Here is a 55,858-nt window from a genome sequence, read left to right on the forward strand (position 1 = left end):
CTCCCGATGGACCTGGTGGCCGGGACGACTGAGCGGGGGCTCGTGCCCACCGTCGGCGGGCAGCGCCCGCAGCCAGCCGCGGTCGTCGCTGCCGATGCTCGTCATCTGCCTGATCCATCCGCCGGTCGGTCGAGCCGGGCCGAGTCTAGGTGGTCGATCATGGGACCGAGAGTTCGGATGTGACCGGGATCACAGGCGGCTGACGTTCCAGGGACGGCCGGCGGGTGTATCCAGCGACCGCCGGTACCGGACCGGCCGGAGGTGACCATGTCGCGACAGCAGTTCGGCTTCCTCGCCGGGTTTCTCGCCGTGGCGGTCTGGGCACTCGCCGGCATCGGCGTGGCCGCCCTCGCCGTGCTCGCGGGCCTGCTGGGCTGGCTGGTGGTCCGGGTGCTCGACGGCGACCTCACGGTGACCGGCCTCGGCGACCGCCACCCCGACCCGCGGCGACGCCGATGACCACCCACCCCGCCGACGCCGCGCAGGTCGCGAGGATCGCGGTCCAGGCGGCCGGCCTGGTGCCGGGCGTGTCCGTCGTCCGCCCGGCTGCGGTCCGCCTGGACGACCGGTCCGTCGGACTCGACCTGCACCTGATCACCTGGTACGGACACAGCGTGCCCGCCATCGCCGAGACGGTCCGGGCGGTGGTCGCCGACCGGGTGACCGCCACCACCGGGCTCCGCGTGGCGGTGGTGACCGTCACCGTGGACGACCTGCTCGTTCCGGGCGTCGACGTCTCCGCCGCCCCCGCGACAGTGCCCGCCGAGGGCGGCTGAGATGCGCAGCGCCAACCGGGTCGCCTCGCTACTGCTGGCCACCGCCCTGCTCGCGGGCGGCACGCTGGTGGCCGTCCAGGCACTGCTCCTCGCCCTGGACCGGCCGACGCCGCTGGACACCACCGGCTGGCTCGACGCCCTGAGCGGCACCCGGTGGCGCGACCCGACCGTCCAGACGCTGGCCGGCGGCACCGTACTGCTGGGTCTGACCATCCTGGTCGCCCAACTGCGCCCCTGGACGCCGGTGCGGTTACGCACCGACGAACGCGACGGCTGGCACCTGCACCGGCGCAGCGTGGAGCGGCGACTGGCCGACGTCGCCGGCGCGGTGCCGGGCGTACGCCGCGCCCGGGTCCAGGTCCGACGGCGCGGCGGCCAGTGGCGCCCCCGGGTGCGCGCGACCGGCGACCCGGCGGCCCGGGGGGAGATCGAGTACGCGGTGCACCAGGAGTTGCACCGGCTCACCGCGCCCCGCCCCGGCCACATCGATGTCCGGCTACAGCCTCGTCGGCGGCCGGCATGACCAACGCCGGGCACCGCCTGCTGTGGACGATCATCGCGCTGCTGCTGGTGACGGGCGGGGCAGCGGCGCTGGCGGCCGGCCACGGCAACCTGCCCGGCGCCGATCCACAGGCGATGGTGCTCAGCGCCGGACTGCTGGAGCGGTGGCGGATGGCCACGCCGTGGAGCACCCTGGCCGCGGCGGTCGGCGGGGCACTACTCGCCCTGGCCGGGCAGCGCCTGCTGGCCCGGGAGGTGCGGCCACCCGCCGGTACGCTGCGCGGCACCCTGAGCCACCCCGGGCGACGACCGGGCCGCACCCGGCTGGCCGCCGGCGTCCTCACCGACGCGCTGGTCCGCGACCTGACCGGCAACCCCGGGGTACGCCGGGCCCGCGTGGTGCTCACCGGCGAGCCGCCGCACCCCGACGTGTGGATCCGGGTGGACCTGACGGCCGACGCGACGGCCGCGGGCGTACGCGACCACGTTCGCGCCGCCGTCCGCCGGTTCGCGGCGACGACCGACTGCCAGCCGGCGCACCTCGACGTGACAGCCCGCATCGAGCCGGCCGACCCTGACCCGCCGGGCATGATCGGCTGAGCCGGACGGCCCGGCGGCTCAGCCGTCGACGCCAGGGCGGCGCGCGGCCACGACGCTGGCCCCGATGGAGACCGCCAGGGTCAGCACCACCACCGCGAGAGTCGACCAGACCGGCAGCTTGCCCACCGGCGTCTCGGCGAGGATGAGCTTCAGCCCCGCGAAGCCGAGCAGCAGCGCGAGACCGTAGCGCAGGTAGCCGAACTGGCGCAGCAGGCCGGCGAGGCAGAAGTAGAGGCTGCGCAACCCCAGTACGGCGAACGCGGTGGCCGTCCAGACCAGGAAGGTGTTGGTGGTGATGGCGAGGATCGCCGCCACCGAGTCGATGGCGAAGACCACGTCGGTGGCCTCGATGGCGACGAGCGCCACCAACAGCAACGTCGCCACCCGCCGGCCGGCCACCCGGGCGGTGAACCGGTCGTCGTGGTACCGGGCGTCGGTGGGCACCAGCTTTCGGAACAGCCGGACCACGACGTTGCGTTCCGGGTCGACGTCCGGCTTTCCGCGTACGGCCAGCCGCCAGCCGGTCCAGATCAGGAAGCCACCCAGCGCGAACCCGGCCCAGGTGAGCCGCTCCAGCAGCTCGGCGCCGGCGAAGATGAACAGCAGGCGGAAGACGAGCGCCCCGACGACACCCCAGAACAGCACCTTGTGCTGATAAACCGACGGCACTCGGAAGTAGCCGAAGAGCAGGGCGAAGACGAACACGTTGTCCACCGACAGCGCCTTCTCCAAGAGGTAGCCGGAGAAGTACGCGACGGCCGGGTCGCCGCCGAGGCCCCACCAGAGAGCCAACCCGAACAGCAGACCCGCGCCGATCCAGACGCCGCTCCACAGCAACGCCTCGCGTAGCTCGATGACGTGGTTGTCCCGGTGCAGGAGCACGTCCACGGCGAGCAGCACGGCGATCAGCGCGCTGGCTGCCGCCCAGGCCCACAGCGGCACCGTGACCGTCGCCTCAGCCACCGACGCCCTCCGCATCGACCACGGCCACCGCCCGACACCTCAACCGCCGGCTGTGTCGAGCCTAGGCGAACGGCCTCGCCCCCACCCGGGCTCCGGTGAAGTCGGTGCCCGCCGACGGTCACCGACAGGCACACCGCTCCGACGGCCGGCGGGTCTGCCGCACATCGGCGGTGGGTGATCCGGCAGGATCGAGGTGACCGGACACATCAACCGACACGGCAGGAGATCCCCGCATGAACCAGGCAGCAGGCGCCCGATCCGGCAAGCCCGAGGTGGGTCCGATCGAGGGTGCGCCGCCGGCCGACCTCGTGATCGAGGACGTCACCGTGGGCGAGGGACCGCAGGCCGAACCGGGCCAGCTGGCCAGCGTGCACTACGTCGGCGTGTCGCACTCCACCGGCGGCGAGTTCGACTCGTCCTGGAACCGGGGCGAGGCGTTCGAGTTCCCGCTCGGCGGCGGTCAGGTCATCGCCGGCTGGGACCAGGGCGTCGTCGGCATGCGCGTCGGCGGTCGCCGCCGGCTCACCATCCCGCCACACCTGGGGTACGGCGACCGCGGTGCGGCCGGCGTCATCAAGCCGGGTGAGACGCTCGTCTTCGTCGTCGACCTGCTCGGCGTGCGCTGACCGATGCTCGGGGGCCGCCGGCGCGCGCCGGCGGCCCCGCGGCGGACCCGGATCGCGTAGGCCCCTCGGGCCGGGGGTCAGGCGGCCAGTTGCAGGTGCGCCGGCTCGACTGCCGGGCGACGGGCAGCCTCGACGACCCGGGCCGGCTCCAGAATCGGCATCACCCGGTGCAGGCCGGTGGCGCGCAGCACCCGGGCCACGACCGGGCTCGGGTCGACCAGGACCAGTGCGCCACCACACGCCCGGACACGCAGGTGCGCGGCGAGCAGCGTGCGGACGCCGGCGGCGGAGAGCAGCCGCAGACCGGACAGGTCCACCTGGAGCACCGGACGCGCCGGCACGGACCACAGCGCAGACCGGAACGCGGCCACCGTGGCGATGTCGACCTCGCCGGCCACCCGCACGAGGACCATCTGGTCACTCACGCTGACCTGCACGTCCAGCCGGTCGCTCCGCTCTCCCATGCCGAGAAACCTAGCCGCCCCCACCGACAGTTTCGGCCTCCGGCGACGTGATTCCGGGTACGCCCAGGGTCCTACCCCGAGGTGCCCCTCATCCCCCTCGGGGTGAAGGCCGGAGCCTCGCTCCTCGCCGAGCACCCGACCGCCCGCCAACCGCCCGGGTCGGACCGTGATCGACTACGGGTTGGTGAAATCGGGGTATCCGCAGCAGCGGGACACCCCGACATCACGGATACCGTGTGGATCATGGACGTCGGTCGGCGACGGCGGTGGAGAATAGGCCGATGCTGATCCCTCGGCCCCGGCCGCCCCGGTTGATTCGTCCCGTCCGCGAGCCGGCCACCGTACCCCCGGCGTTGGCCGGAGCCTGGGCCCCGACGGACCGAAGGCTCGACCACGCCGAGCTGCTGCCGCTTCCCGACGGAGCCGTGGGTCCGGAGGACGTGCTTGTCGACGACGCCGGCCGGGTGATCAGTGGCGACGAGGACGGCCGGCTCTGGTGCTGGCCGGTCGACGCGCCGGAAGGCACCCGCCCCCGACTGCTGGCCGAGACCGGTGGCCGACCGCTCGGCATCGAGTTGGACGCCTCCGGCGAGGCTCTGGTCGTCTGCGACGCGTACCGCGGGTTGCTGCGGGTGACACCCGACGGCGCGGTACGCGAGCTGACCGGGGCGGCGCCCCTGGTGCACCTGGCCAACAACGCCACGGTGGCCCGCGACGGCACCATCTACTTCACCGACTCCTCCGACCGGTTCCCGGTCTCGCACTGGAAGCGGGACCTGCTGGAGCATCGCCCCAACGGGCGGGTGCTGGCCCACCATCCGGGCAGCGGTCGCACCGAGGTGGTGGCCGACGGGCTGTACTTTCCCAACGGGATCGCGCTGACCCCGGACGAGTCGGCGCTGATGCTCGTGGAGACCAGCACCCACCGCCTGCTCCGCGTCGAACTGGGCGGCGGTGTCCGGGTGCTCGCCGACCTGCCCGCGTACCCGGACAATCTCTGCGCCGTCGGCGACGGGACGTACTGGATCGCGTTGCCCAGCCCACGGGTGCCGATCGCCGAGCGGCTGCTGCCGCACCCGCGACTGCGGCAGATCGCCGCGTTGCTGCCCGACGCGTTTGCAGCCGCAGCCGCGCCGCTACGGGCTGGTCGCGCTTGTCGACGGCGACGGCGGGGTCCGCCGGACGCTGCACGGCCCGACCGGGCGGTATCGGATGATCACCGGGGTACGCCAGCACGGCGATCACCTCTGGCTGGGCAGCCTGATCGGGGCAGGGGTGGCGCGCGTACCGCTGGGTTGACCCGCCCGGCGGGCCGGCCCGCCGTGGTGGCGGGCCGGCCCCGGGTGTCGGCGCCGGTGTCTCAGCGACCGCTGACCGAGGGCGCCGGGGCGGGCGAACCGCCGGCCACCGCGCCCGGGTGCGCCGGGGCGACCGGCGCGGGCTTGAGCCCGGCGGGCACCGGCAGGGCGCTGCCCCGGACGAACTCGTCCCAGCTCACGTTCCACGCGGTCCAGCCGTTGCCCGGCTGCAACTCCACCTCGGTGCCCTTCACGGTGATCAGGTCACCGACCTGTGTCACCCCCATCAACCAGTCGGCGGCGGTGGCGGAGACGTTCGCGCAGCCGTGCGAGACGTTGGTGTTGCCCTGGTCGCCCTCCGACCAGGGCGCGGAGTGGATGAACTCACCACCCCAGGTGTAGCGCTGGGCGTCGTCGACGTCGACCACGTAGCCACCGTTGGGATCACCCCGGGTGTCGAAGGTGGTCCGCTCGTGCTTTTCCATGATCACCATCTTGCCGCTGGAGCTTGGTGTGCTCGGCTTGCCCAGGCTGACCGGGATCCGGCGGATCTGCTTGCCGTCACGCAGCACCGTCATCTGCTTGGTGGCGTTGTCGACCTCCAGCGAGAGCTGGCGTCCGATCTTGGAGGTCGCGGTCCGCTCGGCGTCACCGACCCGGTCCTTGCCGATCGGCAGGCCCTCCAGCCCGGCCCGGACACTGATCGTGGTCCCCGGCTTCCAGAAATCCGGTGCCCGGTAATAGACCTGACTGCCGTCCTCGAGCCACGACCAGGCGCCCGGCTGCGGAGGATTCGTCTTCACGAACAACCGCCGCTGAACATCTGCTCTGGCCTCTTTCGGAATTGCCGGGTCGAACGCGACGGTTACCGGCATCGCCGTGCCGTACGTCCGATTGCCCACGAAATAGAGGGTGCTGGTGATCTGTGGTTTGGTGGATTTGGCCATGGTGGTGAACGTGGTGGTGCGGGTGGTGGTGGCGCCGGAGTCCCCGGTCGCTGTCACCTCGGCGGTGTACGTCCGCCGCGGTTGCAGCGACGCCGTCGGCACCCAACCCGAGCCGTCGTCGCGCGGCTCGGCGCCGACCTGCTTGCCCTTGTCGTCGGTGAGGCGTACACCGGTGACCCGTCCACCCTTGACCGCGGTGCCCACCTCGGCGCTGACCGGCACGTCCCGAGCCTTGTCCGCCGGTGTCACGGCGAGGTCCGGGCCGGCGGAGTGGTCCTTGGCCGAACCATTCGCCGGGTCCCGCTCGGCGGTGCACCCACCCAGGATGAGTGGTGCGGCTGCGATGGTTACCGCCAACAGCGTCAATCGCCGCCTAGACGTCATGTTCAGTCCCCCCGTTTTCGACTTCCCTCCGCCACATTCTCACCTGCCCAGCAGGGGGTATCCGCGGTATTTCGAAATAATCGTCCGCGCATTTACCGACGCATTTGCCGACGATGTTCCACTTGGCGGATCAGGCGTTCAACCGACCTGTGTCGTGCCCTCTGCTCCGCTTGAGCGACGCCACACCGGCTGTCCGGATGACGGGCGTCTGGCCGCGCTCCGCCCGGTCGGCCTGTTCGCCCCGGCCCGGCCGCGCGCCCGGCCCGGCGAGGCGCGGAAGTAGGAGGTCACGCCGGGGCGCGCACCTCGGGGGCGGACTTTTGTCAGCTGAAGCGAAACTTCTGCCGAACGCGACGAAGCTTTGCCTTCGTCCGGGGGCAAGGGTAGGGTCACGATCTAGATAGAGGGTTGCCCATTCGTCGATCAGCTTGCCGCCACCCCTGCCGGGTCGCCGTGTTCCGCCCCCGATGGGGGGCCGGGCCGCACCGGCACGCCGTCCTCACCGTCCAGCCGGAGCCCGCCTCCGGCCGGTTCGGCGCGCCCGGGTGACGGCAGCCAGGTCGACCGCCGCCGACGGCGTACCTGCCGTCAAGGAAGGGACCACCACCATGGATCAACAGCTCAACCGACCGACACCGGCGTCCGAGCCGATCAGCCGGCGCGGAGTGCTGCGCGCCGCGACCGTCTCCGCCGCCGCCGTCGGCGCCGCCGGCCTGCTCGCCAGCCCGGCCACCGCCGCACCCGCCGGGCAGTCCCAGGGCCGGCGTCGGGTGCCTGTCGACCGGATCAGCATCCAGCTCTACACCCTGCGCGATCAGCTCGCCGCCGACCTGCCCGGCACCCTGGACGCGCTGCGCCGGATCGGCTACCGGCGGGTGGAGCACGCCGGCTTCGTCGGACGCACCGCCGCGCAGTTCCGGGCCGCGCTCGACGAGGCCGGGTTGCGTGCCACCTCCGGGCACACCGGCATCCCGCAGCCCTTCGACGCCGCCACCTGGGAGCAGTCCCTCGCCGACGCCAACGTCGTGGGCTGCAAGAAGATCGTCCACCCGTACTTCGGTCGGGACGCCAACGGTCAGGCGATCCGGGACCCCAACGTCTACCGGGCCCTGGCGCGCGACCTGAACAAGGCCGGCCGGCTGGCCGAACGTGCCGGGCTCGACTTCGGCTACCACAACCACCAGCTGGAGTTCGTGCCGTTGACCGACGGCTCGACCGGCTTCGAGATCCTCACCGGGCAGACCGACCCGCGCCTGGTGCACTTCGAGCTCGACCTCTACTGGACCTGGCGGGGCGCGCACGACCCGGTCGACGTGATCCGGGCCAACCGCGGCCGAATCCGCCAGGTGCACGTCAAGGACCTCGACGTGGAGGGCGGTTTCGCCGACCTCGGCGACGGCGTCATCGACTTCGGCCGCATCTTCGCCAACGAGCGGGAGGCCGGCATCGAGGAGTACATCGTGGAGCGCGACGACGCGGGCACCGCGCCACGCTCCCCCGCCGACGCCCTGGACACCGCCCGGGTCGGCTTCGACTATCTCGCCTCACTCCGGTACTGAAACACCTCGGGGGACAATCTTGATGAACAGAACCGCATTCGTGTCCGCCCTGCTGCTGGTGACGGCCGGTCTGGCCGTACCACCGTCAGCCGCGGCGGCCGCACCGGCCGCGCCGCCGGACAGCAGCTTCCAGAAAGTGACACTGAACGACTTCCCGGGCGAGCCGATGAGCCTCGCCGTCCTGCCCGACCTGCGGGTGCTGCACACCTCCCGCACCGGCGAGGTCCGCATCCACGACCCGCGCACCGGGCTGAACACCCTCGCCGCCGACATCCCCGTCTACGAGCACGACGAGGAAGGGTTGCAGGGGGTCGCCATCGACCCGAACTTCGCCCAGAACAAGTGGGTCTACCTCTACTACTCGCCGCCCATGGACACCCCGGTGGACGACCCGGCGACCCCCGGCGTCAACGAGGGGGACGCGCCGGAGGTCGGCACCGCGGCGGACTGGCAGCGGTTCAAGGGCGCGCTGCGGCTGTCCCGGTTCAAGCTGGACGGGATGAAGCTCAACCTCGCCAGCGAGCAGCAGATCATCGACGTGCCCACCGACCGGGGCATCTGCTGCCACGTCGGCGGCCAGATCGACTTCGACAGCTTGGGCAACCTGTACCTGTCGACCGGTGACGACACCAACCCGTTCGCCTCCGACGGCTACATCCCGATCGACGAGCGGGCCGACCGCAACCCGGCGTTCGACGCCCAGCGCAGCGCGGCCAACACCAACGACCTGCGCGGCAAGCTGCTGCGCATCAAGGTGAAGAACGGTGGCGGCTACACGGTGCCGGCCGGCAACCTGTTCAAGCCGGGCACGGCGCAGACCCGCCCGGAGATCTACGCGATGGGGCTGCGCAACGCGTTCCGGTTCGCCGTCGACCGGCGTACCGACAACGTGTACGTGGGCGACTACTCTCCGGACGCCTCCAACCCGAACCCGGAGCGCGGCCCGGCCGGGCACGGCCGGTGGATGCTTGTCGACAAGCCGGCGAACTACGGCTGGCCGTACTGCGTGACGCCGACGATCGCCTACCGCGACTACGACTTCGCCACCGGCGAGTCCGGCGCCAAGTTCAACTGCAAGCGCCCGGTCAACGACTCACCGCACAACACGGGCAAGCGGCAACTGCCGCCGGTCGAGCAGCCGCAGGTCTGGTACGCGGCGGCCCCCTCGGCCGAGTTCCCGCAGCTGGGCACCGGCGGCATCGCCCCGATGGGCGGCCCGGCGTACGACTACGACGGGACCAGCACGTCGCGTACCCGCTGGCCGGCCTACTACGACGGGGTGCCGCTGTTCTACGAGTGGACCCGGGACTACATCAAGGAGTTCCGCCTCGACTCCGACGGCGACGTCACGGACATCCGGCCGGTCGTGCCCTCGCTGGTGGTGGACAACCCGATGGACATGGAGTTCGGCCCGGACGGCGCGCTCTACGTGCTGGAGTACGGCGACGGCTACTTCGCTGAGAACCCGGACGCCCAGCTGTCCCGGATCGACTTCGTCCGGGGCAACCGGACGCCGATCCCGAAGATCAGCGGCACGCCGACCGTCGGGCAGGCCCCGTTGACCGTCGCGTTCTCCAGCGCCGGCACCACCGATCCGGACGGTGACAAGCTCAGCTACGCGTGGGACTTCAACGCCGACGGTTCGGTGGACAGCACCAACCCGAACGCGACCTGGACGTTCCAGGAGAACGGCTCGTACAACCCGACGCTGAAGGTGACCGACCGCACCGGAAGGTCCGCCTCGGCGACCCTGCCGCTGGTGGTCGGGCCGACCGCGCCGGTCGTCGAGTTCGTCGCCCCGGTGGCCGGACAGCCGTTCCAGTTCGGGCAGACGGTCGCGTACGAGGTGAAGGTCACCGACGACCTGCCGGTGGACTGCTCCCGGGTGAAGGTCACCTACGTGCTCGGGCACGACGAGCACGGGCACCCGCTCTCCACCTCGACGGGTTGCTCCGGGACGATTCCCACCTTCGTCGACGGTGGGCACAGCGGCGCGGACAACCTGACCGCGGTGTTCGTCGCCGAGTACACCGACGCCCCGACCGAGCCGGGCGTGCCGCCGCAGTCCGCCTCGGCAACTGTCGTGCTGGACCCGACCCCGGTGGCCGGTCTGGCCGGCTGACCAACTCACGCTGACAGCGGCGGCGGCCGGATCACTCCGGTCGCCGCCGCTCGTCGTCTCTCCGCCGACCGGCGCACCGTGCGGGCCGGCACACCGTGCGGGTGGCCCTGCGGTCGCCGCTCAGGTCCAGTCGCTGTCGACGTGGTTGTCCCGCCAGCGTCCACCCACCGGTGGGGTGTCCAACCGCATCCCCTCGTCGGCGTTGCCGGCGAGGTCGTTGTCCTCGACCCGGCAGTCCACGCAACTGCCCCGATCGGTGATCCACAGCCCGTGCGTCTGGGTCTGGTGGTCGTGGTTGTCCCAGATCCGGTTGCCGCGGATGGTGGCCGAGTCGAACGGCGCGTCGATGGTGATACCGGCCCGCCGCTCGGGCGCGGCAGCCAGTTCGTATCCACATCCCGGTGGCGGGATGTCCCCGCTCCACGCGCTGAACGCGTCCGGGCGGACCGGGGCGAGGGTGAGTTCGTCGCCGGTGTTGGCGGCGACCATGGCAACGGACCGTCCGACCCGCAGTACCTTGCCCCGGTGCCCGTCGTGCGGCCAGGCGGCCGACCGGTCCACCAGGGACCGCTCGCCGTAGCGCACGGCGTCGCCCGTCCCGCCGGTGCCTTCGGCGTACTGTTGCCCGTTGTTGCGGATCCGGTTGTTGAGCACCACCGCGTCGGTCATCTGGTGATCGACGCGGACCGCGTCCAACCCGTTGCCCCAGATGTCGTTGCTCTCGATCACCACGTCCCGGATCGCGCCCCGGTAGCCGCGCCTGAGGTCCTGCGCGTGATAGCCGTGCTGACCGTTGCCGCTGATCCGGTTGCCCCGCACGGTGTACGGGCCCGGGCTGTTGCCGATGCTGACCCCGTCGCGCAGGTTGCCGTCGATGACGCAGTCGGTGAGCAGCCCACCCCGGCCGGCCACCGACGAGGTGCCCTGCGACGACACGTCGAAGCCGGTCTCCAGGTTGCCGGTCATCGTGCAGGCCGAGACGATCAGACCGTCGCTACCCCAGTCGGAGATGCCGAACCGGTTGCCCTGACTGTGGCAGCCGATGATGCGGTAGCCGCGTGGCGGTTCCCAGTAGTCCTTCTGCAGCTCCAGGAAGATCCCGTTGGTGCCGTTGGCAAGGGCGGTGCAGTTGGCGATGGTCAGCCGCTCCACCGGGCCCCACCCGCCGATGCCGACCCCGATGCCGGCGCCGCCGATCTGCTCGCCGTTGTCGAGGCGACCACAGCCGACCACCACCACGCCGTCGATAAGGGAGTCCTGGAGGAAGTCGCAGCCCAACCCGGTGGCGGCGGTGTGGTGGATGTAGAGGTTGCGGAACACGCCGCGCACCACGTACTGGAGTCCGAGGCCCTTGGCCAGGTAGTTGTACTCGGCCATGGCCACGCCGGAGCCGTCGATCTGGAAGTCGGAGAAGGTGCAGTCGGCGATGTGCCGGTCCCGGTCGGCGCCGTGCTGCACTGTGGTCCAGAAGGCCAACGGGGTCGGGTCGGCCCGGTTGCCCTCGTTGCTGAGCATGAACCGGGTCGCCGCCGGGCCGGCCCCGATCAGCGACACTCCGCTGCGCCACACCGTGCCCGCGTCCCGGATCGAGTAGATGCCCGGCGGGCAGTAGATGACCCGGGCGCGCCCGTCCGACGCGTACCCGGCGCCCAGGCGGTCCACGAGGGCGGCCAGCGCCGGCTGGTCGTTTGTCGCGCCGTCGCCGGTCAGCCCGTACTCCGTCGCGTCGCAGTAGAGCGGCGCGCCGGCCGAGGCGGGCCGTCGTACCCGGACCGAGTTCAGTAGCAGCTCGTTCGCCACGGCCACGGGCCGGCTCCCTTCGACGCGTTCGGTGCGCTTCGGCGGGGCCGACTTCCCGATGACGCCGCCGGGAAACCCCGCCCGTGGGCACCGCCGGAAAACCCGGACGTGCGCCGGCCCCGGCGCCGCACACGCAGCGCCGGGGCCGGGGTACGCCGTCAGACGGCGGCGATCAGCAGCGCCGGGCGCTCCACGCAGTCGGCGACGTGCCGCAGGAAGCCACCGGCCACCCCACCGTCACAGACCCGGTGGTCGAAGGTGAGGCTGAGCTGGGTCACCTTGCGGACGGCGAGTTGCCCGTCGACCACCCACGGCTTGTCCACGATCCGCCCGATCCCGAGCAGCGCCGCCTCCGGGTGGTTGATGATCGGCGTGGAGCCGTCCACGCCGAACACCCCGTAGTTGTTGAGCGTGAACGTGCCGCCGGTCAGCCGGGCCGGCGGCAGGTTGCCCGCCCGCGCGGCGGCGGTGGTCGCCGCCAGTTCGGCGGCCAGCTCGGCGGTGGTGAGTCGCTGGGCGTCGCGCAGCACCGGCACCAGCAGACCCCGGTCGGTCTGCGCGGCGATGCCGAGGTGCACCCCGGCGGACTGGACGATCTGCTGCGCCTCCGTGTCGACCCGGGCGTTGAGCTGCGGGAACCGGCGCAGACCGCTGAGGCAGATCCGGGCCAGTAGGGCCAGGATGCTCACCGGCGCGTCGGGCGTCGCCGCGTTGATCGCGGCCCGGGTCTCCAGCAGCCCGGTGGCGTCCACGTCGACCCAGATGGTCACCTCCGGGATCTCCCGCCGGCTGCGGGAGAGCTTGTCGGCGATGACCTTGCGGACGCCGGTGAGCGGCACGATCACGTCGTCGTCCCCGGACAGGCCCGCCGGGGCGGGCGCGTCCGGCACGGCGGTGAGCCGGGCGGCGGGTACGGTCAGCGCCGCCTCCACGTCGGCACGGCGGATCACTCCGCCGGGCCCGGTGCCCCGTACCGCGTTCAGGTCGACGCCACGCTCCCGGGCCAGCCGCCGCACGATCGGCGAGATGACCAGGGCGGTCGGCCGCGCCGGGTGGCCGGGCGCGTCGCCCACACCCGGGGCGCCGCCGGCAGCCGCGCTGATCCCGCCGGTCGGGGCCGCAGCACCGGTCGGGGCGGTGCCACCGGTCGTCGCGGTGTCGGTCCGCGCGGTGTCGGTTTGCGCGGTGTCGGTCCGCTCGGTGTCGGCCGGCTCGGGGGCGAGCGTCAGCCGAGGCCGGCGCCGACGGCGGGTGGCGCCGCCGTGGCCGGTGCCGTAGCCGATCAGCACGTTGCCGGAGCCGGCCCGTTCCTCCTCGCGGTAGGTGGCGTGCCCGGCGGGCTCGTCGCCGCCGTCCAACGGCGCGATGGTGATCAACGGCTGGCCGACCGGACGTACCTCACCGGCCGCGCCGTGCAGGGTTACCACCCGGCCGGCGTACGGGCAGGGCACGTCGACGACCGCCTTGGCGGTCTCCACCTCGACCACGCTCTGGTCGACGGTTACCACGTCGCCCACCGCGACCCGCCACTCGACGATCTCGGCCTCGCTCAGCCCCTCGCCCAGGTCGGGCAGGAGGAAGACCTGCGTCCGCTCGACGGTGGTCATGCCGCGCTGCCCTGCGCCGCCCAGCGCGAATCCGGCTGGTCGTCCCACTGCAGTCGGGCCACCGCGTCGAGCACCCGGTCCACACCGGGCAGGTGGGTGTGCTCCAGCATCGGCGCCGGGTACGGGATGTCCAGCCCGGCGACCCGCAGCACCGGGGCGTGCAGCGCGTGGAAGCAGCGCTCCTGCACCCGGGCGGCGATCTCCGCGCCGACCCCGGCGAAGCCCTGCGCCTCCTGGATCACCACGCACCGGCCGGTGCGGCGAACCGAGGCGGCGATGGTGTCGTCGTCGAACGGGACGATGGTGCGGACGTCCACCACCTCCAGGTCCCAGCCCTCCTCGCGGGCGGCCTCGGCGGCCTCCAGCGCGACCGGGACGGCCGGCCCGTACGCCACAAGCGTGGCGTCGCGGCCGGGCCGGCGCACGACGGCCCGCCCGAACGGCTCGGCACGGGTCGGCAGGACCGCGTCGGCGCTGGCGAAGTAGAGCTTCTTGGGCTCCATGAAGACCACCGGGTCGGGGTCGTCGATCGCCTCGCGCAGCAGCGAGTACGCGTCCTCGACGGTCGCCGGGGTAACCACCTTCAAGCCGGGGGTGTGCGCGTAGTACGCCTCGGACGAGTCGCAGTGGTGCTCGACCCCGCCGATTCCACCGGCGTACGGCACGCGGATCACGATGGGCACGCTGAGCTTGCCCCGGGTGCGGTTGCGCAGCTTCGCCACGTGCGAGGCGATCTGCTCGAACGCCGGGTAGGCGAACGCGTCGAACTGCATCTCGACCACCGGCCGCAGACCGGACATGGCCAGGCCGACGGCGAAGCCGACGATGCCGGCCTCGGCGAGCGGGGTGTCGAAGCAACGGTCTTCGCCGAAGCGGGCCTGTAGGCCGTCGGTGATCCGGAAGACGCCGCCGAGTTGACCGACGTCCTCACCGAAGACGACGACCCGGTCGTCGGCGGCGAGGGCGTCGGCGAGCGCTGTGTTGAGCGCCTTCGCCATGGTGGTGGCCATCAGGCGTCACCCTCCTCGTCACGGGCGGCGGCCAACTCGGCGCGGACCTGCTCGCGCTGTTCGATCAGCTGCGGGGTGGGCTGGGCGTAGACGTGGTCGAAGAGGCTCAGCGGGTCCACTGTGGGCTGCTCGTTCATCCGGGTGCGCAGGTCCGCCGCGTACGCCTCGGCCTGCTCGGCGACCTCGGCGACCGCCGCGTCGTCGAGCACCCCGCGGGCCCGCAGGTAGGTCTCCAGCCGGGCGATCGGGTCGCGGTCCCGCCAGGCGTCGACCTCGGCGCCGTCGCGGTAGCGGCTGGCGTCGTCCGCGTTGGTGTGCGGCTCCATCCGGTAGGTGTGCGCCTCGACGAGGAACGGCCCGTTGCCGGCGCGGGCGTGGGCGACAGCGCGGGTGAGCACGGCGAGCACCGCCACCGGGTCGTTGCCGTCGACCTGCTCGCTGGGTACGCCGTAGCCGACGCCCTTGTAGGCAAGCGACGGCGCGGCGGTCTGCCGGGACAGCGGGACGCTGATGGCGTAGCGGTTGTTCTGCACGAAGTAGACCACCGGCGCCTTGAACACGGCGGCGAAGTTGATTCCCTCGTGGAAGTCGCCCTCGCTTGTCGCGCCGTCGCCGATGAAGGCCAGCGCCACGGTGTCGCGGCCCTGGTACGCCTCGCCGTGCGCCAGCCCGGCGGCGTGCACGCACTGGGTGGCGAGCGGGGTGCACTGCGGCGCGGTGCGTACCTCGGTCGGGTCGTAGCCGCAGTGCCAGTCGCCGCGCAGCAGGGTGAGCACCTCGACCGGGTCGATGCCCCGGGCAACCAGCGCCATCGACTCACGGTAGGTGGGGAAGACCCAGTCGGTGTCGCGGACCGCGAGCGCCGCGGCGACCTGGCACGCCTCCTGCCCCCGGGAGGACGGGTAGACGGCCAGCCGGCCCTGCTTGGTCAATGCGGTGGCCTGGGTGTCGAACCGGCGGCCGAGCACCATCCGGCGGTACAGCTCGCGCAGCACCTCGACGGGGGGCTCCGGGTAGTGGGGGCGGGCGGGCAACGGTGTGCCGTTCGGGTCGAGCAGGCGAACCGGCTCGGCGTCCGGCAGTAGCGGGCGCGCCGGGTCGGGCGGGGTGGCCGCTCGACGCGTACGCGGGGATGCCCTGCGGACCGCCTGGGGAGTGGTCGTCACGGCGGAACCTCCTGGGACGTGTGGTGAGCCTATGCTTCCGCGTGTCGGATGTTTGACTCAAGATCCACGCAGAAGGCGGGACGGTTGGTATGCGGAGGGCGTATCAGTGAGCCAGGAAACCGGCGACGAAGCAGACCGGATGGCGGGATCGGGACGATCGGTTCGAGCCCTCGACGAGGTGGACCGGCGGATCCTCGACGAGCTGGTCCGGGACGGGCGTACGTCGGTGCGCACCCTCGCCGAACGGATCCACATCTCCCGCACCAACGCGTACGCGCGGGTGGAGCGGTTGCTGCGCGACGGGGTGATCACCGGGTTCCGCGCCCAGGTGGCGCCCGAGGCCGCCGGGTTGGGCACCTCGGCGTACATGGCGTTGACGATCGAGCAGAACACCTGGCGGGAGGTGTCGGCCGAGCTGGCCCAGGTCCGCTATGTCGAGCACGTCGCGTTGCTCAGCGGCGAGCACGACGTGCTGGCTCTGGTCCGGGCGCCGGACAACGCCGCCCTGCGGGATGTGGTGCTGGATCGGGTGCAGCGCATCGCCGGGGTGTTGTCGACGCGGTCCTGGCTCGTCTTCGAGGAGTTCGGCGGTACGCAAAGTCCCTGGCAGTAGGGCCATAACACGAATTCATTAGCAAAATGCCGAGATAGGCGAATTACCGTAGCCACGTCGCTACTATCCGCGACGTGGCTATATCGAATGAGTTGTGGGCGCAGGCCCGGGTCGCCGCACCGGCGCCGCCCAGGCCGACGTCGACCAGGCCGACGTCAACCGGCCCACGGTCCTTCCGCGGCGACATCGAGGGCATGCGGGCAGTGGCCGTGCTGCTGGTGCTCCTCGGTCACGCCGGAGTGCCGTACCTGCCCGGCGGTTTCGTCGGTGTCGACGTGTTCTTCGTGATCTCCGGCTTCCTCATCACCGGCCTGCTGCTTGAGGAACTCGACAGACGTGGACGGCTCTCGCTCACCGACTTCTACGCCCGACGAGCGAAGCGTCTGCTCCCCGCCGCCGCGACCGTCCTCATCGCGACACTGGTCCTGACCTACTTCTTCCTGCCTCGTGGCCGCTGGTCGGCCACCGCCTGGGACGTCATCGCCAGCGCCTGCTACGCCATGAACTGGCGGATGGCCGGGCAGTCCGCCGACTACGTGGCCGCCAACGACGCCGCGAGCATCGCCCAGCACTTCTGGTCCCTCGCCGTCGAGGAGCAGTTCTACCTGGTGTGGCCACTGCTGCTGATCGCCCTCGGGTGGTTCGCCCGCCACCGCCGACGTGCCGGCCGCGGCCTCTACCTGCTCGGGTTGGCGCTGATCGCGGTCCCCTCGTTCGCCTGGGCGCTGTACGTCTCACCGACCGATCCGTCGGCGTACTACGTCACCACGACCCGGATGTGGGAGTTGGCCCTCGGCGGCGCCGTCGCCGTCACGGCGATCTGGTGGGGCCGGTCACCGCGCTGGGTGGCAGTCCCGCTGGCCTGGGCCGGGCTGATCGCCGTCGGCGCCTCGGCCGCGCTGATCACCACGGAGGCCGGTTTCCCCGGCTACGCCGCGCTCGGCCCCACCCTCGGCACGGCCACGGTGATCGCGTTCGGACCGGCCGCCGGCCGCGCCGGTCCCGCCCTCCTGCTGGGTCGGCAGCCGTTGCGCTACGTCGGTGGGATCTCCTACTCGCTGTACCTGTGGCACTGGCCCGTGCTGGTCGCCGCGCAGGCGCACTTCGGTGACCTCGGCGTCGGCCCCGCGCTCGCCGTCGTGGCCGCCTCGGCGATCCCCGCGGCGCTCACGTACCACTTCATCGAGAACCCGGTCCGCCGGTCACCGACCCTCGCCGACCGGCCATCCGCCGCCCTGCGCATCGGCGCCGTCTGCACCTGCGCGGCCGCGCTCGCCGGCCTGACCTTCCAACTGGCCATTCCGACGACGACGGGTACGGCACCCTCGTCGGTCATCATGGGTCAGGTGCCCGGAGGGTCCCCGCAGGCGGCGCCGCCGGCCGCGCCGGGCGCCGCGGCGCTCGGCAACTCCCCCCGAACCAGTCGGGCCGGGGTGCCCGTCGACAAGGTCGCCTCGATCATTCCCGACCCGGCGCGGGCGGCCCGGGACGCGCCGCTGTTCCAGGCGACGAAGAGTTGTCACGTGACGCTGGAGTCCGCGACGCCGGAGGTGTGCGTCTACGGGAAGATGAACTCGGCGACCACGATCGCGCTCGTCGGTGACTCCCATGCCGACCACTGGGTCCCCGCCATGCGGCTGGCGGCGGAGACCAACGGGTGGCGCCTCGCCACCTACACCAAGGGCGGCTGCCCGTTCCTCACGGCGGAGATCTCCCTGAACGACCGGCCCTACTCCGCCTGCACGGAATGGAACAGGAGGGTCCGGCAGACGCTGCTCGGCCCGGGTCGCCCCGACCTGCTGGTCGTCACCAACGCCGAGTACCCGGTCAGCGGCGAGCCAGCCTCGAAATGGCGGTCGGCGCTGGTCCGCGAGCTGCGCAAAACGTGGAGCGGCATGATCGCGGAGAAGGTTCCGGTGGTGGTGCTGCGGGACACGCCGCTGCACCTGATGGACATCGCCGAGTGCGTGTCGAAGAACCCGAACCGCCTGACGAAGTGCGCCACGGTCCGGTCCGAGGCCCTGGGCCGCGGGGGCGGTCCGGCCCAGGAAGAAGCGGCCGACGGGCTCGCCGGCGCCCACCTGATCGACCTGAACGACTGGATCTGTCCCGCGGACCGGTGCGCCCCCGTCATCGGAGGAGTGCTCGTCTGGCGCGACGCGCACCACCTGAGCGCCACGTACTCGGCGACCCTCGCACCCCAGGTGGGCGCCGCGCTCAGGCCCGTGCTCGCCGAGCTGTGACCCGCCGGGCTGGTCCGGTCCTCATCGTTCGGGAGGGGCCTCCAGCCCCTCCCGGTCGGCCAGCTCCAACAGCGGCTCCAACGAGTGCCGGTCGCCGTCCAGGCCGGCGTGCGGGTCGCCGTGCTCGGCGAAGCGGGCCGGCACGGACCGCACGTCGAAGTCCTCCGGTCGGGCGTCGTCCAGCTCCGCCCAGGTCAGCGGCGCCGACACCAGGGCCTGGGGCGTGGGCCGGATCGAGTACGCCGAGGCCATCGTGTGGTCCCGGGACATCTGGTTGTAGTCGACGAAGACCGGGCGGTCGCGCTGGTCACGCCACCAGGTGGTGGTGACCAGCTCCGGCAGCCGGCGCTGCATCTCCCGGCCCAACGCGAGCACCGCCCGACGGCAGTCGCCGAAGCTCCACCTCGGCTCGATCGACAGGTAGACGTGCAGGCCCCGCCCCCCGGTGGTCTTCGGGTAGCCGGTCAGCCCCAGCTCGGCGAGGAACGCCCGCACCTCCCGGGCGACCGGCACCACCTGGTCGAACCCGACGCCGGGCAGCGGGTCGAGGTCGATGCGCAGCTGGTCGGGTCGTTCCACGTCGGCGGCGGTGACCGGCCACGGGTGAAACCGCAGGGTGCCCAGGTTGGCCGCCCAGATCACCACGGCCAACTCGCTCGGCGCGACCTCGTCGGCGGTCCGGCCACTGGGGAAGGTGATGTGCGCGGTGCGCACCCAGTCGGGCGCGCCCGCCGGCAGCCGCTTCTGGTAGAAGGCGTCGCCCCGACTGGTCTGCCGGGTGGCGATCATTGCGCCCTCGAAGACGCCACGCGGCCAGCGTTCCAGCATCGTCGGCCGGTCCCGCAGGGCGCGCAGGATCCCGTCACCCACGGACAGGAAGTAGCGGACCACATCCAGCTTGGTCAGCCCGCGCTCCGGGAAGTACGGCTTGTCCGGGCTGGAGACGCGGACCAGCCGCTCCCCCACCTGAATCTCCTCCGCCACCGTGGCCACGCCCCCGAGCGTACGGCTCGGGGGCGGGCCGGCGGGTTACCGGCGGGGAACCAGCGTGGCGGTTTGCTGCGGCAGCTCCTGGGTCTGGCCGCCGACCTGCGCCGGCGGCGTCGCGGGCGGCTCCTCGGCCACCGCGGTCTGCTGCTCGGCAGGCACCCGCTGCGACGACCGGCGGGCCACGAAGCCCGGCGTCCAGTCCTTCAACCGCAGCGCCGGCCGCTCGACCAACTTCCAGGACAGGAACGCGGCGGCGAAGGCGACCGCCACCGACATCGCGGCGAACGGCACGTAACCCCAGCGGCTCCAGCCGAAACTGGTCATCACCTGCTGGAACATGAACCCGTAGATGTAGATGCCGTACGAGTAGTCGTTCTTGCGGCCCACCCAGTGCAGCTGGCGCGGCATCCGCACCGACAGCCAGACCAGCAGGTACGCGAACGCGGGCAGCCCGATGACGAAGAAGCCACCGACGAGCAGGGACAACCCGAGCGCCAGCGCCGAGCCGATGCCCAGCGCGTCGTTGATCGGCACCCGCTCCCGGTAGAGGTCCAGGGTCGCGCCGAAGGCGAACAGGAAGCCCAGGTAGACGATGTAGTGGAAGCTCATCGAGCCGACCAGCGGCGAGTCGAAGGCCCAGCTCGCCGTCGACGCCGGGCCACTGATCCGTCCGGAGCTCACCCAGTCCTGCAGGATGCTCAGGTAGAGCGCGACGGTCAGGAACAGCACGAACCGGCGGGCGTTGCGCAGCACGGCGGTCGCGGCCAGCACGCCCACCACGACGTAGCAGAACATCTCGTACTTGAGCGACCACAGCGCGCCGTTGAAGACGCTGGTGTGGGTCTTCACGCCCCACGGGGTGGTCTGCACGAACAGGTCGTGGATGCCGTACTGGCGGACACCGGTCCACCAGTTGGCCCGCAGGTAGGCCAGCGGGCCACCCCGGTCCCAGGCGTTGTCGAAGAAGCCGGCGGTGCTGCCGTGCTCTCGCAGCGTGACAAGCGGGGCGACCACCAGCGCCGTGACCAGCAGGCAGACCCAGAGACCGGGGAAGATCCGCAGCGCCCGGTGCCAGGCGTAACGGATGATGCCGGTACGCCGAGCGCTGCGGGTGATCAGCAGGCCGGACAGCACGAAGAAGCCGTACACGGCCATGGTGCCGACGTTGGTCTGCCGACCGGTCAGGTAGTAGCCGAGGTCGTTGGCTCCGAAGCCGAGCGGCTTGGAGTGCGACAGCACCACCCCGACGGCGAGGCAGAGCCGGATCAACCCGATGCCGTTGCTCCGGCCGGAGAGCAGGTCGGCCAACGTGCCGCGGGACCGGATGAGAGCGGGGGTGGTCATGCGGTCAGGCACCTCTCGGCATCAGGCGGGCACCTCGGCGCCGGCGTGCTCCCACAGCTGCTTCATCTCGGTGTGCAGGTCATCACTCGGCGACCAGCCGAGCACCTCGGCGGCCAACCCGACGTCCAGCCGCTGCCAACTGGTCTCGGCGGGGCCGGTCTGCTCGGCCTCGACCAGGTCGGTCGGCACCTCACTGACGTCGATGAGGAGCCGGACCATATCACGCGCGCTGGCCGCCACCCCCCGACCAATGTTGATCACGCGGCCAGGCGCGTCGGGGCGGGTTGCGGCCAGTTGCACGGCGGCGACCACGTCACTGAGACCGATGAAGTCACGCCGGGAGCCGAGCGGAGCCAGCTCCAGCCGCGCCCGCTCGCCGGCTTGCTGGGCGTCGCGCAGTCGACCCGCGACCACCCCGAGCAGGCTGTGCCCGGGCTGACCGGCACCGATGACGTTGCCGACCCGCAGCGTGACGCCCTCGATCAGACCCTGCCGGTCCGCCGCGGTGACCGCCTCGGTGCAGCGCAGCTTGAACTCGCCGTACGGCATCACCGGCGCGGGGGTCAGCTGCTCGGGCATCGAGGTGTCCACCGGGACCAGCCCGTACTCGTGCACGCTGCCCATCTGGACCACCCGGACCCGCCCCGGCAGTCGGCCCGCGGCCTCCAGGAGCCGCTCGACCAGTGTGACGTTGACGGCGAGCATCTGCGCCTCGGTGAGGCCCCACATCCCGCCCGCCGCATTGATCACCACGTCCGGGTCGAGGTCACGCAGCACCGCGGTGATCTCGTCGACGTCGGCGGCGGCCAGGTCCAGCGCACGGACCACGACACCCGGGCCGATCGTCTTCGGGGTACGCGCCACGGCGACCACGGCGTGACCCTGGTCGGCCAGCGCGCGGCAGATCGGGCGGCCGAGGAAACCGGTGCCGCCGAGCACCACCACCCGTACGGGCGGTGCGGCGTCCTCCGCCGCACGTCGTGGTCTGACGGTCATGGCGTCCCCCTGGCTGTCGTCGGTCATCGGCCCGGCCCGAACGCGTGCCGGGACAGGCTGCGTACGCCCGACATCTTGCCCGAGCGGACCGCCGTCGGCAGCAGGGTGATGGCGTGCAGGCGGGACGAGGTGTAGCTGCGGGCCGCGCGGGCCGCCCGGGGCCAGCCCTGCTCGTCCATCCGCCGGGCGACGTCGAGGAAGAACGCCCGCGCCTCGGTGAACCGGGAGCCGTTGACCGCGTCGGCGGCGGACTTGCTGACCGCGTGCCGCCGGTACTGGAAGCAGAGGGTGTTGTCGACGGCCATCTGCTCACCACGCTGGATCAGGTCGATCACCAGGGCCAGGTCCTGGATGACCTGGAACTCCTCGCGGAAGTCGACGGCCTTGAGCGCGTCCGTCCGCCAGCAGATCGACGGGAAGTAGAACCAGCAGCCCCGCAGCAGGCTGGCCGCCAGGTCCTCACCGCCCATCAGCTCGCGGGAGCCGATCCGGGGGGCGTAGATCCGCCGCTTCGCCTCGTCGACGATGGTGTTGACCACCGTGCCGTTGGCGTCGATGATCTCGACCCCCGGCTGGACCATGCCGACGCCCGGGTACTGCTCGATCACCGATCGCACGGTGGCGACGTAGTTGGGGTGCATGATGTCGTCCGTGCCCATCATCACCAGGTACTCGTGCTCGGCGAGACCGACGCACTTGCGGTAGTTGGCGGTGATCCCGAGATTGTGCTCGTTGCGCTGGTAGGAGATCCGCTCATCGTCGATGCCCGCGAACCACTCGGGCACGCCCGGCTCGGTGCCGTCGTCGACCACGGTGAGACGCCAACCAGGGTCACTCTGCGCCATCACGCTGCGCACCGCCGCCTGCATGAGGGGCACGCTTCCGTAGTACGGCAGCATAATGTCGACAATCATTGGGTCGGTAGGCCTCACTGTGCGTGGTGAAAATGCTCGACGGGCGCGGCCACATTATCAGGCCCACCCCCGCGATCGGCCAGCGCCGAACCGGGCGGCGCGCCCACCCCGACCGCACCGATCACGGTCCGACGCCGGCCCGCGCGGGCGCTATCATCGTCGCGCCCCGTAACCCCGCCCCCGATCGGACGCCGATGTCGAACCGCGCCGTCGCCACGGACGCGCAACCCGCGCAGACCGACGGGGAGAATCCGCCCCTGCCCGCCGGGCCGGACCGCCAGGCGGTCCCCCTCGCCCGCCGGCTGGCGCTCAGCGTCTGGTTCTGGCCCACTGCGTTCGCCGCCCTCGCCGTCGGGTGGCGGCTGGGCAGCCCGGAGATGTGGCACGACGAGCTGGTCACCATCGACGTGGCGACGCGCTCCACCGGACAGATCCGGAGCATGCTGGCGAACGTCGACGCCGTGCACGGGGCCTACTACCTGTTCATGCACGCCTGGACGATGCTGTTCGGCACCGGCCCCATCGCGGTACGTCTGCCGTCGGCGCTGGCCATGACCCTGGCCACCGCCTGCGTGGCGCTGGCGGGGCGGCGGCTCTTCGACCACCGGGCGGGTGTCGCCGCCGGGTTCGTCTTCGCCCTGGTGCCCACTGTCACCCGGTTCGGGCAGGAGACCCGTTCGTACGCCTTCGTCGTCCTCGCCGCGGCGGCGGCCACCCTGTTCCTGCTCCGCGCGCTGGAGCGGCCCGGGTGGCGGCGCTGGGTGGCGTACGCGCTCGCGGTGGCCGGCATCGGCCTGGTCAACGTGGTGGCGCTGACCCTCCTGGTCGGGCACGGCACAGCCGTTCTGATCGACTGCCTGCGGCAGCGCCGCTGGTGGTCGCTGGCCTGGTTCCCGCTCGCCGCCGTCGGTGGGGTGGCGATCGCCGCGCCGGTGATCCTGCGGGGCATGAAGCAGGCGGGCCGGCAGATCAGCTGGATCCCGGACAGCTCGCCCTGGACGGTCTGGGAGCAGGCGTACGGCTCGACGCTGCTCGCCGTCGCGGTGACCGCGCTGGCCACGGCGGGTCTGCTGACCCACCTGCGCCGCGACGCCGTGGGCCGGACGCTGAGCGCGACGCTGGTCGCCGTGCTGCCCGTGCCGGTGATCCTGCTGGCCTCGACCGGCGAGATCAACTACTTCTTCTCCAAGTACCTGCTGTTCCTGCTGCCGGCCTGGGCGGTGCTGGCCGGCGCGGGGATCGCCGCGCTGCGCCGTACCCCGCTGGTGGCGGCGGGGCTCGTGGTCGTCGCCGCGCTGTCGGTGCCCGGTCAACTCACGCTGCGCGGGGAGTACTCGCACGGCTGGTACACCTACCCGCGGGCACGTGCCTTCGAGCCACTGTCCTACTCCCAGGCGGCCGGGGTCATCGATGCCGGCTACGAGCCCGGTGACGGCCTCGTCGTGGGCGGCGTCTGGTGGTGGATGACCGAGCCCGGAGTGCGGTACTACCTGCCGGCGGACATCTCCCTGCGCAACGTGTTCCAGAAGCGGACGGCGGCCCAGCGCGACGAGCTGTTCGGCGCGGACTGCGGCGACCCGGCGAGCTGTCTGCGCGACGAGCCGCGGCTCTGGTTGGTGGTGCCGACGGTCACCGACGCACCGCTGACCGGGCTGTCGAAGGAGCCGGCCGCCCTGCTCGGCGAGCGTTACCAACTGGCCCAGCTGACCCACGTGACCGGGCTGACCGTCGCCCTGCTGCAACGGCGCGGCTGACCGGGTGCGGTTACCGCCTCCGGCGCCCGGGTAGGGGGTCGGCATGGCGGAACTGGCGACGCTCTGGATCATCCGGCACGGTGAGAGCACCGCGAACGTGGCGGCGACGCACGCCGAGGCATCCGGGGAGGAGCTGATCGGGCTCAGTCACCGCGACGCCGACGTGCCACTCTCCTCCACCGGTGCGGAGCAGGCCCGCGCGACCGGTCGGTGGTTGACCGGGCTTCCCCCGGACCGCCGGCCGGACGTGGCGGTGGTCTCGCCGTACCTGCGCGCGGTCTCCACCGCCGAGTTGGCGCTGCACGACACCGGGGTGCCGATGAGCCGGGACGAGCGGCTGCGCGACCGGGAGCTGGGCATCCTCGACGGCTTGACCGGGCACGGGGTGCGCCGGCGGTACCCCGACGAGGCCGAGCGGCGGGCCCGGCTCGGCAAGTTCTACTACCGTCCGCCCGGCGGGGAGTCCTGGACCGACGTGGCGTTGCGGCTGCGGACGCTCCTCGGCGACCTGCGCCGCGACCACGAGGGTCAGCGGGTTCTGCTCTTCGGCCACGACGCGCTGGTCTTTCTGCTGCGCTACCTGGTGGAGGGACTGACCGAGCCGGACCTGATGGCGCTGACCCGCGAGCACGTGATCGCCAACTGCTCGATCACCGACTGGTCCGCCGACGCGCGCGGCCGAATGACACTTGGCGGATTCAACGAGGTCGGCCACCTGCGGCGGCAGGGCGCCCAGCCGACCAGGGAGGACGAGATCAATGCCGAACCGGTCTGAGGTGAAGGTGATCACGCCGGGGCTGCTGCGGGACTGGGCGCTGCCGGTGCCGGCCGGTGGGAAGGAGAGCCGCGGCACCGTCCTGGTCGTCGGGGGCTCCCGCTTCACCCCCGGTGCGGTGCTGCTCGCCGGGGTGGCCGCGCTGCGCGCCGGGGCCGGGGTGCTCCAGCTCGCCGCCGCCGAGTCCACCGCCGCCACGCTGAGCATCGAGGTGCCCGAGGCGCTGGTGGTCGGCTTGCCGGAGACCGCCGACGGCGCTGTCGCCGCCGACCGGAACGGCCAGCTCGGCGAGTTGGTCGCGCAGGCCGACGTGGTGGCCCTCGGGCCCGGGCTGAAGGCGATCGACGAGACCAACCAGTTGCTGAGCCTGGTCCTGGACGCGGCCCGGCCGCAGACGTCACTGGTGCTCGACGCGTACGCCCTCGGTGCCCTCAGCCACGCACCGGACCTGCTTGTCGGCTCGGGCCGACCCGTGGTGCTCACGCCCAACGTCACAGAGGCCGGGCACCTGCTCGGGCGGGATCCGGGCGACGACCTGGACGCCGAGGCGGCCGAGCTGGCCGACCGCTACGAGGCGGTCGTCTCGTTGTACGGGCACGTGGCCGCCCCGGACGGGCGGGGCTGGCGGGAGGAGAGCGGCGACGCCGGGCTGGGCACCTCCGGCAGCGGGGACGTGCTCGCCGGGTTGCTGGCGGGGTTGCTGTCCCGGGGCGCCGACCCGGCGCAGGCCGCCTGCTGGGGCTCGTTCGCGCACGCGGTGAGCGGTCAGCGCCTGATCCCCCGGTACGGCCGGATCGGCTTCCTCGCCCGGGAGTTGCTCGACGAGATCCCCGGAACACTGTCGATGGTCTGATCGGCCGATATCTGCTGTTTCCGCATTTGACCCGCTGGGTACCGGATTCACACCACACGAGATCCAGGGAGGTCATACCCGTGTCGACCGATGCCATCGTCCTGCTCAAAGAGGACCACAAGGAGATGCGCCGTCTCTTCAAGGCCTTCCAGGATGCCGAGGAGGGGCCGGCGAGCCAGCGGCAGAAGCTGGTGAACCAGATCCTGGAGGCCCTCACCGTGCACACGTACCTCGAGAACGAGGTCATGTACCCGGAGGTCCGCCGCCTGCTGCCCGACCTGGAGGACGACATCCTCGAGTCGTACGAGGAGCACCACGTGGCGGACGTGCTCTGCGCCGAGTTGGCCAGCATGGACGCCACCGACGAACGCTTCAACGCCAAGACGACGGTGCTGATCGAGAACGTCACCCACCACGTCGAGGAGGAAGAGGAGGAGTGGTTCCCGAAGGTCCGCGACGCCCTGGGTCGCAAGCAGTTGCAGGAGATCGGCGAGAGGATGATCGCGCTGCGGGCGGACGCCCCGCGTACCCCCACCGCGCCGAAGGCGATCAAGAAGGCGATCGACGCGGTGACGGCCTGAGGCCACCGCTCACACGCAGGGGCCCGGCATCATGCCGGGCCCTTCCGTGTGCACCCCGCGGTCAGCTACCCGAACCCGGCTCGGCCATGTGCCGGTGCTGCTCGGACTTGAGCTTGTCCGGGATGATCTTGCCGGCCGCGGTCTGCACCTTGTTCAGCAGCGAACCCGCGGTGACCGTCTGATCGCCCTTCATCAGCGCCTCGAAGCCCTGCGCGGCGACCTTCGCCGGGTCGTCCTTGGGGCCCGAGCCGACCCGGGTGTCCTCCATCTCGGCCCGATCGAAGAACGCCGTGTCGGTCGGGCCGGGCATCAGCGCGGTCACCGTGACGCCGGTGTCCTTCAGCTCGTTGCGCAGCGCCTCGGCGAAGGACTGCACGAACGACTTCGAGGCGTTGTACACGGCCTGGAACGGCCCCGGCATGGTCGAGGCGATCGACGAGGTGAACAGCACCCGACCCGCGCCCCGCTCGACCATGCCGGGCAGCAACCGCTTGGCCAGGTGCACCGTCGAGCGCACGTTCAGGTCGACGATCTCCAACTCGTCGCGCAGGTCGGTCCCGCCGACGAAGGCGCCGCCAGCGCCCCGGCCGGCGTTGAGCGCCAGCGCGTCCACCGGACGCCCGGTGGCGGCGATCGTCGACGCCAACTCCTCCACGCCCTGCTCACGGGCCAGGTCGACGCGGACGGGCTGGACCTGCGGGCCGCCGTCGCGGCGCAGCTTCTCGGCCGCCGCCGAGATGCCGTCGTCCTCGGCGACCACGACCAGGTCGAAACCGTGCTCGGCGAACTGCACGGCCAGCTCGTACCCGATTCCGCTGGACGCTCCGGTCACCACGGCGAGCGGCCGGTCGGCGGTCGGTGTGGTCATGATGGGTACTCCTCTCCTGCGGGTGGCGTACCCGCTCGTCAGGGGGTGCCCCCACATCGGCCGCCCAACCCTTCCGGGGCGTGGCGTACGGAGGTCGCCCGGGACGGCCCAGGCCGGCCCGGTAGGATCGGCGCGGGCCGTTACTGGCGCGTGGGGATGGACAACCATCGGGGAGCGGCCCCGTCACGAGGACGTTTGCCGAGCGCCTGGGCCTTCCCGCACGTCTGTTGGAGGTCGCATGTCGCACAACGCCGAGTCCACCGCATTCCGTAGTGCCCTTGAGGTGATCCGGGCCGTCGAACCGCGGGTTGCCGACGCCATCGGCGCCGAGCTGACCGACCAGCGGGAGTCGCTCAAGCTCATCGCCAGCGAGAACTACGCCTCCCCGGCGACCCTGCTGGCCATGGGCAACTGGTTCAGCGACAAGTACGCCGAGGGCACCGTCGGCCGCCGGTTCTACGCCGGCTGCCAGAACGTCGACACCGTCGAGGCGCTCGCCGCCGAGCACGCCCGGGAGCTGTTCGGCGCTCCGCACGCGTACGTGCAGCCGCACTCGGGCATCGACGCCAACCTGGTCGCCTTCTGGGCGGTGCTGGCCGACCGGGTGGAGTCACCCGCGCTGAAGAAGGCGCAGGTCCGCCAGGTCAACGACCTCACCGAGGCCGACTGGTTCGCGCTGCGCCGCGAGTTGGGCAACCAGCGGATGCTCGGCATGTCGCTGGACGCCGGCGGCCACCTCACCCACGGCTTCCGGCCGAACATCTCCGGCAAGATGTTCGACCAGCGCAGCTACGGCACCGACCCGGCGACCGGTCTGATCGACTACGACCGGGTCGCCGAGGCGGCCCGCGAGTTCAAGCCGCTGATCCTGGTCGGCGGCTACTCGGCGTACCCCCGGAAGGTGAACTTCCGGATCCTGCGGGAGATCGCCGACTCGGTCGGCGCCACCTTCATGGTCGACATGGCGCACTTCGCCGGCCTGGTCGCCGGCAAGGTGTTCACCGGCGACTTCGACCCGGTGCCGCACGCGCACATCGTCACCACCACCACCCACAAGTCGCTGCGCGGCCCGCGCGGCGGCATGGTGCTCTGCCAGCCGGAGCTGGCCGACCAGGTGGACCGGGGCTGCCCGATGGTGCTCGGTGGTCCGCTGCCGCACGTGATGGCCGCCAAGGCCGTCGCCCTCGCGGAGGCCCGCCGCCCCGACTTCGCCGACTACGCCCAGCGCATCGTGGACAACGCGCACGCGCTCGCCGAGGGGCTGCTGCGCCGGGGCGCGAAGCTGGTCACCGGTGGCACCGACAACCACCTGGTGCTGATCGACGTGTCCGGCTACGGGCTCACCGGCCGGCAGGCCGAACAGGCGCTGCTCGACTCGGGCATCGTCACCAACCGCAACTCGGTCCCGCAGGACCCGAACGGCGCCTGGTACACGTCCGGCATCCGGGTCGGCACCCCGGCGCTGACCACCCGGGGCCTCGGCACCGCCGAGATGGACCAGACCGCGGAACTGATCCACACCGTGCTGACCCAGACCACGGCCGGCGCCAACGCCGACGGCACCCCGTCCAAGGCGAAGTACGTTCTCGACGCCGACCTGGCCGACAAGATCGCCCGTCAGGCGACCGACCTGCTGGCCCCCCACCCCCTCTACCCGGCCATCGACCTGGCCTGACGGCTCGTCCGGGCGGGACGCGGCACCCGCCCCACTGGGCGACATACCGCTGAGTCACTGTCACGACTCAGCGGTATGTCGCTCCTCGGAGCAACGGCGAGCCAGGCCGCGCCTCAGGCCAGGGGACGCTTCAGGTGGTAGCGGTGCACCTCGGTGCTGCCCTGGACGTTGTTCACGTCCTCGGCGGCGGAGACCAGCTCCCACCCCTCCCGGCCGGCGAGGTTGAGGTGCGCGATGGCGGTGTCACCGTAGGCGGTGATGTCCTTGCGGGACCCGTCCGGGGCGTACCAGACGAACGAGACGTGGAAATTGCGGCCCTGTCCCTGATAGCGGCGGACGAGCAGGGCGTACTCCCAGGCAACCATGCGGCCCATTATGACCGTCCACCCAGGACGACGGTACGCCGACCGTCGCGCATTGCCATCCGATGAACGCGGTGTGTCAGCCGGCCCGACGGCCGCGTCGCGGTCAGCGGGTGAGCCCGATGAGGGTGGCGAGTCGGGCCACGCTGGCGGCCGCGGGTCCGCTGTGGGCGATCTCGGCGATGAGGGTACGAGCGGCAGGCCGGTAGCGAACTTCGGCGGGTGCGATGGTGTCGGCGTCGGCCAGGGTGTACCCGGCAGCGGTGAGGTCGCCAGCCTGGAGGTAGGCGCGTGCGGCGTCGATGAGGTGGGCCGCGCGATGTTCGGCGGGTAGCAGTGGCCAGTCGTCGCGGCGGATGGCCTGCTCGTGGCGGTACACGGCTTCGCCGGCGTCGCCACAGTTCAGGGCGGTGAGGAAGCGGGCCAGCAGCACGCCGATCGGGCCGAACGCGGTGTGGTGGGCGTCCTCGGTGCCCGTAGGCCGGCCGGCCAGTGCGGCGGCGTGGTCGATCAGGTCATCGGCGCGGTGACCGTCGCCGCAACCGGCAGCGGCCAGCGCGGCCTGGAGGAGCAGCGTTCCGCGTACCCCATCGTCGGCGGCCGTGCCCACGGCGGCGACGGCCGCGGTAAGGGCGAGCCGGTCGCGGCCCAGAGCGCGCAACGCCTGCGCGACAGCGATCGTGGCGGCACCGGTGCGGACGGGGTCACCGGTACCGGCGGTGACGGCCCGGTCGGCGGCGAGCCAGGCAAGGTCGGCCTCGCCGAGCTTGACGAGCACCGAGGCGGTGATCCGGTACGCGGACACCAGCAGGCCGGGTATGGCGTGGGCGGCATCGAGCAGAGCGGGCAGCGCCCGGAGGAGTTGGGCGTAGTGGGCGTGCTGGTAGGCGAGCCAGGCGTGCTCGACGCTCCTCTCAACCTCCTCGACGGGCACCGTGCGGGTGGGTCGTTGGTGATAGCGAGCCAGGGTCGCGCGAACCGCGTCGATGCCGTCCAGGCCGGTCGCCAGCGTCGGTGGCGGCTTGCGGGGGTCGAGCAGGACGGCCGGGTCAACGCGTAGCACCCGGGCGATCTCCTGGACAACGGAGTAGCGGTCCAGGCTGCGCACGCCGCGTTCGACCTTGTCGACCCAACTCTTCGACTTGCCGAGCCGGTCGGCGAGCATCTGCTGGGTCATCCGGCGGCGCAAGCGCCAACGAGCCACCCGCCGCCCCACCGGCTCGTCGCGCTCCAGCACCGGCCGGGTCACCGGTCCCGCTCCTGCGACAGCGCCTGGGTGGGCTGACCACAGTGGGGACACCACCTCGACTTCACCCGAAACGCCAGCAACCCGAGCAGGAACCCCGGCACCAGCCCACCGAACACCATCGCCGCCACCACTTCGGAAACCACGAGCACCTTCACCTCCTGACGCGCCTGTCGAGCGCGCCTGAGCGGCCGTTGCCTGCTCACCTGCTGTGTCATAGGGTCTACTCGCAGTAAACGGGCACCCCGTGGCGTCGGCTAGTCGCATCGCTCAGCGGGGGTGTTGAACGCGTGGAACGCGAATCCAACGTGAAGGGCCGGCGAATGGCGCGGGCACCAAGGCAACGCAACGAGAAACTGCTGGCCCTTGTTGAGGAGTGTCAGTGGTCGTACAGCGCCTGCGCGGCGGCGGTACGGGCTGTTGCCCACGAGCACGGCAACCCGCTCCCCTCCTGCGACCGATCCCACCTCGGACACTGGATCGCTGGTGTGAAGCCCGGCGCGAGGACCGCCCGCTACCTGGCCGAGGCGATCTCCCGCAGGCTCGGTCGCGTCGTCGATGCGCGCGATCTCGGGCTTGTCGTCGGCGGTAGCCTGAAGCCTGACCCAGACGGCTTGGATTGGTGGGAGCACGACCCGGCCACTGATCTCCTGACGCTCGGGAGAGCCGACTTGGAGCGACGAGCGTTCGGGCTGACCGCCTTATACTCGCTGGCCGCGCTCGCGGTCCCCCTTGACTCCTGGCAGAACATCGTCGACCGGGGCCGGCAGGCTCGGGGCGGGGGCGCAGCAGTAGGCCGCCACGAGATCGATGCCGTGCGGGACATGCTCGCGGTGTTCAGCAAGGCCGATGAGCGGTTCGGCGGAGGTCACGCGCGGCTCGCCGTGGTCCAGTACCTCACCTCCGATGTCGCCGGCTACCTCCAAGGCCGCTTCGCGTCGGATCACGATCGCCGAGCCATGTTCAGCCTCGCGGCCGAGCTGGCCTACCTTTCCGGCTGGAAGGCGTTCGACTCATCGCTGCACGGGCTGGCCCAGCGCTACTACCTTCAGTCGCTGCGGCTAGCGAACGAGGCTGACGACCGCGCCCTCGCCGGCTTCACGCTCCGCGCGATGGCGCACCAGGCTGTCGACCTCGGCCACGGACCGGAAGCCCTGCAACTCGCCAGTTCGTCCCTCGAATGGTCGAAGGGCAGGGCAACCCCGGCGGCGACCGCGCTCTTCACCATCCTCACCGCGCGGGGGTACGCGGCAACGGGTGACACGGCCCGCACCACGGCGGCGGGCGCCGCGGCAGAAGTCCACCTCGCGAACGCCTCCCCAGACGACGAGCCAAGCTGGATTCGGACCAGCGGGTTCACCGAGACATCCCTCGCCAGTCAGGTTGGACAGGCCCTCCGTGACCTGGGCGACCTCCCTACAGCCGAAACCGAACTTCGCCGTTCGATCGCCACCCGGAACACCGAGGCGTACCGGCGAATCCACACGCTCACGCTGGCCAACCTCGCCGATGTCCAGTGCGCCCGAGGGCGCCTCCGCGAGGCGACCGAGAACTGGAACCACGCCATGGACTCCATGACCGGCGTCCAGTCCGGCCGCGCCACCGTTGCGGTCCGGAACATGCGAAGCCGCCTCAGCAGCTTGGGTCCCCGCCTACCCACGTTCGCACAGCAACTGGACCAACGGGCAGCAGCCTTCCTGCACTACCAGAACTCTCCGAGATCCAAGTGAGTTGAGCGCTCACGGCTCTTGGAAGGGCTGCCGGCCCCGGTGTAAACGAACCTGAGGGAATGATGCACCGACGGATGTTCCTCACTCTGCTCGGTTCCGCTCTGACGTCACCAGCGCACGAGTGGATGATCGCCCAGCCGCCAGACGACCTCGCATCGACCACCGGCCGCTCCCTGTCCGGCGATGTCGTCGATCACCTGGACACGGTGACCGCCAGCCTGCGACGAATGGACGACCACCTCGGCAGCGGCCAAACCTTGGGCCTGGTCCGCCAACACCTGAGCACGGTGGTCGAGGTGCTGCGAGACCGTAGCTACACGGACGCGGTCGGCCGGCGCCTGCACGGCACCGCCGGTGAGTTGTTACGCCTCGCCGGATGGCTCTCCTTCGACGACGGCCACCACACCCAGGCACAGCGGTTCTGGATCGCCGGCCTGTACCAGGCCAACGCGGCCGGTGATCGCGGCCTCGGCGCGAACATCCTCGGCTTCATGTCCTGCCAGGCCAAAGATCTCGGTCAGCTCCGCCAGGCCGTGACCCTCGCGGAGACCGCGCGGGCCAGCTACCCGGCTACGAGCCCCAAGGTGGGGACGATCCTCGACCTGCGAGCTGCCGAGGCGTACGCCAACAACCGGTCGGTGACCGACACCCGCCGTGCACTCGACAACGCCTTCAACAGGTTCACCGACAGCCAGCCCGAGCACGGCGACCCCGACTGGTCTTATTGGATCAACGAGGCGCAGGCCCATGCCCAGGCCGGCTACTGCTTCGTCAAGCTCGAAGACTGGCCACGCGCTCGGGACCATCTGCGGGCAGCACTGCGGCTACAGAGCAACGAGTACACCCGCGAGGGCGCACTACGTAACGCGTTGCTCGCGACCACGTACGTGCAACAGGAGCACCCAGAGTTGGATAAGGCGCTCGCCCTCGGCGACCAGGCCGTACAGACCCTGACCGGGCAGGTCACCTCCGCCAGGTGCGTCAAGCACGTCCGCAACCTGTTGGACGCGCTGACCCCGTACCGCCGCACCCCCACCGTGCGCCGGTTCTGTCAGGACACCCGGGACCTCGTCGCCTCCTGAGCGGTGCGGAACGTGCTCGGGGCGTTGAGTGGTTCGCGCGCGCTAGCTCGGCTTGATGCTGGCGAGTTCGACGAGCAGCTGAACCAGCCGGTATGCCTCGGCGAAGTCGGCGGCGTGGAAGGCGACCGTCCGGCCGCCGCCGACGCGGGCCACACCTGGCACCAGGGTTGCGAGGTCGACCATGTAGGGGCCGTACAGGTCGACCTCCACGTCCAACGGTCCGGCCACCCTCACCGGGGCGATCGAGGCACGCCGGGCGACGGCATCGGCGGCGGCCTTGCGCAGCCGCTCCCGCGCCTCCTGCGGATGCAGGGCCACCGCGGCGGCCTGGCCCAGGGCCTGCTTGACGGCGACAGTGACTGCCGACGGCGCCAGCTCGCTCAATTCCGAGCAGGCGGTGTCGTCTCCGCTCAGCAGCACGACGGGCACGTCCAGGTGCCCCGCCATGGCGGCGTTGAGGCCGATCTCGCCCAACGATCGTCCGGCCACCCGTACGTCCAGGATGGCGTCACTTATCGTGTGCGCCAGCACGGCGGGCCCGGCACCAGCCCGAGCGTGATAGCCGACCAGCAGCACCGCATCCGTGTGCTCGTCCAGCCCGGCGAGCATGCCCAGCGGGCGGGGTTTGCCGCGCACGAGGTGAGCACGCCGGTCGAGGTCCTCCGGCAGCATGTTCCGAAACGTTCCGTGTGCGTCGGCGACCCACACCACCGCGTCGGGTTCGGCATCGAGAACCCCGGCGATCACCGCGTTGGCCTCGGCCGTCATCAACGCCCGGCCGCGCTCATAGTCGTACCGGTCCGGATTCGTCTCGGCGGGATGCACGATCCCCGAGATGCCTTCCAAGTCCACGGAGATCAGCGCCTTCATGACTGAGGACCCTACGCGATCTCGGCCTCCTCGCTGCACGCGACGACTCGGACCGACGCCCGTGATCACGTGATGAAGAGTAGGTCAGGGACGGTCCTGACAACTGTCTTTCATCACGTGATCACGCCGACGCCTTCGGTCGGAGGAGCGTCAGACCAGGGCGGGGGTCTGGGCGTGGATGTGGAAACGCAGCGAGCGGGCGTCGGTGAAGCACTCCCGCATCGGGCGCACCAGATCCCGGTGCTCGGGGCTGCGTTCCCAGGCCTCGAAGTCGGCAAGGGTCACCCACTCGCTGGTGATCAACCACTGCTCCGGGTCGGTCGACGAGCGGCACACCTGGTCGACGAGGTGTCCCGGCACCCCGTCGGCGACCAGGTGCCGCACCTGCTCGTAGGCGGCGAGGAACTCCTCGGTGCGCGGCACCGGCACCCGCACCAGGAACACCACCCGCGCCCGTTGTCCGCTCATGGCGTCTCTCCCCTCATCGGCACCGCCCCGCGCAGGACCAGCGCACTGTTGAACCCGTCGAAGCCCCGCGCGCAGACCAGCGCGAGCCGGCTGCGCGGCTGGCGGTGCTCGCGCAGGAAGTCCAGTTCGCACCCCTCGGCGACCTCCTGCGGGCCGGCCGACGCGGGCAGCGTGTCGTGCGCGAAGGCGAGCAGCGCGGTGGCCACGTCCAACGCCGACCCGCCCTGGTGCGCCCGCCCGGTCAGTGGCTTCTGCGTCGTCACCGGGACCGGTCGGTCGGCGAACACGGCGCGCAGCGCCTCGGCCTCGCTGCGGTCGTAGCGGCGCACACCGAGGGCGTCGGGTAGCACCACGTCGATCCCGGCCGCCGCGACGCCGGCCCGGTCCAGGGCCAGCCGCATCGCCCGCGCGTACTGCGTCGGGTCGCCGGCGCTGTCCGCAGTGGTGTGCGCGGCGTCGTGGGTGGAGCCCCACCCGCTCACCTCGCCGTAGACCCGGGCGCCCCGGGCGAGGGCATGCCCCAACTCCTCCACCACGAACACCGCGCCCCCCTCGGCCGGCAGGTAGCCGCTGGCCGAGGCGTCGAACGGCCGGTACGCCCGCTGCGGGTCGGCGACGTCGCTGAGCAGCCCGGAGCGCAACTGGCACGCCAGCGCGTACGGGCTGAGCGGGCACTCGGTGGCCCCGGCGATCACCACCGGAGTGCCCCGGCGTACCGCGCGGGCGGCGTGCGCGAGGCTGTCCAGCCCGCCGGCCGCCTCGGCGACCAGCACCCCGCTCGGGCCCTTGAACTGGTGGTGGATGGACAGTTGCCCGACGCTGGCCGCGTAGAACCAGGCGATCGACTGGTACGCCCCGACCGTGCGCGACGACCCGCCCCACAGCCGTTGCAGCTCCCGCTGGCCGAACAGGTTGCCCCCGGACGAGCTGGCCAGGGTCACCGCGTAGCCGTACGGGTCGGGGGCCTTCTCGGGCAGGCCGGCGTCGGCAAGCGCCAACCGGGTCGCCGCGAAGCCGAGGTGAGTCCACCTGTCGGTCTGCACCACCTGCCGACTGTCGGCGTAGGAGTCGGCGGTGAAGCCGGGCACCTCGCCGCCGAGGCGGGTCGGATAGCCGGCCGGGTCGAACAGGGTGATCGGTCCGGTCCGGCGGGTGCCGGCCAGCACCGTTCGCCAGTGCGCGTCCGCGCCGATGCCACTCGGTGCGACCACACCGATGCCGGTCACCACCGCCCGCGCGGCGCTCACGCCGCCACCGGGCCGAACGGCCGGCGGAACACCATCGCCGACTGGAAGCCGCCGAACCCACTGCCCACCGACAGCGCCACGTCCACCGGGACCTCCCGAGCCTCGTTCGGTACGTAGTCCAGGTCGCACTCCGGGTCCCTGGTGCTCCAGTTGGCCGTCGGTGGCACCACGCCGAACTCGATGGCCAACGCGCACGCCGCCATCTCGATCGACCCGATCGCGCCGAGCGAGTGCCCGACCATCGATTTGATCGAGCTGATCGGCACCCGGTACGCGGCCTGACCCAACGCCCGTTTGAACGCGGCCGTCTCGTGCCTGTCGTTCTGCCGGGTGCCCGAGCCGTGGGCGCTGATGTAGGAGACCTGTTCGGGGAGGATCCGTCCCTGTTTCAGCGCGTCGCTGACGGCGAGGCTCATCTCCAGGCCGTCCGGGCGCAGGCCGGTCATGTGGTAGCCGTTGCTGCGGCTGGCGTAGCCGGCCACCTCGCAGTAGATGTGCGCGCCGCGCCGGCGGGCGTGCCCGAGCTCCTCCAACACCAGCACCGCCCCACCCTCGGCAAGCACGAACCCGTGCCGGTCGGCGTCGAACGGGCGGGAGGCGTGCGCCGGGTCGTCGTTGTCCGGGCTGGTCGCCTTGATCGCGTCGAACGAGGCGACGGTGACCGGTGAGATCGGCGAGTCCGCAGCGCCGGCCAGCATCACGTCCGCCTCACCGTCCACGATCAGCTGGTGGGCGTAGCCGATGGCGTCGATGCCGGAGGTGCAGCCGGTGGACACCACCTGCGCCGGGCCGTGCAGCCCGTGCCGGCAGGCCACGTCGGCGGCGAGGCTGCTGGGCACCAGCGCCTGGTAGAGGTACGGGCCGCCGCGCGTCGCGTCGACCAGCCAGCGCTGGCCGTGCTCGCTGACGGTGACGTACTCCTGCTCCAACGCCATCGTGCCGCCCACGGCGGTGCCGAGCACCACCCCGGCCCGGTCCCGCTCGGCGTCGGTGAGCACCAGTCCGGCGTCGGCGACGGCCTCCACGGAGCAGGCCAGCGCGAACTGCACGTACCGGTCGGCCCGGCGTCGTTCGGCCTCGGTGAGCCCCGCGGCGGTCGGGTCGAAGTCGCACTCCGCGGCGATCTGGGAACGGAACGCCGACGGGTCGAAGAAGCTGATCCGCCGGGTGGCGGTCCGCCCCTCGGTGATGGTCTTCCAGAACCGGTCCCGGCTGGCGCCACCGGGGGCGACCACCCCGATCCCGGTCACCACCGTGCGGCGTCCGCTCACGACGGCACCCCGGTTCGCGACCGCGTGGGCGCGCTCCTCGCGCTCACGACCCACCGCGCTGTTCGGCCAACTCGGTGTCGACGTGCCCCAGCTCCGGGCGGGGGGCGAGCGGACCCAGGTGGAAGACCACCTCGGCCGGTTCGACGCCGGTGTTGCGGAGGCGGTGCCGCACGTTCACCGGTACGAACAGCGCCTCACCGGCGGCCAGCAGCGTCGGCTGGTCGTCCAGGTCGACGGTGATCGCGCCGCGCACCACGTAGAGGAACTCCTCGCTGTACGGGTGGTAGTGCTCGGCGATCCGCTCCCCCGGCGCGAGGGCGGCGACCCCGAGGAAGCCCGAGGTGCTGCCGACGGTGCGGGGGCCGAGCAACACCCGCAGCTCACCGCCGCGTCGCCGGTCGGCGGGTACGTCTCCGGCGGCGATCGGCCGGGTGCTCAGGTCACTCATCGTCGGCCTCCGTCGGGTCGGCGCTGGCCGCCGGGGCGTCCTGGTCGGCGCGCTGCCGGGCGATCCGCTCCACCCGATCCTTGATCACCGCGAGTTGGATGACGCTGTTGGTGTTGATCCGCTCGGTCATCGCGGCGTTGTCCAGCGGCGCGGTCGGCTTCATCGCGAAGTCCTGCGTCCAGGTCATCCGGGTGCCGCCGGTCTCCTCGGTGTAGCGCCAGTGGATCCGCATGTACTCGAACGGCCCGGTCTCCACCCGGTACGCCCGGACCTGCCTGCTCACCGGGTCGGAGGTGCGCTCGCTGACCCAGCTCCAGGACACCCCGTTCTCGTCGGGGTACATGGTGAGCCGGAACCGCACGGTGTGCCCCTCGCGGTGCAGGATGTCCACCACGGCGTACTCGGTGAACAGTTCGGTCCAGTTCGCCACGTCGTTGGTGACCTCCCAGACCAGCGCCAGCGGCGCGTCGATGACCATGCTGTTCTCGGTGTGCCCGGGTGGGTCGACGCGGCGGGCGACCAGGTCGGCCACCGCCGGGATGCTCAGCTCCCCGGCCTGCTCGGGGATGCTCACCTGCCACCGGTCGGCGACGACAGCGGAGAGTTCCAGCAGGGCGAGTGAGTCCATTCCCAGCTCTTCCAGCGACGCGGCGGGGGCCCGGGCCGCCGCGTCGGCGTCCAGCCCACAGTGCGCCACCAGGATGTCGGTGATCTCGGCGGTCATCGGGCGACCATGAGTGACTGTCATCGGGTCCTCCTGAGGGTTACGTCGGGCTCCGCGGTGGACGCGGGGCGCGGTGCGGGGGTGGCCGCCGGCCGCTGCGCGGACGCCGCGTCGGGCGCGGCGAGCAGACGGTCGACCAGGCCGGTCGTGTAGCGGCCCTTGCGGAATCCGGCGTCGTCGAGCACGCGCCGGACGAACGGGATGGTGGTGTGTACGCCCGGCCCGGCGATGTCGAACTCGTCCAGGGCCCGCTCCAGCCGGTTGAGGGCCAGCTCCCGGTCCGGCGCCCAGACGATCACCTTGGCCAGGAGCGAGTCGTACCAGGGGCCGACCAGGTAGCCGGCGCTGGCGTGGGTGTCCACCCGGGTGAACGGGCCGCCGGGTGGGGTGAACCGTTCCAACCGGCCGGGGGTCGGCGCGAAGTCTCGGGCGGGGTCCTCGGTGTTGACCCGGCACTCCACAGCGACACCGTGCAGGCGGATCTCCTCCTGCCGCCAGCGCAGCGGCACCCCGGCGGCGATGTGCAGTTGCTCGTGCACCAGGTCGATTCCGGTGACCATCTCGGTGACCGGATGCTCGACCTGGATGCGGCAGTTGATTTCCAGGAAGTGGAACTTCTCCTCGGCGTCGACAAGGAACTCCAGGGTGCCGGCGCCGACGAAACCGACAGCCAGGGCGCCCCGCAGGGCGGCCTCGGCGATGGTGTCGAGAACGGCTGCGGACAGCGCCGGGGCGGGCGCCTCCTCGACCAACTTCTGGTGCCGGCGTTGCACCGAGCAGTCCCTGGTGCCCAGGTGCACCCCGTTGCCGTGGGAGTCGCAGAGCACCTGCACCTCCACGTGCCGTGCCTCGGTGAGGTAGCGCTCGACGTACACCCGGTCGTCGCCGAAGGCGGCCTGGGCGGCAGCCCGGGTACGCGCGTACGCCCGGCGCAGCTCGCCCGGCGTCCGCACGACGGTCATGCCCCGACCGCCGCCCCCGGCGGCGGCCTTCACGATCACCGGGTAGCCGACGTCCGCGGCGACCTCCGCCGCCGCGGCGGCGGTCGGCACCGGTGCGACACTGCCCGGCGACAGTGGCAGGCCGGCACGGCTCAGCAGTGCCCGTGCCGAGGACTTGTCGGCAAGCGCGGCCATCACCGACGGTGGTGGGCCGATGAAGGTCAGCCCGTTGTCCACGCAGATCTCGGCGAAGTCGGCGTCCTCGGAGAGGAAGCCGTAACCGGGGTGCACTGCCTGCGCGCCCACCTGCCGGGCCGCCTCCACGATCGCCGCCGCGTTGAGGTAGCTGCGCCGACTCGACGCGGGCCCGATGCGGACAGCCTGGTCGGCGAGACGGACCACCGCCGAGTCGGCGTCCGCCGCGGAGTAGACCACCGCCGTCCGTACGCCCAGCTCCTTGCAGGCGCGCAGCACCCGCAGGGCGATCTCGCCCCGATTGGCGATCAGCACGGTCTCGAACATGGTCAACCACCCTGCGCCGTCATGCCGGGTCCAGCTCGACAAGCGGCTGGTCGTACTCCACCGGGTGGCCGTCCTCGACGAGGATCGCGACCACCCGACCGGCGCGATCGGCTGTCACCTCGTTCATCAGCTTCATCGCCTCGACGATGGCGACGGGTTGGCCCGGACGGACCAGGTCGCCCACCGCGACGAAGGGCTTCGCGCCGGGCTCCGCCGCCCGGTAGAAGGTGCCGACGATGGGTGCCCGCACCGCGGCCCGTCCGGGCACCGGCGCCGCTGGCGGGCCGGCGGCCGGCACTCCCGGCCGCGCCGCCTCGGCCAACCCGGGGGGTACGTCCGCTCGGGTCGGCTCCTCCGGGTGCCACTCGACCTCCAGCACCGCCGGACCGCTGCGCAGCCGGATCCGGCGCACCGGCCCGGCCAGTTCGGCGATCAGGTGTTGGGCCTGCCGGCGCAGGCTGGCCAGCGCCTCCTCGCCATCCACCTCGGCGTCGTGGGGCGTCTCGACGGTCGACACCGTCGCGTCTGCGGCGGTCACCGGGCACCCGCCCGAGCACCGGCGCGCGCCATCCCGAACCTGCGGAAGCGCTGTCGACGCAGGCGGACCAGCATGGCGGGCGGCACGTCCAGCAGCGGCAGCAGATTGGCCAGCAGGGCGGCGCGCAACCGGTGGGCGGTCTCCGCCGGGTCGTCGTGCGCGGCGGTGGCCGGCTCCGGTACGACCTCGTCGACCACCCCGAGCCGGCGCAGGTCGGGCGCTGTCAGTCGGAGCGCGCGGGCGGCCTGCGGCGCCGCCGACCGGTCCGGCCAGAGGATGGCCGCACAACCCTCGGGGCTGATCACCGAGTAGACGGCGTTCTCCAGCATCAACACCCGGTCGGCGACGGCGAGGGCCAGCGCTCCGCCGCTGCCGCCCTCCCCGGTGATCACTGCCAGCACGGGGGTGGGCAGCACGGTGAGGGTGAGGATGTTCTCCGCGATGGCCGCCGCCTGGCCCTGCTCCTCGGCGCTCACCCCGGGGTCGGCGCCGGGGGTGTCCACGAGCGTGACCACGGGCAGGCCGAGCCGGGCGGCGAGGCGCATCAAGCGCAGCGCCTTGCGATGCCCGGCCGGGCTGGCCATGCCGAAGTTGCGGGCGACCAACTCGGCGGTGGTGTGCCCCTTCTGGTGGCCGATGACCATCACGTGCCGGTCGGCCAGGCGCGCGATCCCGCCCACGACGGCCGGGCAGTCCCCGCCGAGCCGATCGCCGTGCAGCTCCAGGAACCCGTCGAAGACCGAGTCGAGGTAGTCCAGTGTGGTCGGTCGACCGGGGTGTCGCGCCAGCCGGACCGTGTCCCACGCGTCGCGTACCGCCGGGGTGTCACTCCCGTCCGCCGGGGCCGGCGGGGTCGTGTCGGCGAGGCGCTCGCGGCGCGGCGCCGGCTCCTGCCGGGGTACGGGCGGACGGGCTGGGCGGGTGGCACGGGTGGCGGCGAGCAGCGCCCCCAGCCGTCCGCGCAGTGACCGGCGCTGCACCACCATGTCGACCTGTCCGTGCCGGAGCAGGACGTCGGCGCTCTGGAAGCCCTCCGGCAGCGCCCGGCCGGTGACCTGGCGGATCACCCGGGGACCGGCGAAGCCCATCCGCGCGCCGCTCTCCGCGAGCACCAGGTCGGTGTTGGTGGCGAACGACGCGGCCACCCCGCCGTAGGTCGGGTCGGTGAGGACACTCACGGTGAGCAGGCCCGCCTCGCGCAGCGCGGCGATGGCCTGGCTGACGGTGGCCATCTGCATCAACGACAGCACGCCCTCCTGCATCCGCGCCCCGCCGGAAGCGGTGACCAGGATGAGTGGGACGCGGTCGTCCAGGGCCTGTTCGGCGGCCCGGGTGATCAGCTCCCCCACCGCGCAGCCCAGGCTGCCGCCCAGGAAGCGGAAGTCCATCACCGCCAACACGGCCGGGTGCCCACCGATGGTGGCGGTGGCGCAGACGACCGCCTCGGCCAGGCCGGTGCTGGCGCGCGCGGCGCTGAGCCGGTGCGGGTACGGCAGCACGTCGACGAAGTCGATCGGGTCCGTCTCGGGAAGCTGGTCGGGCAACAGGCGCAGCGACCCCGGGTCGACAAGCTGACGCAGACGTTCCGGGGCGCCGAGTCGGGCGTGCTCCCCACACTCCGGGCAGACATCCAGGTTACGGCGCAAACGTTTGCGGTAGAGCAGGCTGGCGCAGCCGACGCAGCGGGACCAGAGCTGCTCCTCCCGGGGCGCGGTGGCGGTCACGACCGCCGCCCGGGGTCCGGGGCGTCGAACCGGTAGAAGCACTGCGCCATCGCGTCCCGCGGTGAGCGCCAGGTGGGCAGGTACGGCGACACGTACGGGCGCAGACGGTCGCTGACCCGGATGAACTCGGGGTGCCCCCGGGCGCCCTCCACCGCGTCCGCTGCCGGATGCTCCGTCTCCAGCAGGTGCACGTAGAGATCGTGGAGCCGGTACAGCGAACGGTGCCGGACGCCGACCAGGCGCGGCAGCTCCGTCGCGTCCGACTCGGCGAAGATCTCGGCGACCCGCTCCTCGGCGGTCGGATCCACCTTCGCGACGATCAGTGATCGGTCCATACTGGGCCTCCCCCCACGGCGTCCGGCCGGCGACGGGTGGCCCCGGACGCGCTGGACGACTGCGGACACGATGCGGCAGTCCTCGTCACGGCGGCGTCACCGTGCCGCACCGGCCAGCGACGTATGACGGTGACGCTGCGTTGACGCATCCTGTGTACCAGCTATGCGTACGCTGCACCCGAAGCGGCCGGGCCGACGAACGTTTGTGCAGTTCAGAACCGATCTCAGATTGACTGTCGGCCAATAGAACGTTCACGCGGCGTTGACTCACCGTGACCGCTATTGATAATCTTCACAGTGGTCAGCCCGGCCGCCCCGGCGGGCGGGGCCGCGCCCGGCAGCCGTGGGCCGCCTCCGCACCGGTGGGGCCGACAGTGGTGTCACGGGCAACCGATCCGGGACACAGCAGACAGTCGGGACGAGCGTTCCGCAGGGGGTGCCGCCGTGACCGCTGACCCGTCCGTCCCGACCGCCGGCGAGCCGCCCGGGGAGGGCGTCTCACTCCACCTGCTCGGCGGTTTCCGACTGCTGCGCGAGGCGGTGCCGGTCGTGGTGCCGCGCGGGCTGCAACGGGTGATCGCCCTGATCGGGCTGCGTCCCGGCGCCACCCGCAGCCAACTCGCGGGCCTGCTCTGGCCGGACGCGTCGGAGGAACGGGCGCTGTCCTCACTCCGCACCGCGCTGTGGCGACTCCGACAGGACCCGTGCTGTCCGATGACCGTGGCCAGCGACACCGTACGGCTCGGCCCGACGGTCCGGCTCGACGTGGACGACCTGGTCGGCACCGCGGCCCGGGTCCGTGACGGCGACGACCCGCGCATCGCCGCGGGAGCGCTCGCCGCCGGCCGGCACGACCTCCTGCCCGGCTGGTACGACGACTGGGTGCTGCTGGACCGGGAGAGACTGCGCCAACTCCGCCTGCACATGCTGGAACAGGTGGCCGGGCAGCACCTCACCGCGGGGCGGCACGGCGAGGCCCTCGAAGCCGCGCTGGAGGCGATGGCCGCCGAGCCGTTACGGGAGACGCCCCACCGGCTGGTGGTCCGCATCCACCTGGCCGAAGGCAACGCCTTCGAGGCCGTGCACGCCTTCTACGTCTACCGGGACCTGCTGCGCAGGGAGTTGGGTCTGGAACCGAGCCCCGCGATGAGCGCCCTGCTCGACGACACGCTCGCCCCCATCCGCCAGGCCACCCGCGAAGCCTTCAGCGACCGGCCGTCACCAGCGGGCCGGCGGACGTGACGGTGATGTGACAGACGCTGCGGCACGGTAGGCGCACAGAGCACGTGGCGCCGATCCGCGGATCGGAAAGCCACCGGCGGAAGGGGTCCCATGAGTCGTCTACTGATCGTCAGCCGGATCATCCCGGGCGCGGAGGGGCGGGTCGCGCAGATCTTCGCCGAGTCCGACGCCACCGACCTGCCCGGTCTGACCGGCGTCACGCACCGATCGCTGTACTGCCTCCACGACCTGTGCGTACACCTGCTGGAGACCTCGGACGTCGATCCGGACGCGCTCGCGGCGGCCCGCAACCACCCGCTCTTCCAACAGGTAAACGAGCGGCTCTCCGCGCACACGTCGCCGTACCTGCCGACCTGGCGCTCCCCCCGGGACGCGATCGCCGGCTGCTTCTACCGGTGGGACGCCACCGACGCGCCCGCGGCGCGCCCGGCCAGCACCGACGCGCCCGTAGCGCGCCCAGCCAACTCCGACGCGCCCGCGGCGCGCCCAGCCAACTCCGACGCACCCGCGGCACACCCAGCCAACTCCGACGCGCCCGCGGCACACCCGGCCAGCTTCGACGCGCCCAAGGCGCGCCCGGCCAGCACCGACGCGCCCGCGGCACACCCGGCGGGCTGACATGCCCGCCGGGCCACCGCACGTCCTGATCATCGGCGCCGGCACGGGCGGGTTGTGCCTGGCGCACGGCCTGCGCCGTGCCGGGATCAGCGTCGCCGTCTACGAGCGGCACCGCGACCGCGCCGAAGGGCTGCTCGGCTACCGGGTCGGCATCGGCCCCACCGGTAGCCGGGCCCTGCGGCAGTGCCTGCCCCCGGAGTTGTTCGCCACCTTCCTGGCCACCTGCGCGCGGCCGCCGCACTACTTCAATGTGGTCACGCAGGGGCTCCGCCAGACCGCGTCGTTCGCACTGCGACCGAGCGCCGACCCGGTCCGCACCGAACATTCGGTGGCCCGGATGGTGCTGCGCCAGGTGCTGCTGACCGGCCTGGACGACGTGGTGCACTTCGACAGGACCTTCACCCGCTACGAGCAGCGCGACGACGGCACTGTCACCGCGTACTTCGCCGACGGCACCAGCGCCACCGGCAACCTGCTGGTCGGAGCGGACGGCACGCACTCGGCGGTGCGCCGGCAGTACCTGCCGCATGCCGTCACCCGCGACGCCGGCACGATCAACATCGCCACCCGGATCCCGCTCACCCCGCACACTCGCGGCCTCGTCCCGGAGCGGGTCCGTCAGGGCATCTCGCTGATCTTCGGCGTCGGCGGGATGATGGGCGTCCTGCACGTCATGGAGTTCAAGTGGGACGCCCGGCGGGCGGTCAAACCCGGCGTCAGCGACGCCGACGCCGCGCTGCTGCGAAACTGGCCCGGCCTGTCCCACGACACCACCACCGACAACATCAACCTGATTATCTGGAGCACGGGGCGCCGCTTCCCCGCCGACGTCCTGAACCGTCGCGGCGAGGACCTGGTGAGCGTCGCCCTGGACCTCACCGCCAACTGGCATCCGAACCTGCGGGAGCTGCTGACCCGCGCGGACCCGGCCAGTGCCCTACCGATCAGGGTGTCCACGTCCGAGCCGACGCCGCCCTGGAAGAGCAGCACCGTCACCATGCTCGGCGACGCCATCCACACCATGACCCCCGGCCGCGGGGTGGGCGCGAACACCGCGCTGCGGGACGCCCGCCTGCTCTGCGACCAGCTCGGCCGCGCCGTCACCGGCGACAAGACGCTGGTGCAGGCGGTTGCCGACTACGAGGCCGCGATGGTGCCGTACGGCTTCGCGCGGGTCGCCGAATCGCTGAACCGCAGCGGCACCAGCGGCGACGACCGGATGTACCGGCCGGTGGTGGGTCGACTCGCGCTCCTCGGTGCGCGCGGCTACTTCGGAGTGACAAGCCGGGTGCCACGGCTGCGTCGCCGGTTCGTCGACGACTTCCACACCTACGAGGGCGACCAGGACTGAGTTCGGCATCGGCCCGTCGACCCGGGCCCGGCGTCCCCCGCCGGGCCCGGGTCTCGTCGTGCCCGGGTCTCGTCGTGTCCCCGGATTTCGTGCTGTTCGGTGCGACGCTGCGTGACCCGGCGGGCACCGCCTGAGGCGACCGTCCCGACCGGGACACTTGCGGCCGATCCTCTCTGTCGTCGGCAATACGCGTGTGCGAAGCTGCGGCGAGTTTTTCTCGTGACTTTTCCAACGAGCTGAGAGGGAGGTTCGCCGTGGCGTGGTCTATCGGACACTCGCTGATAGTGGTACTGGCACTGTTGCTGGGCCTGGCCGCCGGGTGGCTGCTGCGCGGCCGGCGGGGCGTACCGGGCAATTCCATAGTGGACGGAGATCCCGTAGCCGGCCTGGCCGTGGTCGCCACGCCGACGCCGTCGGCCACCACCGACGAGGCCCGGCCTGCGGCCACCGTCGACCCCGCTCCGACCGCGGTCGCCGACGAACCGGTGCCGGTGGACACGGTCAGCGCGCCCGCCGCCGTAACCGGACCGGACGGGGCCGACTCCACGTCCACGCCGGTGGAGGCCCCGGTGGAGGCCCCGAGCACTGTCGACCCGGGTGACATGGCGCTGACCGAGGCCCCGCCGCCCGTACCGGACGTCGAGCAGCCCGACCCGGCTGACCTGCCGTCCGAGCCCGCTGTGGAGTCCACCCCCGAGCCGGTCGCGGTCGACGAGCAGCCCGCCCCGGCAGCCGTGGTCGCCCCCCGCCAGCCCGCGGACGACCTTCCGTCCGCCGACATCGCACCGGTCGACACCACCCCGGCCGACGAGCCGATCGCGGCCACCCCGGCCGACGACGCGGCGACCAAGGCCACGGTGGCCGACGCGGTGCCGGCGGAGGCACCGGTGACCGTCGACGCGGAGTCGGTGGACGCGGAGTCGGTGGACGCGGAGTCGGTGGACGCGGAGTCGGTGGACGCGGAGTCGGTGGACGCGGAGTTGGACTCGGTGCGGCCCGCGGTTGCCACGCCTCCGGTCCGGCCGAGCGACACCGTGACGTCGCCGGCCGGTACGGCCGTCGACAGCGCCAGCGACACCGAGGCCAACCCGGCGGGTCCGGCGGACGACTTCCGCCGCATCCAGGGAGTCGGGCCGAAGCTGGCGGCAGCCTTGCAGGAAGCCGGCGTGCGGACGTACGGCCAGCTCGGCGCCTTGGACGAGGCGGCGCTGCGCGATCTGATCCGGGCCGCCGGCCTGCGCGCCGCACCCGGGCTGGCCACCTGGCCACAGCAGGCCCGCGTGCTCGCCGGTGCGGGCGACGAGATGGCCGCCGTGCTGCCGAACGGCAACCGGGCCTGACCCCGGAGGTCGAGCCCTCGGCCGACCGTCCGACGTGGCGGTAGGTCGAGGGTTCGGCCGCGACCGGAACAACCGACGAGGCGCGCCATGGTCGACTCGGTGTCCAGGAAGCCGGGGCATCCGGCCTTCCCGGACACCCCGGCTTCCCGGAACCCGAGTCGATCGTGCCCCGGTCGGGGGAAGACCCGGCGAATCCACGGCCCCACTGTCGACCGATCGTTACCGTCCGTTCAGGTGGGCCGAACGGGTCCGTCGAACCGACCGGTTCCGCAGGAGTAGCCCGTGCCCTTCGCCGCGCCGGAGCCCGGGTCCCCACGGGCCCGCCGTCCCCCGGTGCGTGACCCGGAGGCCCCGCGCAGGGTGACCCTCCTCGAACTCTTCTTCGACCTGGTGTACGTGGTCGCCCTGGCACTCATCTCCCGGGGCATGGTCAACCAGCTCGACTGGCACCGGGCCGGGCAGGCCCTGATCATGCTGGCCGCCGTCTGGTGGACGTGGGTGATCACCACCCTGGTCACCGACCTGTACAACCCGGAACGCTCCGAGATCAAGCTGCTGATCAGCGCCGTGATGTTCGGCGCGCTGCTGATGACCACGGCGATCCCGGAGGCGTTCGGCGATCGTGGGCTCGTCTTCGCCGGCACCTACGTGGCGATCCACCTGGGGCGCGGACTGTTCCTGATGCCGGCCGTCCGCCGCGAACCGCAGACCCAGCGCCGCGCGGCGCGCATCTTCGTCTGGTTCGCGGTGTCCGCGATCCCGTGGATCATCGGCGCGTTCGTCAGCAGGGATGCCCGCCTCGCGTGCTGGACCATCGCGCTCGCCGTCGACTACGCCGGTTTCCGGCTCGCGTACCCGGTGCCGGGGCTCGGGGTGGTGCCGGAGCCCCAGCGCAACGTCACAGCGGAGCATCTCTCCGAGCGCTACCAGCAGTTCTTCATCATCGCCCTCGGCGACGCCATCCTGACCATCGGCACCATGTTCAGCACGGCGCACAGCGAGGCGCAGAACATCGGGGTGTTCGCTGTGGTGTTCCTGACCACCCTGCTGCTCTGGCGGATCTACGTGCACAAGTCCGGCCAACTGCTGCCGGCGGCCATCAAGGGGTCAGGATCACCGAGCAAGTTCCTGTTCACCGCGCCGTACACCCATCTGCTGATGGTCGCCGGGGTGGTGACCACGGCGACCGGGTTCGACCTCGTGCTGCAAGAGCCGACCGGCCGGACGCCGCCGGCCTGGGCGGCGGTGATCCTCGGCGGCCCGGCACTCTTCCTGGTCGGCCGGGCCTCCTTCGAGTACGAGGTGTTCAGCCGGGTGTCCTGGTCCCGCCCCGGCGGTGTGCTGGCGCTGCTGACCATCGCGCCCGCCGTGCTGTACCTGCCGCCGGTGTTCGCCTCTCTCGGCGCCCTCCTGGTGTTGATCGGCGTGGCCTACGCGGACTTCCGGCGTAGCTTCGGCAAACCACCGGAGGCCCCATCCCCACCGCACTGAACCGGCCCGCTCAAAGTGAGGTCGACCCGGCGAGCGAGGTAGGCGGCGACGGTCGCGGTCAACGGAATCGTGGTGTTCGAACTGGGCACCACCAGGCCGACGCGGTAACCACTCACACCAGCGCCCCGGCGTACGCGCGGACCCGCAGTCGCCGCACGCCGGTGCCACCCAGGCGTACCTGAAGCCCGAGCGGCGCGGCGGCGCGGCGGACGTCATCTAGGTGCAGCGATCCGTGCCGGTCCACGGTGAGCACCGGCGGCTCCTCCAGCTCGCCCTCCGGCGCATGGAAGGAGAGCAGAGTGACGGAGGTGGTGAGGTAGCCCGGGTACGCGGCGCGGGCCGCCGACTCGTCCCGGTGGGCGAGCACCACCAGGTCGTCGAGGTGGGCGAAGTCGGCGGCGAGGGCGCCGGCCTTCCAGTGCGCCGGCTCCTCAACCGCGCCGGTGAGATGCCGGGACCGGTTCGCCGAGGTGATGTAGAGGTGGTCCGATCCGGTCTCGGCGAGCGCCCGCTCGAAGAAGGCGTTGGACGGGCAGGTCAGGCCGGGTGCGATCACCTGGGTGGTGCGCAGTCCCTGATCGACCTGGGTGAGGTGCTCGGGGAGCCGCTCCGCCGCCGGCCCCCGGAAGCCGAACGGCCCGGCGCCGTAGAGGGCATCCATCAGTGCCCGCACCCGACCGACCGGCAGCCGCGGCGAGATCCGCGTCCAGTCGAACATCCCCGGGATCCGGCCGATCGCGGTGGTGATGCTGCCGACCTGCTGGGCTGGGCGACCCTTGGCCAGGTTGACCCGGCGGACGGTGGCCGCGTCGGGACGCGTGACGATGACGTAGAAGTTGGCGAACGCCGCCGCGACGACCGCGCCGCGAGCCAGCGCGCGGGCCGCGACCGCGACGTCCTCGGGACTGTCGATGTACAGGGGCGGTGTGGGGGCGACCATGAGTCCTCCTCGGCGGGGCCGTGAGGCAGTTCTACGTCCGCCGAACGGTACGACGGCCGGGTCGGTCGCCGATCCGATAGCCGACCCGCGTCACCCCGTGCGAGCGGCCGATCCCGGGCGGTACGCAACGGTGAACGGCACCGGCCGGACGGAGGATTCAGCGCGGCCCCGCGCCCCGGTGCCCGTTAGCCGCGCGACCCAATTGGGTACAACGACTGCACCTCAGATCCACCACATTTCCTCAGGAGGCAGCGATGCGCGGCACCTCGATACTCGGAGTCATCGTCGTGATCTGGCTGTTGATCGGCGCGATCGCCGCCGGCCAACGTGGCTACTACAGCGGCGACGACACCAACTGCGCCGAAGCCGGCACCATCCTGGTCACCATCGTGGCCGGTCCGTTGAACTACATCGGCGCCAACCCCAAGGTCGACTGCAAGCTGCCCGAGCCCTCCAAGTAGGACAGACCTACATCGGCCCGCGCCCCCTGACCCCGGGGCGCGGGCCGATGTACGCACAGGGGTGGCTCAGCTGTCGGAGACGTGACCGGCCTCTCGCGCGTCATTCTCGGTGATCACACTCCGTAGGGCGTCCTAGGAGGCTGGTCTGCGGGTTTCGTCGGTGTTTGTCGGCGCGGAGGTCGGGAACCGACCCGCGTCAGTCGGCGGACGAACCCGGGAGCGTGGCATGCAGATCGGCTACAAGCTGGCCGCGGAGGGATACGGGCCCCAGGAGATCATCCGGCAGGCCGTCCTGGCCGAGCAGGCTGGTTTCGACTTCGTCGAGATGAGCGACCACTTCCACCCCTGGCTGGACGCGCAGGGCCACTCGTCGTTCACCTGGAGCGTGCTCGGCGCCATCGCCGCCAAGACCAGCACCCTGCGCCTGGCCACCGGCGTCACCTGTCCGACCGTCCGCTACCACCCGGCGATCATCGCGCAGGCCGCGGCGACCATGGCGCTGGTCTCCGACGGGCGGTTCACCCTCGGGGTGGGGGCCGGCGAACGACTCAACGAGCACGTGGTCGGTCAGGGCTTCCCCAGCGTCGGAGGCCGGCACGAGCGCCTACGCGAGGCACTGGAGATCATCCGACTGCTCTGGCAGGGCGGCTACCAGTCCTACGAGGGCCGGCACCTGCACCTGGAGGACGCCCGGGTCTTCGACCTGCCGGACACCCCGCCGGTGATCGCGGTGGCGGCCAGTGGCGAGGCGTCGGCCCGGCTCGCCGCAGAACTGGGCGACGGATTGTTCGCCACCGAGCCGGACGCCTCGATCATCGAGCACTACCGGCGGGCCCGCGGCTCCGGCCCGCGCTACGCCGAGGTTCCGCTGGCGTGGGCCAGTGACGAGCAACAGGCGGTACAGGCGGTGCTGCGGACCAGCCGGTGGATGGTCACCGGCTGGAAGGTGATGAGCGAACTGCCGAACCCGGTCAACTTCGACGCGGCCAGCGCGCACGTGGAGGAGAAGCACATCCGCCAACTCTTCGCCATCGGCCCCGACCCGGAGCCGCACGTGGCCAAGGTCCGGTCGTACGTCGAGGCCGGCTTCGACCACATCGTCCTGCAGAACGCCGGCCCCGACCCGGACGGCTTCCTGGACTTCTTCGCCGGCACCCTCTCCGCCCGGCTGCGCGCCATGTCCTGACGCCGCCAGCGCGGCGATCGCCCGGAGGACCGCGACGTCAGGCGGCACGGACGACGGCCGCCCGAACGATCGCGGTGATCGTCCGGGCGGCCGGCTGCGCGCTCCCGATGGGTGCGCGGGTCTGCTCAGCGGAAGCAGTGCGCGACCGGTACCGCGCTGCCCTCGCAGTTGGTCGGCTCGTTCTCGACGACCACGCTCTCGTCGTCGATCTTGATCTGGGCGTGCGCGGCGAAGATTCCACCGGGCTTCACCGTCGACGCGTTGTGGGTGACCTTGCTGGTGTAGATCGCCACCGAGCCCGCGGACGCGTAGATGCCACCGCCGCTGGACGCGGCGCCGACCGCCTCGTTGCGGGTCACGTCGCTGCCACGGACCTGCAAGTTCGCCTTCTCGGCGTAGATGCCGGCGCCGACGCCGTGGGTGGTGTTGCCGTCGACCACGCTGTCGTCGAGCGGCGTCAGGCCCTTCACTGTGGAGATGCCGCCACCGTTGACGGTGGACGTGTTGCCCCGGATGGTCATCCTGCGCATCACCAGCACCGCGTCGGAGTTCGCGGCGCCGCCGCCGACCTGGGCGGTGTTGTTCAGCAACTCGGTGTCGGAGACCTTCGTCCGGGCCGAGAAGCTGGCCAGCCCGCCGCCCTGGCCAGCGCTGTTCTGGGTGAACGAGACGCTCTCCACGTCGGCCGCGCCGCGATAGTTGCCGAGCCCGCCACCGTAGCCGTTGGCGCTGTTGCTGTGGAACTCCGAGCGCCTGAGCGTCAGCACACCGCCGTTGAGCAGGCCCCCGCCCTTGCCCGCGGCGCCGGAGGCGCTGTTGCCGACGAAGGTGGAGTCGCTGACCACCATGTTGCCGTCGTTGAAGATCCCACCGCCGCCGCCCTCCGGGGACAGCGAGGTGCTCTGGGAGACGGTGACCCGTTCCACCACGGCGGTCGCCCCGTGCACCACGTGCACGCTGCCGCCCTCGATGGCCGAGCGGCCGTTGTGCAGCTCCATGTTGCGCAGTGTCAACTCGCCACCGTCGCGGACGGTGAAGAACCGGAACGGCGCGGCCTGGGCGTCCCGGGCAATGGTGGCGCCGGCGCCGTCGATCGTGATGGCTTGGTAGATCACCGGCAGGCCAGCCGTGTCGTCGGCCGGGTCGTGCGGCGGCGCATCGGCGTCACCCGGGGTCTCCGCGGCGTCGGCCGCCTCCCGCGCGTCGCGGATGCCCCCGTCGTACTGGTCGGTCTCGTGGAACGCCTCGGTGAGGGTGTATCGGCACTTGGGCGCGAGTCGCAGTTCCGCTCCGCCCTCGGCGTTGGCCGTCACCAGCGCCGCCACCAGCTTCGCGGCGTCGCAGGGCACCGACACCACGCCCCGCTTGCCGGTGCCCGGGCTGGGCGCGCGGCCCGGCTCCGCCTCGCCCTGGTCGCGCTCCGCCCCGCCCTGGTCGCCGGCAGCACGGCGGTCGTCGTCGGATCCGGCCGCCGCGCTCAGCCGGCCCAGACCGGGGAGGGAGAGGTCACGGTCGGCCGCCGCGGCCACACCGGCCACGCCGGCCGCTCCCACGACCAGGCTTCCCGCCAGCAAGCCGCTGGCCAAGAACCATCGGGACCGGCGTCTCGGCCGGATCTCGCGGTCTCCTCCGTGGTACGTGGACATCAAAGGTGCCTGCCTTCCTGCCTGCAAGACGTGACCGCGCGCCGATCCGGGCGCGGGGGGCTCGACGTGGCGTCGACCACCAAACGTCACGATAGGTCCGCAATACGGACAGGAAGGCGTGAACGTGAATAGTGCCCCTATTCATCTTTCAACCCGGCAAACGGGCAGCCGATCAGCCGCCGACGTGGATGCCGGGACGACGCAGCGGGTCCCGCTCGGTCCGCCGGATGATCTCCCGCACCACCGGCGGGGTGTCGCCCCGACCGAGGATGAGATAGCGCGCCAGGTGCGCGATCGGGCTCCCCTCCGACCACTCGAAGTGCGCGTGTGGCCGCACCCCGGTGGCGTCCCGCAGGGCCAACAGGATCGCGGCGATCGCGTTGGGCGCGGCCGGGCTGCTGGCCCGCAACACCCGGAAGCCACCCACCTCGACCCCGTGCACCCGCAGCACCTGACTGAACTCCGACGGGTCCACCACGTCGATCTCCAGGAACAGCACGTCCGCCGCCCCGGGCACCGGATTCATTCCCCGCTGCGCCCGCTCCTTGACCGTGTACTCCTTCACCGACCCGCTCTGCCGCTTGTTCGCGATCAGGTGCAGCTGCCCGTCGTGGGCCAGCGACTCGGTGACGAACCGACGGGCCGGCTCGTCGAACTCGATCCGCTCGGCGCGCAGCTCGGTGGTGCGGGTGACCCGGGAGACCAGCGAGACCACGATGATGCCGAGGATGAACAGCGCGGAGATGGTGATCCCGTCCGGCTGCTCGATGACGTTCTCCAGCAACGCGTACAGCAGCACCAGGGTCAGCACTGTGAAACCGACGGCGCCGCCGCGCTGGCGGTGGCGGGCCGCGGAGATCGTCACCGCCACCGCCCCGGAGACCATCATCGCCAGGATGCCTGTCGCGTACGCGCCGGCCTGAGCGTTGACGTCGGCCCGGAAGGCGATCGTGATGGCGACGCTGACGACCGTGTAGACGATCACCACCGGACGCACCGCCCGCGCCCACTCCGGTGCCATGCCGTACGAGGGCAGGTAGCGCGGCACGATGTTGATCAACCCGGCCATCGCCGAGGCCCCGGCGAACCAGAGGATGAGCACGCTGCTCACGTCGTAGACGGTGCCGAATGCCTCGCCCAGGTGGGCGTGCGCCAGGAACGCCAGGGCCCGCCCGTTGGCGGCCCCGCCGGGCCGGAACTCCTCCGCCGGGATGAGCGCCGTGGTCACGAAGGTCGTCGAGATGAGGTACACCGACATGATCAGCGCGGCGGTGGTGAGCAGCCGGCGCGTGTTGCGGATCCGGGCGTCGAGCCGGGCCTGCTTGTCCGCCCCGTCGGCCCGGACCAGAGGCATCATGCTCACCCCGGTCTCGAAACCGGACAACCCGAGCACCAGCAGCGGGAACGCCAGCACGGCCGTGAGCAGCACGTGCCCCGGCCCGCCGCCGCTCGTGGTCAGCGCGGCGGTCCAGTCCGACACGATGCCCGGATCGTCGACGATCTGGGCCACCGCTACCACGACGATCACCGCGTTGAGCGCGAGGAACACGGCGACCAGCGGGATGGCCACCACCACCGCCTCGCGGAAGCCGAGCAGGAACACCCCGCCGAGGATGAGCAGCAGCACCACGGTGACCACGACCGGGACGGCGGGGCCGTGCAGCGCGTCGGGCAGGTACGGGTTCTCCAGCAGGTGCACTGTGGCGTCCGCCGAGGAGAGGGTGATCGTGATGATCCAGGAGGTGGCCACGAAACCGAGCAGCACGAGTACGAAGATCTTGCCCCGCCAGAACGGCAGCAGGCGCTCCAGCATCGCCACCGACCCCTGCCCGTGCGGGCTCTCCTTCGCCACCCGCCGGTACATCGGCAACATGCCGAACAGGGTGAGCACGACGATCAGCAGGGTCGCCAGCGGGGACAGCGCACCGGCGGCCACCGCCGCGATACCCGGCAGGTACGACAGCGTGGAGAAGTAGTCGACGCCGGTCAGGCACATCACCTGCCACCAGGCGTGCCGGCGGTTCTGTCCCTCGCCCGCCTCCGGGCCGGGCGGCTGCACCTGGTGCTGGAAGAGCCACCGGCGCAGGGGACTGGCCGGCGGCGCCGACCGCGCCGCCGTCGCCACGCGTTCGGGCACCACGACACCCGGCCGGCCGCCCCGGTGCGGGCGGGACGGGTCCCGGGCCGCCCGCAGGGCCGGGTCCGGCCCCGTCGGCGCGTGGCGGCGTCCGCTCCAACGTCGTGGTTTCGCCCGGTGCTCGTCACCCATCGCCAGTCCCACCCTCACAGGTCCTGATCCGACGGTAGGCGGTGGCGCGGGACCCGACCGGCCGAACCGGGCAGGTGGATGGCCAGCTCAGGGCAGGTCCGGCACGGCGAGCAGACGGGCCAGCGCGGGCGGGTCGGCGATTGTCACAGTGGCCGCCGGGTGTCGTGGCCACCCGCCCGGCACCACAGCCGGCACCGCCGTGCCGAAGCGCAGACAGATCCCGCCGGCCGTGCTGCTGCCGAAACTCGCGCCCGCGTCGGCCAGCGACACGTGTGGCCCGATCACCCGCCCATCGACACGGTCAGCACCGCCGCCAGCAGCAGGCGCGAGGTGTTCCCCAGGTACGCGGGCAGCACCGCGGTCAGCGTCCCGCCGTC

The 55,858-nt window shown here is 71.9% G+C and carries 52 protein-coding genes, 2 pseudogenes and 1 riboswitch (1 of these 55 only partly in view); of the genes and pseudogenes, 24 read left to right on the top strand and 30 right to left on the bottom strand.

Annotation, left to right across the window (positions count from 1 at the left end; all coding sequences use genetic code 11):
• A protein-coding gene (locus ABZU25_RS18470) for a DUF2726 domain-containing protein (protein WP_355030561.1) crosses the window boundary here: on the bottom strand, nucleotides 1-105 show its 5' portion. Its footprint begins 780 nt before the window's first position; the window shows 105 of its 885 coding nt (coding positions 1-105); it begins with the start codon at nucleotides 103-105; its stop codon lies beyond the left edge, outside the window.
• A 162-nt stretch (nucleotides 106-267) separates the two neighbouring features.
• Between ABZU25_RS18470 and ABZU25_RS18475 the strand changes: the two genes are divergently transcribed.
• The 4 genes from ABZU25_RS18475 to ABZU25_RS18490 are packed head-to-tail and all read left to right on the top strand — an operon-like array spanning nucleotide 268 to nucleotide 1,877.
• Nucleotides 268-459, top strand: coding sequence for a hypothetical protein (locus ABZU25_RS18475; protein WP_355030562.1), 192 nt, complete (start codon nucleotides 268-270; stop codon nucleotides 457-459).
• On the top strand, nucleotides 456-776 hold the full coding sequence (locus ABZU25_RS18480) for an Asp23/Gls24 family envelope stress response protein (protein ID WP_355030563.1): 321 nt from the start codon (nucleotides 456-458) through the stop codon (nucleotides 774-776). Before ABZU25_RS18475 ends, ABZU25_RS18480 begins: the two co-directional genes overlap by 4 nt.
• 1 nt (nucleotide 777) lies before the next feature.
• Nucleotides 778-1,299: a DUF6286 domain-containing protein gene (locus ABZU25_RS18485; RefSeq protein ID WP_355030564.1), complete on the top strand. Its 522-nt coding sequence runs from the start codon at nucleotides 778-780 to the stop codon at nucleotides 1,297-1,299.
• Nucleotides 1,296-1,877: a hypothetical protein gene (locus ABZU25_RS18490; protein WP_355030565.1), complete on the top strand. Its 582-nt coding sequence runs from the start codon at nucleotides 1,296-1,298 to the stop codon at nucleotides 1,875-1,877. Before ABZU25_RS18485 ends, ABZU25_RS18490 begins: the two co-directional genes overlap by 4 nt.
• Before the next feature lie 18 nt (nucleotides 1,878-1,895).
• Here the strand turns inward: ABZU25_RS18490 and ABZU25_RS18495 are convergent, their stop codons facing one another.
• Nucleotides 1,896-2,819 (bottom strand): TerC/Alx family metal homeostasis membrane protein, encoded by a 924-nt coding sequence (locus ABZU25_RS18495; RefSeq protein ID WP_355030606.1) that lies wholly within the window; start codon nucleotides 2,817-2,819, stop codon nucleotides 1,896-1,898.
• A 254-nt stretch (nucleotides 2,820-3,073) separates the two neighbouring features.
• Between ABZU25_RS18495 and ABZU25_RS18500 the strand changes: the two genes are divergently transcribed.
• Nucleotides 3,074-3,466, top strand: coding sequence for an FKBP-type peptidyl-prolyl cis-trans isomerase (locus tag ABZU25_RS18500; RefSeq protein WP_355030566.1), 393 nt, complete (start codon nucleotides 3,074-3,076; stop codon nucleotides 3,464-3,466).
• A 77-nt stretch (nucleotides 3,467-3,543) separates the two neighbouring features.
• On the opposite strand, the gene ABZU25_RS18505 is transcribed toward ABZU25_RS18500, so the two are convergent.
• Nucleotides 3,544-3,930, bottom strand: coding sequence for an STAS domain-containing protein (locus ABZU25_RS18505; RefSeq protein ID WP_355030567.1), 387 nt, complete (start codon nucleotides 3,928-3,930; stop codon nucleotides 3,544-3,546).
• Nucleotides 3,931-4,211: 281 nt separating this feature from the next.
• Here ABZU25_RS18505 and ABZU25_RS18510 point away from each other — a divergent pair.
• Nucleotides 4,212-4,907, top strand: a pseudogene (locus ABZU25_RS18510) (SMP-30/gluconolactonase/LRE family protein); the annotation flags it as partial.
• A gap of 383 nt (nucleotides 4,908-5,290) precedes the next feature.
• On the opposite strand, the gene ABZU25_RS18515 reads toward ABZU25_RS18510, so the two are convergent.
• Nucleotides 5,291-6,559 (bottom strand): Ig-like domain-containing protein, encoded by a 1,269-nt coding sequence (locus ABZU25_RS18515; protein ID WP_355030568.1) that lies wholly within the window; start codon nucleotides 6,557-6,559, stop codon nucleotides 5,291-5,293.
• Between the two features lie 608 nt (nucleotides 6,560-7,167).
• Here ABZU25_RS18515 and ABZU25_RS18520 point away from each other — a divergent pair.
• Together ABZU25_RS18520 and ABZU25_RS18525 are read left to right on the top strand one after the other, a co-directional pair.
• Complete coding sequence (locus ABZU25_RS18520) at nucleotides 7,168-8,118, top strand: sugar phosphate isomerase/epimerase (protein WP_355030569.1); 951 nt, start codon at nucleotides 7,168-7,170, stop codon at nucleotides 8,116-8,118.
• A 22-nt stretch (nucleotides 8,119-8,140) separates the two neighbouring features.
• Entirely contained in the window at nucleotides 8,141-10,240 is a 2,100-nt protein-coding gene (locus tag ABZU25_RS18525; protein ID WP_355030570.1) for a PQQ-dependent sugar dehydrogenase, read from the top strand.
• A gap of 120 nt (nucleotides 10,241-10,360) precedes the next feature.
• Here ABZU25_RS18525 and ABZU25_RS18530 read toward each other — a convergent pair whose 3' ends face one another.
• From ABZU25_RS18530 to pdhA, 4 genes are all read right to left on the bottom strand, one after another.
• Nucleotides 10,361-12,040: a right-handed parallel beta-helix repeat-containing protein gene (locus ABZU25_RS18530; RefSeq protein WP_355030607.1), complete on the bottom strand. Its 1,680-nt coding sequence runs from the start codon at nucleotides 12,038-12,040 to the stop codon at nucleotides 10,361-10,363.
• Between the two features lie 158 nt (nucleotides 12,041-12,198).
• A complete protein-coding gene (locus ABZU25_RS18535; protein WP_355030571.1) occupies nucleotides 12,199-13,647 on the bottom strand; it encodes a dihydrolipoamide acetyltransferase family protein in 1,449 nt (482 codons plus the stop codon).
• Nucleotides 13,644-14,660 (bottom strand): alpha-ketoacid dehydrogenase subunit beta, encoded by a 1,017-nt coding sequence (locus ABZU25_RS18540; protein WP_355030608.1) that lies wholly within the window; start codon nucleotides 14,658-14,660, stop codon nucleotides 13,644-13,646. Before ABZU25_RS18540 ends, ABZU25_RS18535 begins: the two co-directional genes overlap by 4 nt.
• Nucleotides 14,657-15,856 carry a pyruvate dehydrogenase (acetyl-transferring) E1 component subunit alpha gene (pdhA, locus tag ABZU25_RS18545; protein ID WP_355030609.1) on the bottom strand — a complete coding sequence of 400 codons (1,200 nt, stop codon included), beginning with the start codon at nucleotides 15,854-15,856 and terminating at the stop codon, nucleotides 14,657-14,659. The genes ABZU25_RS18540 and pdhA overlap by 4 nt, the downstream gene beginning before the upstream one ends.
• 106 nt (nucleotides 15,857-15,962) lie before the next feature.
• Between pdhA and ABZU25_RS18550 the strand changes: the two genes are divergently transcribed.
• Nucleotides 15,963-16,436, top strand: coding sequence for an Lrp/AsnC family transcriptional regulator (locus tag ABZU25_RS18550; RefSeq protein ID WP_355030572.1), 474 nt, complete (start codon nucleotides 15,963-15,965; stop codon nucleotides 16,434-16,436).
• A gap of 74 nt (nucleotides 16,437-16,510) precedes the next feature.
• Entirely contained in the window at nucleotides 16,511-18,679 is a 2,169-nt protein-coding gene (locus ABZU25_RS18555; RefSeq protein WP_355030573.1) for an acyltransferase family protein, read from the top strand.
• A gap of 21 nt (nucleotides 18,680-18,700) precedes the next feature.
• On the opposite strand, the gene ABZU25_RS18560 is transcribed toward ABZU25_RS18555, so the two are convergent.
• Genes ABZU25_RS18560 through ABZU25_RS18575 form a run of 4 tightly spaced genes read right to left on the bottom strand, consistent with a single transcriptional unit; the run spans nucleotide 18,701 to nucleotide 22,923 of the window.
• Nucleotides 18,701-19,672, bottom strand: a complete 972-nt coding sequence (locus tag ABZU25_RS18560) for a DNA primase small subunit domain-containing protein (protein ID WP_355030574.1) — start codon at nucleotides 19,670-19,672, stop codon at nucleotides 18,701-18,703.
• Nucleotides 19,673-19,708: 36 nt separating this feature from the next.
• Nucleotides 19,709-21,013 carry an acyltransferase gene (locus ABZU25_RS18565; RefSeq protein ID WP_355030575.1) on the bottom strand — a complete coding sequence of 435 codons (1,305 nt, stop codon included), beginning with the start codon at nucleotides 21,011-21,013 and terminating at the stop codon, nucleotides 19,709-19,711.
• Between the two features lie 21 nt (nucleotides 21,014-21,034).
• Nucleotides 21,035-22,009 (bottom strand): NAD(P)-dependent oxidoreductase, encoded by a 975-nt coding sequence (locus ABZU25_RS18570; RefSeq protein ID WP_355030576.1) that lies wholly within the window; start codon nucleotides 22,007-22,009, stop codon nucleotides 21,035-21,037.
• 23 nt (nucleotides 22,010-22,032) lie between these two features.
• Entirely contained in the window at nucleotides 22,033-22,923 is an 891-nt protein-coding gene (locus tag ABZU25_RS18575) for a glycosyltransferase (protein WP_355030577.1), read from the bottom strand.
• A 194-nt stretch (nucleotides 22,924-23,117) separates the two neighbouring features.
• Here ABZU25_RS18575 and ABZU25_RS18580 point away from each other — a divergent pair, with 194 nt between their 5' ends.
• The 4 genes from ABZU25_RS18580 (at nucleotide 23,118) to ABZU25_RS18595 (ending at nucleotide 26,886) form a co-directional block, all read left to right on the top strand.
• A complete protein-coding gene (locus ABZU25_RS18580; protein WP_355030578.1) occupies nucleotides 23,118-24,677 on the top strand; it encodes a glycosyltransferase family 39 protein in 1,560 nt (519 codons plus the stop codon).
• Between the two features lie 43 nt (nucleotides 24,678-24,720).
• On the top strand, nucleotides 24,721-25,452 hold the full coding sequence (locus tag ABZU25_RS18585) for a histidine phosphatase family protein (protein WP_355030579.1): 732 nt from the start codon (nucleotides 24,721-24,723) through the stop codon (nucleotides 25,450-25,452).
• Nucleotides 25,436-26,305, top strand: a complete 870-nt coding sequence (locus tag ABZU25_RS18590; RefSeq protein WP_355030580.1) for an NAD(P)H-hydrate dehydratase — start codon at nucleotides 25,436-25,438, stop codon at nucleotides 26,303-26,305. The genes ABZU25_RS18585 and ABZU25_RS18590 overlap by 17 nt, the downstream gene beginning before the upstream one ends.
• A gap of 80 nt (nucleotides 26,306-26,385) precedes the next feature.
• On the top strand, nucleotides 26,386-26,886 hold the full coding sequence (locus tag ABZU25_RS18595; protein WP_355030581.1) for a hemerythrin domain-containing protein: 501 nt from the start codon (nucleotides 26,386-26,388) through the stop codon (nucleotides 26,884-26,886).
• A gap of 61 nt (nucleotides 26,887-26,947) precedes the next feature.
• Here the strand turns inward: ABZU25_RS18595 and ABZU25_RS18600 are convergent, their stop codons facing one another.
• On the bottom strand, nucleotides 26,948-27,754 hold the full coding sequence (locus ABZU25_RS18600; RefSeq protein ID WP_355030582.1) for an SDR family NAD(P)-dependent oxidoreductase: 807 nt from the start codon (nucleotides 27,752-27,754) through the stop codon (nucleotides 26,948-26,950).
• Between the two features lie 129 nt (nucleotides 27,755-27,883).
• A riboswitch (ZMP/ZTP riboswitch) is annotated at nucleotides 27,884-27,973 on the top strand.
• Nucleotides 27,974-27,992: 19 nt separating this feature from the next.
• Here ABZU25_RS18600 and ABZU25_RS18605 point away from each other — a divergent pair.
• Complete coding sequence (locus ABZU25_RS18605) at nucleotides 27,993-29,429, top strand: glycine hydroxymethyltransferase (protein WP_355030583.1); 1,437 nt, start codon at nucleotides 27,993-27,995, stop codon at nucleotides 29,427-29,429.
• 113 nt (nucleotides 29,430-29,542) lie between these two features.
• On the opposite strand, the gene ABZU25_RS18610 is transcribed toward ABZU25_RS18605, so the two are convergent.
• The 3 genes from ABZU25_RS18610 to ABZU25_RS18620 all read right to left on the bottom strand — a co-directional run bounded on the left by ABZU25_RS18610 (nucleotide 29,543) and on the right by ABZU25_RS18620 (nucleotide 31,189).
• A complete protein-coding gene (locus ABZU25_RS18610; protein ID WP_355030584.1) occupies nucleotides 29,543-29,803 on the bottom strand; it encodes a hypothetical protein in 261 nt (86 codons plus the stop codon).
• Nucleotides 29,804-29,897: 94 nt separating this feature from the next.
• Nucleotides 29,898-31,040, bottom strand: a complete 1,143-nt coding sequence (locus ABZU25_RS18615) for a helix-turn-helix transcriptional regulator (protein WP_355030585.1) — start codon at nucleotides 31,038-31,040, stop codon at nucleotides 29,898-29,900.
• Complete coding sequence (locus ABZU25_RS18620) at nucleotides 31,037-31,189, bottom strand: hypothetical protein (RefSeq protein WP_355030586.1); 153 nt, start codon at nucleotides 31,187-31,189, stop codon at nucleotides 31,037-31,039. Before ABZU25_RS18620 ends, ABZU25_RS18615 begins: the two co-directional genes overlap by 4 nt.
• 336 nt (nucleotides 31,190-31,525) lie before the next feature.
• Here ABZU25_RS18620 and ABZU25_RS18625 point away from each other — a divergent pair, with 336 nt between their 5' ends.
• Together ABZU25_RS18625 and ABZU25_RS18630 are read left to right on the top strand one after the other, a co-directional pair.
• Complete coding sequence (locus ABZU25_RS18625; protein WP_355030587.1) at nucleotides 31,526-32,767, top strand: Tat pathway signal protein; 1,242 nt, start codon at nucleotides 31,526-31,528, stop codon at nucleotides 32,765-32,767.
• A 59-nt stretch (nucleotides 32,768-32,826) separates the two neighbouring features.
• Nucleotides 32,827-33,849, top strand: a complete 1,023-nt coding sequence (locus tag ABZU25_RS18630) for a hypothetical protein (RefSeq protein ID WP_355030588.1) — start codon at nucleotides 32,827-32,829, stop codon at nucleotides 33,847-33,849.
• 42 nt (nucleotides 33,850-33,891) lie between these two features.
• Here the strand turns inward: ABZU25_RS18630 and ABZU25_RS18635 are convergent, their stop codons facing one another.
• The 10 genes from ABZU25_RS18635 to ABZU25_RS18680 all read right to left on the bottom strand — a co-directional run bounded on the left by ABZU25_RS18635 (nucleotide 33,892) and on the right by ABZU25_RS18680 (nucleotide 42,937).
• Nucleotides 33,892-34,719: a M55 family metallopeptidase gene (locus ABZU25_RS18635; RefSeq protein ID WP_355030589.1), complete on the bottom strand. Its 828-nt coding sequence runs from the start codon at nucleotides 34,717-34,719 to the stop codon at nucleotides 33,892-33,894.
• A 150-nt stretch (nucleotides 34,720-34,869) separates the two neighbouring features.
• Nucleotides 34,870-35,187 carry an antibiotic biosynthesis monooxygenase family protein gene (locus tag ABZU25_RS18640; RefSeq protein ID WP_355030590.1) on the bottom strand — a complete coding sequence of 106 codons (318 nt, stop codon included), beginning with the start codon at nucleotides 35,185-35,187 and terminating at the stop codon, nucleotides 34,870-34,872.
• Complete coding sequence (locus tag ABZU25_RS18645) at nucleotides 35,184-36,434, bottom strand: beta-ketoacyl synthase N-terminal-like domain-containing protein (protein WP_355030591.1); 1,251 nt, start codon at nucleotides 36,432-36,434, stop codon at nucleotides 35,184-35,186. Before ABZU25_RS18645 ends, ABZU25_RS18640 begins: the two co-directional genes overlap by 4 nt.
• A complete protein-coding gene (locus ABZU25_RS18650) occupies nucleotides 36,431-37,705 on the bottom strand; it encodes a beta-ketoacyl-[acyl-carrier-protein] synthase family protein (protein WP_355030592.1) in 1,275 nt (424 codons plus the stop codon). The genes ABZU25_RS18645 and ABZU25_RS18650 overlap by 4 nt, the downstream gene beginning before the upstream one ends.
• Before the next feature lie 43 nt (nucleotides 37,706-37,748).
• Nucleotides 37,749-38,153, bottom strand: coding sequence for a cupin domain-containing protein (locus ABZU25_RS18655; protein WP_272611493.1), 405 nt, complete (start codon nucleotides 38,151-38,153; stop codon nucleotides 37,749-37,751).
• On the bottom strand, nucleotides 38,146-38,901 hold the full coding sequence (locus ABZU25_RS18660; protein WP_355030593.1) for an SRPBCC family protein: 756 nt from the start codon (nucleotides 38,899-38,901) through the stop codon (nucleotides 38,146-38,148). The genes ABZU25_RS18655 and ABZU25_RS18660 overlap by 8 nt, the downstream gene beginning before the upstream one ends.
• Entirely contained in the window at nucleotides 38,898-40,340 is a 1,443-nt protein-coding gene (locus tag ABZU25_RS18665; protein ID WP_355030594.1) for an acetyl-CoA carboxylase biotin carboxylase subunit, read from the bottom strand. Before ABZU25_RS18665 ends, ABZU25_RS18660 begins: the two co-directional genes overlap by 4 nt.
• A 19-nt stretch (nucleotides 40,341-40,359) precedes the next feature.
• A complete protein-coding gene (locus tag ABZU25_RS18670) occupies nucleotides 40,360-40,857 on the bottom strand; it encodes a biotin/lipoyl-containing protein (RefSeq protein WP_355030610.1) in 498 nt (165 codons plus the stop codon).
• 17 nt (nucleotides 40,858-40,874) lie between these two features.
• Nucleotides 40,875-42,602 carry an acetyl-CoA carboxylase carboxyltransferase subunit alpha gene (locus ABZU25_RS18675; RefSeq protein ID WP_355030595.1) on the bottom strand — a complete coding sequence of 576 codons (1,728 nt, stop codon included), beginning with the start codon at nucleotides 42,600-42,602 and terminating at the stop codon, nucleotides 40,875-40,877.
• Nucleotides 42,599-42,937: a TcmI family type II polyketide cyclase gene (locus ABZU25_RS18680; protein ID WP_355030596.1), complete on the bottom strand. Its 339-nt coding sequence runs from the start codon at nucleotides 42,935-42,937 to the stop codon at nucleotides 42,599-42,601. The genes ABZU25_RS18675 and ABZU25_RS18680 overlap by 4 nt, the downstream gene beginning before the upstream one ends.
• Before the next feature lie 444 nt (nucleotides 42,938-43,381).
• On the opposite strand from ABZU25_RS18680, the gene ABZU25_RS18685 reads away from it, so the two are divergent.
• The 5 genes and pseudogenes from ABZU25_RS18685 to ABZU25_RS18705 all read left to right on the top strand — a co-directional run bounded on the left by ABZU25_RS18685 (nucleotide 43,382) and on the right by ABZU25_RS18705 (nucleotide 48,979).
• A complete protein-coding gene (locus ABZU25_RS18685) occupies nucleotides 43,382-44,179 on the top strand; it encodes a BTAD domain-containing putative transcriptional regulator (RefSeq protein WP_355030597.1) in 798 nt (265 codons plus the stop codon).
• A gap of 90 nt (nucleotides 44,180-44,269) precedes the next feature.
• A pseudogene (locus ABZU25_RS18690) lies at nucleotides 44,270-44,584 on the top strand (TcmI family type II polyketide cyclase); the annotation flags it as partial.
• A gap of 214 nt (nucleotides 44,585-44,798) precedes the next feature.
• Complete coding sequence (locus ABZU25_RS18695) at nucleotides 44,799-46,148, top strand: NAD(P)/FAD-dependent oxidoreductase (protein ID WP_355030598.1); 1,350 nt, start codon at nucleotides 44,799-44,801, stop codon at nucleotides 46,146-46,148.
• Nucleotides 46,149-46,402: 254 nt separating this feature from the next.
• Nucleotides 46,403-47,488 (top strand): hypothetical protein, encoded by a 1,086-nt coding sequence (locus ABZU25_RS18700; protein WP_355030599.1) that lies wholly within the window; start codon nucleotides 46,403-46,405, stop codon nucleotides 47,486-47,488.
• Nucleotides 47,489-47,770: 282 nt separating this feature from the next.
• Nucleotides 47,771-48,979 carry a low temperature requirement protein A gene (locus tag ABZU25_RS18705; protein ID WP_355030600.1) on the top strand — a complete coding sequence of 403 codons (1,209 nt, stop codon included), beginning with the start codon at nucleotides 47,771-47,773 and terminating at the stop codon, nucleotides 48,977-48,979.
• A 112-nt stretch (nucleotides 48,980-49,091) separates the two neighbouring features.
• On the opposite strand, the gene ABZU25_RS18710 is transcribed toward ABZU25_RS18705, so the two are convergent.
• The gene (locus tag ABZU25_RS18710) at nucleotides 49,092-49,919 is read right to left on the bottom strand and encodes a hypothetical protein (protein WP_355030601.1); all 828 of its coding nucleotides are present in this window, start codon (nucleotides 49,917-49,919) and stop codon (nucleotides 49,092-49,094) included.
• Nucleotides 49,920-50,173: 254 nt separating this feature from the next.
• On the opposite strand from ABZU25_RS18710, the gene ABZU25_RS18715 reads away from it, so the two are divergent.
• Nucleotides 50,174-50,380 carry a hypothetical protein gene (locus ABZU25_RS18715; RefSeq protein WP_110566517.1) on the top strand — a complete coding sequence of 69 codons (207 nt, stop codon included), beginning with the start codon at nucleotides 50,174-50,176 and terminating at the stop codon, nucleotides 50,378-50,380.
• Between the two features lie 226 nt (nucleotides 50,381-50,606).
• On the top strand, nucleotides 50,607-51,566 hold the full coding sequence (locus tag ABZU25_RS18720; protein ID WP_355030602.1) for a TIGR03557 family F420-dependent LLM class oxidoreductase: 960 nt from the start codon (nucleotides 50,607-50,609) through the stop codon (nucleotides 51,564-51,566).
• A gap of 125 nt (nucleotides 51,567-51,691) precedes the next feature.
• Here ABZU25_RS18720 and ABZU25_RS18725 read toward each other — a convergent pair whose 3' ends face one another.
• From ABZU25_RS18725 to ABZU25_RS18735, 3 genes are all read right to left on the bottom strand, one after another.
• Nucleotides 51,692-53,212, bottom strand: coding sequence for a hypothetical protein (locus ABZU25_RS18725; protein WP_355030603.1), 1,521 nt, complete (start codon nucleotides 53,210-53,212; stop codon nucleotides 51,692-51,694).
• 172 nt (nucleotides 53,213-53,384) lie between these two features.
• Nucleotides 53,385-55,481, bottom strand: a complete 2,097-nt coding sequence (locus ABZU25_RS18730) for an amino acid transporter (protein ID WP_355030604.1) — start codon at nucleotides 55,479-55,481, stop codon at nucleotides 53,385-53,387.
• 87 nt (nucleotides 55,482-55,568) lie between these two features.
• Nucleotides 55,569-55,766 (bottom strand): hypothetical protein, encoded by a 198-nt coding sequence (locus tag ABZU25_RS18735; RefSeq protein WP_355030605.1) that lies wholly within the window; start codon nucleotides 55,764-55,766, stop codon nucleotides 55,569-55,571.
• Nucleotides 55,767-55,858: the final 92 nt, after the last annotated feature.

Origin of the sequence: Micromonospora sp. NPDC005215 (assembly GCF_040607915.1) — a bacterium.
Lineage (GTDB): Bacteria > Actinomycetota > Actinomycetes > Mycobacteriales > Micromonosporaceae > Micromonospora.

Excerpts from the sequence above, each read along its gene's own strand:
- ABZU25_RS18475 (WP_355030562.1), top strand. The coding sequence starts at position 268 with ATGTCGCGACAGCAGTTCGGCTTCCTCGCCGGGTTTCTCGCCGTGGCG.
- ABZU25_RS18480 (WP_355030563.1), top strand. The coding sequence starts at position 456 with ATGACCACCCACCCCGCCGACGCCGCGCAGGTCGCGAGGATCGCGGTC.
- ABZU25_RS18485 (WP_355030564.1), top strand. The coding sequence starts at position 778 with ATGCGCAGCGCCAACCGGGTCGCCTCGCTACTGCTGGCCACCGCCCTG.
- ABZU25_RS18490 (WP_355030565.1), top strand. The coding sequence starts at position 1,296 with ATGACCAACGCCGGGCACCGCCTGCTGTGGACGATCATCGCGCTGCTG.
- ABZU25_RS18500 (WP_355030566.1), top strand. The coding sequence starts at position 3,074 with ATGAACCAGGCAGCAGGCGCCCGATCCGGCAAGCCCGAGGTGGGTCCG.
- ABZU25_RS18505 (WP_355030567.1), bottom strand. The coding sequence starts at position 3,930 with ATGGGAGAGCGGAGCGACCGGCTGGACGTGCAGGTCAGCGTGAGTGAC.
- ABZU25_RS18515 (WP_355030568.1), bottom strand. The coding sequence starts at position 6,559 with ATGACGTCTAGGCGGCGATTGACGCTGTTGGCGGTAACCATCGCAGCC.
- ABZU25_RS18520 (WP_355030569.1), top strand. The coding sequence starts at position 7,168 with ATGGATCAACAGCTCAACCGACCGACACCGGCGTCCGAGCCGATCAGC.
- ABZU25_RS18525 (WP_355030570.1), top strand. The coding sequence starts at position 8,141 with ATGAACAGAACCGCATTCGTGTCCGCCCTGCTGCTGGTGACGGCCGGT.
- ABZU25_RS18535 (WP_355030571.1), bottom strand. The coding sequence starts at position 13,647 with ATGACCACCGTCGAGCGGACGCAGGTCTTCCTCCTGCCCGACCTGGGC.
- ABZU25_RS18550 (WP_355030572.1), top strand. The coding sequence starts at position 15,963 with ATGGCGGGATCGGGACGATCGGTTCGAGCCCTCGACGAGGTGGACCGG.
- ABZU25_RS18565 (WP_355030575.1), bottom strand. The coding sequence starts at position 21,013 with ATGACCACCCCCGCTCTCATCCGGTCCCGCGGCACGTTGGCCGACCTG.
- ABZU25_RS18570 (WP_355030576.1), bottom strand. The coding sequence starts at position 22,009 with ATGACCGTCAGACCACGACGTGCGGCGGAGGACGCCGCACCGCCCGTA.
- ABZU25_RS18575 (WP_355030577.1), bottom strand. The coding sequence starts at position 22,923 with ATGATTGTCGACATTATGCTGCCGTACTACGGAAGCGTGCCCCTCATG.
- ABZU25_RS18580 (WP_355030578.1), top strand. The coding sequence starts at position 23,118 with ATGTCGAACCGCGCCGTCGCCACGGACGCGCAACCCGCGCAGACCGAC.
- ABZU25_RS18585 (WP_355030579.1), top strand. The coding sequence starts at position 24,721 with ATGGCGGAACTGGCGACGCTCTGGATCATCCGGCACGGTGAGAGCACC.
- ABZU25_RS18590 (WP_355030580.1), top strand. The coding sequence starts at position 25,436 with ATGCCGAACCGGTCTGAGGTGAAGGTGATCACGCCGGGGCTGCTGCGG.
- ABZU25_RS18600 (WP_355030582.1), bottom strand. The coding sequence starts at position 27,754 with ATGACCACACCGACCGCCGACCGGCCGCTCGCCGTGGTGACCGGAGCG.
- ABZU25_RS18605 (WP_355030583.1), top strand. The coding sequence starts at position 27,993 with ATGTCGCACAACGCCGAGTCCACCGCATTCCGTAGTGCCCTTGAGGTG.
- ABZU25_RS18610 (WP_355030584.1), bottom strand. The coding sequence starts at position 29,803 with ATGGGCCGCATGGTTGCCTGGGAGTACGCCCTGCTCGTCCGCCGCTAT.
- ABZU25_RS18630 (WP_355030588.1), top strand. The coding sequence starts at position 32,827 with ATGATGCACCGACGGATGTTCCTCACTCTGCTCGGTTCCGCTCTGACG.
- ABZU25_RS18635 (WP_355030589.1), bottom strand. The coding sequence starts at position 34,719 with ATGAAGGCGCTGATCTCCGTGGACTTGGAAGGCATCTCGGGGATCGTG.
- ABZU25_RS18640 (WP_355030590.1), bottom strand. The coding sequence starts at position 35,187 with ATGAGCGGACAACGGGCGCGGGTGGTGTTCCTGGTGCGGGTGCCGGTG.
- ABZU25_RS18655 (WP_272611493.1), bottom strand. The coding sequence starts at position 38,153 with ATGAGTGACCTGAGCACCCGGCCGATCGCCGCCGGAGACGTACCCGCC.
- ABZU25_RS18660 (WP_355030593.1), bottom strand. The coding sequence starts at position 38,901 with ATGACAGTCACTCATGGTCGCCCGATGACCGCCGAGATCACCGACATC.
- ABZU25_RS18665 (WP_355030594.1), bottom strand. The coding sequence starts at position 40,340 with ATGTTCGAGACCGTGCTGATCGCCAATCGGGGCGAGATCGCCCTGCGG.
- ABZU25_RS18680 (WP_355030596.1), bottom strand. The coding sequence starts at position 42,937 with ATGGACCGATCACTGATCGTCGCGAAGGTGGATCCGACCGCCGAGGAG.
- ABZU25_RS18695 (WP_355030598.1), top strand. The coding sequence starts at position 44,799 with ATGCCCGCCGGGCCACCGCACGTCCTGATCATCGGCGCCGGCACGGGC.
- ABZU25_RS18710 (WP_355030601.1), bottom strand. The coding sequence starts at position 49,919 with ATGGTCGCCCCCACACCGCCCCTGTACATCGACAGTCCCGAGGACGTC.
- ABZU25_RS18715 (WP_110566517.1), top strand. The coding sequence starts at position 50,174 with ATGCGCGGCACCTCGATACTCGGAGTCATCGTCGTGATCTGGCTGTTG.
- ABZU25_RS18720 (WP_355030602.1), top strand. The coding sequence starts at position 50,607 with ATGCAGATCGGCTACAAGCTGGCCGCGGAGGGATACGGGCCCCAGGAG.
- ABZU25_RS18725 (WP_355030603.1), bottom strand. The coding sequence starts at position 53,212 with ATGTCCACGTACCACGGAGGAGACCGCGAGATCCGGCCGAGACGCCGG.
- ABZU25_RS18730 (WP_355030604.1), bottom strand. The coding sequence starts at position 55,481 with ATGGGTGACGAGCACCGGGCGAAACCACGACGTTGGAGCGGACGCCGC.